General features: G+C 65.5%; 48 protein-coding genes, 2 tRNA genes and 1 pseudogene (2 of these 51 running past the window's edge). 28 read left to right on the top strand and 23 right to left on the bottom strand.

What is annotated here, in order from left to right:
* Positions 1–285: the 5' portion of a glycine cleavage system protein GcvH gene (gcvH, locus tag K8R92_10855; GenBank protein ID MCE9620386.1), read on the bottom strand. The gene continues 99 nt to the left of window position 1, outside the view; only the first 285 of its 384 coding nucleotides appear in the window; it begins with the start codon at positions 283–285; the stop codon falls past the left edge of the window.
* Between the two features lie 90 nt (positions 286–375).
* Between gcvH and K8R92_10850 the strand changes: the two genes are divergently transcribed.
* From K8R92_10850 to K8R92_10820, 7 genes are all read left to right on the top strand, one after another.
* Entirely contained in the window at positions 376–1164 is a 789-nt protein-coding gene (locus K8R92_10850; protein ID MCE9620385.1) for a sugar phosphate isomerase/epimerase, read from the top strand.
* A complete protein-coding gene (cmk, locus tag K8R92_10845; GenBank protein ID MCE9620384.1) occupies positions 1161–1886 on the top strand; it encodes a (d)CMP kinase in 726 nt (241 codons plus the stop codon). The genes K8R92_10850 and cmk overlap by 4 nt, the downstream gene beginning before the upstream one ends.
* A complete protein-coding gene (locus K8R92_10840; GenBank protein ID MCE9620383.1) occupies positions 1886–2620 on the top strand; it encodes a 1-acyl-sn-glycerol-3-phosphate acyltransferase in 735 nt (244 codons plus the stop codon). Before cmk ends, K8R92_10840 begins: the two co-directional genes overlap by 1 nt.
* A complete protein-coding gene (locus K8R92_10835; GenBank protein ID MCE9620382.1) occupies positions 2613–3839 on the top strand; it encodes a CCA tRNA nucleotidyltransferase in 1227 nt (408 codons plus the stop codon). The genes K8R92_10840 and K8R92_10835 overlap by 8 nt, the downstream gene beginning before the upstream one ends.
* 18 nt (positions 3840–3857) lie before the next feature.
* Positions 3858–4973: a hypothetical protein gene (locus K8R92_10830; protein MCE9620381.1), complete on the top strand. Its 1116-nt coding sequence runs from the start codon at positions 3858–3860 to the stop codon at positions 4971–4973.
* 32 nt (positions 4974–5005) lie between these two features.
* A complete protein-coding gene (locus tag K8R92_10825) occupies positions 5006–6202 on the top strand; it encodes a hypothetical protein (GenBank protein ID MCE9620380.1) in 1197 nt (398 codons plus the stop codon).
* 72 nt (positions 6203–6274) lie between these two features.
* Positions 6275–6844: a hypothetical protein gene (locus tag K8R92_10820; protein ID MCE9620379.1), complete on the top strand. Its 570-nt coding sequence runs from the start codon at positions 6275–6277 to the stop codon at positions 6842–6844.
* Positions 6845–6865: 21 nt separating this feature from the next.
* On the opposite strand, the gene K8R92_10815 is transcribed toward K8R92_10820, so the two are convergent.
* Entirely contained in the window at positions 6866–7903 is a 1038-nt protein-coding gene (locus tag K8R92_10815) for an ABC transporter permease (GenBank protein ID MCE9620378.1), read from the bottom strand.
* A gap of 137 nt (positions 7904–8040) precedes the next feature.
* Here K8R92_10815 and K8R92_10810 point away from each other — a divergent pair, with 137 nt between their 5' ends.
* Genes K8R92_10810 through yidD form a run of 8 tightly spaced genes read left to right on the top strand, consistent with a single transcriptional unit; the run spans position 8041 to position 18848 of the window.
* On the top strand, positions 8041–10203 hold the full coding sequence (locus K8R92_10810; GenBank protein MCE9620377.1) for a hypothetical protein: 2163 nt from the start codon (positions 8041–8043) through the stop codon (positions 10201–10203).
* 15 nt (positions 10204–10218) lie between these two features.
* Positions 10219–11166, top strand: coding sequence for a hypothetical protein (locus tag K8R92_10805; protein MCE9620376.1), 948 nt, complete (start codon positions 10219–10221; stop codon positions 11164–11166).
* Positions 11167–12600, top strand: a complete 1434-nt coding sequence (locus K8R92_10800; GenBank protein MCE9620375.1) for a hypothetical protein — start codon at positions 11167–11169, stop codon at positions 12598–12600. It abuts the gene before it with no gap.
* Positions 12600–13793, top strand: coding sequence for an ATP-binding cassette domain-containing protein (locus K8R92_10795; GenBank protein MCE9620374.1), 1194 nt, complete (start codon positions 12600–12602; stop codon positions 13791–13793). Before K8R92_10800 ends, K8R92_10795 begins: the two co-directional genes overlap by 1 nt.
* Entirely contained in the window at positions 13790–15829 is a 2040-nt protein-coding gene (locus K8R92_10790; protein ID MCE9620373.1) for a hypothetical protein, read from the top strand. Before K8R92_10795 ends, K8R92_10790 begins: the two co-directional genes overlap by 4 nt.
* Before the next feature lie 3 nt (positions 15830–15832).
* Positions 15833–17788 carry a hypothetical protein gene (locus K8R92_10785; GenBank protein ID MCE9620372.1) on the top strand — a complete coding sequence of 652 codons (1956 nt, stop codon included), beginning with the start codon at positions 15833–15835 and terminating at the stop codon, positions 17786–17788.
* On the top strand, positions 17785–18453 hold the full coding sequence (locus K8R92_10780; protein MCE9620371.1) for a fumarylacetoacetate hydrolase family protein: 669 nt from the start codon (positions 17785–17787) through the stop codon (positions 18451–18453). The genes K8R92_10785 and K8R92_10780 overlap by 4 nt, the downstream gene beginning before the upstream one ends.
* 41 nt (positions 18454–18494) lie before the next feature.
* Positions 18495–18848, top strand: a complete 354-nt coding sequence (gene yidD / locus K8R92_10775; GenBank protein MCE9620370.1) for a membrane protein insertion efficiency factor YidD — start codon at positions 18495–18497, stop codon at positions 18846–18848.
* A gap of 195 nt (positions 18849–19043) precedes the next feature.
* Here the strand turns inward: yidD and K8R92_10770 are convergent, their stop codons facing one another.
* Positions 19044–20864 carry a chloride channel protein gene (locus tag K8R92_10770; protein MCE9620369.1) on the bottom strand — a complete coding sequence of 607 codons (1821 nt, stop codon included), beginning with the start codon at positions 20862–20864 and terminating at the stop codon, positions 19044–19046.
* Between the two features lie 165 nt (positions 20865–21029).
* On the opposite strand from K8R92_10770, the gene K8R92_10765 reads away from it, so the two are divergent.
* On the top strand, positions 21030–21263 hold the full coding sequence (locus K8R92_10765; GenBank protein MCE9620368.1) for a DNA-directed RNA polymerase subunit omega: 234 nt from the start codon (positions 21030–21032) through the stop codon (positions 21261–21263).
* A 56-nt stretch (positions 21264–21319) separates the two neighbouring features.
* Here K8R92_10765 and K8R92_10760 read toward each other — a convergent pair.
* The 9 genes from K8R92_10760 to K8R92_10720 form a co-directional block, all read right to left on the bottom strand.
* Positions 21320–21406 (bottom strand) — tRNA-Ser (locus K8R92_10760).
* A gap of 99 nt (positions 21407–21505) precedes the next feature.
* A complete protein-coding gene (locus tag K8R92_10755; GenBank protein MCE9620367.1) occupies positions 21506–22339 on the bottom strand; it encodes an SH3 domain-containing protein in 834 nt (277 codons plus the stop codon).
* Positions 22336–24141: a BatD family protein gene (locus K8R92_10750; protein ID MCE9620366.1), complete on the bottom strand. Its 1806-nt coding sequence runs from the start codon at positions 24139–24141 to the stop codon at positions 22336–22338. Before K8R92_10750 ends, K8R92_10755 begins: the two co-directional genes overlap by 4 nt.
* A 33-nt stretch (positions 24142–24174) precedes the next feature.
* Positions 24175–25515, bottom strand: coding sequence for a tetratricopeptide repeat protein (locus tag K8R92_10745; GenBank protein MCE9620365.1), 1341 nt, complete (start codon positions 25513–25515; stop codon positions 24175–24177).
* A 32-nt stretch (positions 25516–25547) separates the two neighbouring features.
* A complete protein-coding gene (locus tag K8R92_10740; protein MCE9620364.1) occupies positions 25548–26591 on the bottom strand; it encodes a VWA domain-containing protein in 1044 nt (347 codons plus the stop codon).
* Positions 26592–26601: 10 nt separating this feature from the next.
* Positions 26602–27693 carry a VWA domain-containing protein gene (locus K8R92_10735; GenBank protein ID MCE9620363.1) on the bottom strand — a complete coding sequence of 364 codons (1092 nt, stop codon included), beginning with the start codon at positions 27691–27693 and terminating at the stop codon, positions 26602–26604.
* Positions 27690–28697 carry a hypothetical protein gene (locus K8R92_10730; GenBank protein ID MCE9620362.1) on the bottom strand — a complete coding sequence of 336 codons (1008 nt, stop codon included), beginning with the start codon at positions 28695–28697 and terminating at the stop codon, positions 27690–27692. Before K8R92_10730 ends, K8R92_10735 begins: the two co-directional genes overlap by 4 nt.
* The gene (locus K8R92_10725) at positions 28694–29575 is read right to left on the bottom strand and encodes a DUF58 domain-containing protein (GenBank protein ID MCE9620361.1); all 882 of its coding nucleotides are present in this window, start codon (positions 29573–29575) and stop codon (positions 28694–28696) included. The genes K8R92_10730 and K8R92_10725 overlap by 4 nt, the downstream gene beginning before the upstream one ends.
* 25 nt (positions 29576–29600) lie before the next feature.
* Positions 29601–30602 (bottom strand): AAA family ATPase, encoded by a 1002-nt coding sequence (locus K8R92_10720; protein ID MCE9620360.1) that lies wholly within the window; start codon positions 30600–30602, stop codon positions 29601–29603.
* Between the two features lie 164 nt (positions 30603–30766).
* Between K8R92_10720 and K8R92_10715 the strand changes: the two genes are divergently transcribed.
* Together K8R92_10715 and K8R92_10710 are read left to right on the top strand one after the other, a co-directional pair.
* Positions 30767–31663, top strand: a complete 897-nt coding sequence (locus K8R92_10715) for an NAD(P)-dependent oxidoreductase (GenBank protein ID MCE9620359.1) — start codon at positions 30767–30769, stop codon at positions 31661–31663.
* Between the two features lie 77 nt (positions 31664–31740).
* Positions 31741–32166, top strand: coding sequence for a hypothetical protein (locus K8R92_10710; GenBank protein MCE9620358.1), 426 nt, complete (start codon positions 31741–31743; stop codon positions 32164–32166).
* Between the two features lie 50 nt (positions 32167–32216).
* Here the strand turns inward: K8R92_10710 and K8R92_10705 are convergent, their stop codons facing one another.
* The 5 genes from K8R92_10705 to K8R92_10685 are packed head-to-tail and all read right to left on the bottom strand — an operon-like array spanning position 32217 to position 36661.
* Positions 32217–32963 carry a hypothetical protein gene (locus K8R92_10705; GenBank protein MCE9620357.1) on the bottom strand — a complete coding sequence of 249 codons (747 nt, stop codon included), beginning with the start codon at positions 32961–32963 and terminating at the stop codon, positions 32217–32219.
* 23 nt (positions 32964–32986) lie between these two features.
* Positions 32987–33679: an HAD hydrolase-like protein gene (locus tag K8R92_10700; GenBank protein MCE9620356.1), complete on the bottom strand. Its 693-nt coding sequence runs from the start codon at positions 33677–33679 to the stop codon at positions 32987–32989.
* 16 nt (positions 33680–33695) lie between these two features.
* Positions 33696–34892 carry an ADP-forming succinate--CoA ligase subunit beta gene (gene sucC, locus K8R92_10695; protein ID MCE9620355.1) on the bottom strand — a complete coding sequence of 399 codons (1197 nt, stop codon included), beginning with the start codon at positions 34890–34892 and terminating at the stop codon, positions 33696–33698.
* A 30-nt stretch (positions 34893–34922) separates the two neighbouring features.
* Positions 34923–35990, bottom strand: coding sequence for a TerC/Alx family metal homeostasis membrane protein (locus K8R92_10690; GenBank protein ID MCE9620354.1), 1068 nt, complete (start codon positions 35988–35990; stop codon positions 34923–34925).
* The gene (locus K8R92_10685; GenBank protein ID MCE9620353.1) at positions 35987–36661 is read right to left on the bottom strand and encodes a DedA family protein; all 675 of its coding nucleotides are present in this window, start codon (positions 36659–36661) and stop codon (positions 35987–35989) included. Before K8R92_10685 ends, K8R92_10690 begins: the two co-directional genes overlap by 4 nt.
* A gap of 160 nt (positions 36662–36821) precedes the next feature.
* Between K8R92_10685 and K8R92_10680 the strand changes: the two genes are divergently transcribed.
* Positions 36822–36912: transfer RNA gene (locus K8R92_10680), tRNA-Ser, on the top strand.
* Between the two features lie 16 nt (positions 36913–36928).
* Here the strand turns inward: K8R92_10680 and K8R92_10675 are convergent.
* From K8R92_10675 to ald, 3 genes are all read right to left on the bottom strand, one after another.
* Positions 36929–40816, bottom strand: coding sequence for a hypothetical protein (locus K8R92_10675; GenBank protein MCE9620352.1), 3888 nt, complete (start codon positions 40814–40816; stop codon positions 36929–36931).
* A 177-nt stretch (positions 40817–40993) separates the two neighbouring features.
* A complete protein-coding gene (purD, locus tag K8R92_10670) occupies positions 40994–42364 on the bottom strand; it encodes a phosphoribosylamine--glycine ligase (protein MCE9620351.1) in 1371 nt (456 codons plus the stop codon).
* Positions 42365–42413: 49 nt separating this feature from the next.
* On the bottom strand, positions 42414–43520 hold the full coding sequence (gene ald / locus K8R92_10665) for an alanine dehydrogenase (GenBank protein ID MCE9620350.1): 1107 nt from the start codon (positions 43518–43520) through the stop codon (positions 42414–42416).
* A 152-nt stretch (positions 43521–43672) separates the two neighbouring features.
* On the opposite strand from ald, the gene K8R92_10660 reads away from it, so the two are divergent.
* Together K8R92_10660 and trxB are read left to right on the top strand one after the other, a co-directional pair.
* Complete coding sequence (locus K8R92_10660) at positions 43673–45247, top strand: hypothetical protein (GenBank protein ID MCE9620349.1); 1575 nt, start codon at positions 43673–43675, stop codon at positions 45245–45247.
* A gap of 11 nt (positions 45248–45258) precedes the next feature.
* Positions 45259–46239, top strand: a complete 981-nt coding sequence (trxB, locus tag K8R92_10655) for a thioredoxin-disulfide reductase (GenBank protein MCE9620348.1) — start codon at positions 45259–45261, stop codon at positions 46237–46239.
* A 51-nt stretch (positions 46240–46290) separates the two neighbouring features.
* On the opposite strand, the gene aspS is transcribed toward trxB, so the two are convergent.
* Positions 46291–48093, bottom strand: a complete 1803-nt coding sequence (gene aspS, locus K8R92_10650) for an aspartate--tRNA ligase (GenBank protein ID MCE9620347.1) — start codon at positions 48091–48093, stop codon at positions 46291–46293.
* A 61-nt stretch (positions 48094–48154) separates the two neighbouring features.
* Here aspS and K8R92_10645 point away from each other — a divergent pair, with 61 nt between their 5' ends.
* From K8R92_10645 to K8R92_10615, 7 genes and pseudogenes are all read left to right on the top strand, one after another.
* Positions 48155–49369: a hypothetical protein gene (locus K8R92_10645; protein ID MCE9620346.1), complete on the top strand. Its 1215-nt coding sequence runs from the start codon at positions 48155–48157 to the stop codon at positions 49367–49369.
* A gap of 59 nt (positions 49370–49428) precedes the next feature.
* Positions 49429–50628: a branched-chain amino acid ABC transporter substrate-binding protein gene (locus tag K8R92_10640; GenBank protein ID MCE9620345.1), complete on the top strand. Its 1200-nt coding sequence runs from the start codon at positions 49429–49431 to the stop codon at positions 50626–50628.
* A gap of 99 nt (positions 50629–50727) precedes the next feature.
* Positions 50728–51687 carry a branched-chain amino acid ABC transporter permease gene (locus K8R92_10635; GenBank protein ID MCE9620344.1) on the top strand — a complete coding sequence of 320 codons (960 nt, stop codon included), beginning with the start codon at positions 50728–50730 and terminating at the stop codon, positions 51685–51687.
* Positions 51688–52609: 922 nt separating this feature from the next.
* A pseudogene (locus K8R92_10630) lies at positions 52610–52966 on the top strand (ATP-binding cassette domain-containing protein).
* A gap of 207 nt (positions 52967–53173) precedes the next feature.
* A complete protein-coding gene (locus tag K8R92_10625; GenBank protein MCE9620343.1) occupies positions 53174–53821 on the top strand; it encodes an ABC transporter ATP-binding protein in 648 nt (215 codons plus the stop codon).
* A gap of 23 nt (positions 53822–53844) precedes the next feature.
* Positions 53845–54546 (top strand): ABC transporter ATP-binding protein, encoded by a 702-nt coding sequence (locus K8R92_10620; GenBank protein MCE9620342.1) that lies wholly within the window; start codon positions 53845–53847, stop codon positions 54544–54546.
* Positions 54547–54621: 75 nt separating this feature from the next.
* Positions 54622–55599: a hypothetical protein gene (locus K8R92_10615; GenBank protein MCE9620341.1), complete on the top strand. Its 978-nt coding sequence runs from the start codon at positions 54622–54624 to the stop codon at positions 55597–55599.
* A gap of 75 nt (positions 55600–55674) precedes the next feature.
* On the opposite strand, the gene nadD is transcribed toward K8R92_10615, so the two are convergent.
* Entirely contained in the window at positions 55675–56295 is a 621-nt protein-coding gene (nadD, locus tag K8R92_10610; protein MCE9620340.1) for a nicotinate (nicotinamide) nucleotide adenylyltransferase, read from the bottom strand.
* A gap of 45 nt (positions 56296–56340) precedes the next feature.
* Positions 56341–56690, bottom strand: partial view of a hypothetical protein gene (locus K8R92_10605; GenBank protein MCE9620339.1) — the 3' portion only. The gene runs 304 nt beyond the window's last position; only the last 350 of its 654 coding nucleotides appear in the window; the start codon falls outside the window, past its right edge; it ends in the stop codon at positions 56341–56343.

The raw sequence follows: 56690 nt of genomic DNA, 5'->3' as shown, positions 1-56690 counted from the left end.
GTAGGGGTCGCTGTTGAGCAGCGAGGGATCCTTGACCGCGGCGTCGTTCACCGCGGAAATGGTTCCGGCCACCGCGGAGTAGACCTCGCTGGTGGTCTTGACGCTCTCGACCTCGCCGACCACATCGCCTACGGCGATCGCCGTGCCGACGGGCTTGGTCTGGACGTAGGTGACATCGGTGAGCTCGTTGGCGGCGAACTGGGTGATGCCCACCGTGACTTCGCCCTGCTGGGCAATGAACCATTCATGACTTTCGGAGACGCGGCACTGTTCGGGACTCTTCATGGTGATCTCCAGGGAGGTGGGGGATCATAGTGTCCCCGGGGCTTGCTATCCTGCACCCATCGAAAGAGAGACCCGCGGATGACAGCCCAAATGGTTTTGACGCTTTCGGTCGGCTCGCTCCGACCGCTGATGAAGCGGGCGAAAAAGCCACTTGACCTCTTTGAACTTCCAACATTCGTCAGCGAGGAAATGGGACTGCGCGGTCTCAACATCCCGTCGGACCTGCTCGCGGGCCGCACGCCCAGCGACATCGCCCGGCTCTGCGATCTCTCCGACAAGGCGCACTGCCCATTCCTGGTGCTGATCGAGTCGCCGCCGCTGGATCTGTGGAGCCCGGAGAACCAGGCCGTCGTGCTCGAGCGATTGCGCCGATTGGCCGCCGCCGCCACGCGGCTGGGCTGCTCGAGTCTGGCCGTCACTCCCCTGGAGGTCACGACTCCGGAGCGCGTGCAGGCGGTGGCCCGCACGCTCAAGCTGGCGATGGTCGAGATGGACCGCTTCGAGATCAACCTGCTGCTGCAGAGCGCGCCGGGGCTCTTGAGCGAGGGGAAGGCCTTGATCGACCTGGTGAAGAAGGTGGGAAGTTTCCGCATCGGCAGCATGCCCTCCTTCCAGCACGCCGCGGCCCACGGGGGCGTCAGCCAGGAACTGCGCAAGCTGGCGCCCTATGCCCAGTCGATCACCGCAAGCGTGAAGGGCTTCTCCGCCACGGGCGAGCACGCCGACTGGAGCCTGGACGAGTGCGTGGAGATTCTCCGCGCGGTCGGCTATGTCAATTCGCTTTCGCTGGAGTACATGGGCAAGGGGGATCCGATCAAGCCCCTGGGGATGGCCCGCGACATGCTCTCCGCGGCGATCGAGGCGGCGGAGCCCGCATGAGTTCCCCGGCGCAGCCCCTGATCATCACCATCGACGGCCCCGCGGGCACGGGGAAAAGTTCCGTCGCCCATCTGCTGGCGCTGCGCCTGGGCCTGGAGTTCCTGGACACCGGCGCCATGTACCGCGCCGCGGCGCTTCTGGCGATCGAGGAGTCGATCCCGATCGACGAAGGCGAGTCGATCGCCGCCGCGCTGGCGTCGACGACGCTGGCCTTCGACTGGAAGTCGAGCCCGCCGCGGCTGCTGCTGGGGCGGCGCGACGTCAGCGCCCTGATCCGCTCCTCCGAGGTCACCGAGGCGGTCTCGCCGGTCTCCGCCTGCGCCGAGGTGCGCCGCGAGATGGTGCGGCGCCAGCGCGAGATCGCCGCCGCCCACCCGCGGCTGGTCACCGAGGGGCGCGACCAGGGCTCGGAAGTTTTCCCCGACGCGCCGCTGCACATTTATCTGGAGGCCGACGCCCGCGTGCGGGCGCAGCGGCGGGCCGCGCAACTGAAGTCCTCGGGCCAGGCCGCCGACGAGGCGGGCATCCTTCGCGCGATCCAGCACCGCGACCACGTGGACTCGACCCGCGCGGTGGGGCCGCTGCGGATTCCAACCGGCGCCGTCCGCGTGGACACCAGCCATCTCGACCTGGAGGCGGTCGTGTCCAAGCTCGAGCAACTGGCGCGGGAGCGGCTCGGATCGCGCCTCGCCGCCGCGGCCTCCGCCCCGGCGCACCATTGATGTTCCACGACTTCGCACGCCGCGTTCCCGGTCGCTCGCTCCTGCAGGGGATCTGGTGGGATTTCATCGCCCTCTTCTGCGGAACGATCGCGCGGATTTTCTGGCGCATGAAGGTGGTGAACGCGCACCACATTCCGCGCCGGGGGGGCGTGCTGCTGGTGGGAAACCATCAGTCCTATCTGGATCCGGTGCCGCACGCCGCGATCGCCTTCGACCGGCAGACCGCCTACATCGCGCGCAGCGATCTCTTCAACAACCGCTTGTTCGGCGCCCTGATCCGCTCCTTCAATGCGATTCCGCTGAAGGAGCGCTCCGACTCCGCCGCGATCAAGGCGGCGCTGAAGGAGCTCGCCGCGGGGCGCTGCCTGCTGATCTATCCCGAGGGGGGCCGCTGCGACGATGGCGCGATCGCGCCTTTCCAGCGCGGCGTGGCGCTGCTCATCCGCAGGGCCAAGGTGCCGGTGGTGCCGGTCGGGGTCGAGGGCTGCTTCGATGTCTGGCCCAAGACGCGCAAGCTGCCGAGATGCTTCGGGCGCCTCGAAGTGGAGGCGGGGGAGGCCATCGATCCCGAGGAGCTGAGCCGCGAGCCCGACGGCGGCATCGAACGGTTGCGCCGCGAAGTGGACCGCCTGCGCCTGAACCGGCGCGAGTCGATCCGCCGCGCCACGGGCGGGCGCTTTCCCGCCCCGGGACCCGGCGACCGGCCGGTCTCTACGATGGACGCGCATGGCTGACGCGTCACACCGATCCGAATCCAGCGTCGGCGCCCGCCAGGCGGCCCAGGAGATCGCCAAAAAATTCCTGGACGCCGGACACATCGCCTACTTCGCGGGCGGCTGCGTTCGCGACGAGCTGCTGAAGCTCTCGCCCGCCGACTACGACATCGCCACAAGCGCCACCACCGAGGACATCCAGCGGATCTTCCCCAAGGCGCGAGGCGTGGGGGAGAGTTTCGGCGTGATCCTGGTCCACCACAAGGGCCGCGTCATCGAGGTCGCCAGCTTCCGCAGCGACGGCCGCTACCTCGACGGGCGCCGGCCCGAGGCGGTCGCCCTCGGCGACGAGCGCTCCGACGCGATGCGCCGCGACTTCACCATCAACGGGCTCTTCATGCATCCGCTGAGCGGCGAGGTGGTCGACCATGTGAAGGGCCGCGCCGACATCGACTCCCGGACCCTGCGGGCCATCAACGATCCGGACGCGCGACTCTCCGAGGACCGTCTCCGGCTGCTTCGCGCGGCGCGCTTCGCGGCTCGCTACCAGCTGACCATCGAGCCGGAGACCGAGGCCGCGATCCGGGCCCACGCCCGCGAGTTGCGCGGTGTGAGCCGCGAGCGCGTCGGCCAGGAACTGCGCCGCATGCTTTCGCATCCCAGCCGTGTGGCGGCGGTCGAACTGATCGAGTCGCTCGGGCTCGCTCCCTCGACGCTTCTGGAGGCGGCGCCGCAATCGCCGCTGCGGCGGGTCAGGGCGCTTTCCGCGGACGCAGGGCAGGCCGCGGTCCTGGCGGCATGGCTTCTGGACCGGGAGTCGGCGCTGCCCTGGCAGGAGCGCGTCGAGCAATGGACCAAGGCCCTGGTGCTCTCCAACAAGGAGCGCGACGCCCTGGCCGGCGCCCTCTCCATCCGCTCGTCCCTTTCCGGCTGGCCCGGGTTGACCAAGGCCCTGCAAAAAAGAACCGCCGCCAATCCCGCCTTTCCGGACGCGCTTGAGGTCTACGCCACCGAAGCCGCCGGGCCCGCCGCGGCAATTCGCCGCGACTTCCAAATGCTTGAAAAGGAAGGGATTTCGCCCATTCCACTGCTTTCCGGGGATGACCTGATCAAACTGGGGCTGCGCGCGGGTCCGGAATTCCGCCGCATCCTGGACGCGGTTTACGACGAGCAACTCGAGGGAAGGATCGATTCCGCCAGGGCCGCGATCGATCTGGCCAGGCAACTTTCCCGCCCTTGATCCGTATACTCGGGGATCATGAAGCACCAAGCGATTCTCATCGGAATGATTCTGGCGGCGGTCAGCGCCTTCGCGGCGGACGCCCCGTCCCCCCTCCAGATCAACCAGAAGGATCCCTCCAAGGCGCCGAAAATTTACGTGATCCCCATGGGCCTCAACGGCAATGGGCAGATCGGCACCGACATCCGCCTGAGCATCTATGAGAAGGTCGCCAAGGACGTGAAGGAGAAGAAGCCGGACCTGATCATCTTTCAACTGGAAAGCGCCGACGTCAACCGTCGCGACTACCTGCAGGATGACGACCGCGCCGAGCGCGGCCGCATGGATTTCGAAGACGCCCGCAAGATGGTCAGCCTGCTCAAGGACGACCTGGGCGGCATTCCGCAGGTGATGTGGGTGAAGGACTCCGTGGGCTTCAGCACGGCGCTGGCCCTGGCCTGGCCCGACCTCTATATGTCCAGCAACGCGCGGTTGTGGGGGATGGCCCGCGTGATGGAGTTCGTGCGGCATCCCGACCACGAGGTGGTGCGCAAGTTCCTGGCGGCCTGGACCGGCATCGCCAACGGATTCCTGCGCCGTGGCGGCTATCCCCCCGAACTCGGCCTGGCCATGATGCGCCCCGAGAAGACGCTAAGCGTCTCGTGGGACGGACGCAACCTTATCTGGCGCGACGACACCAAAGGCACCTTCTTGGTCGACGGCGACGAGAAGGCCGTTGCCAACTTCGATGCCAAAACCGCCGAAGACCTGGGGCTCTGCGACGGCATCGCCGACAGCGTTGAAGACCTCATGTTCCTGCTGGGCTACCGCGAATGGGATGATTCCCTTGGCAAGAGCAACCAGGACGGCGTGAAGATCGTCAGCGACTACATTGCCGAGTGGCGCAAGGCCTACACCAAATCCATCGAGTCCTTCGGCGAGTATGAAAAGAACCAGCAGGACCCCAAGAAGATCAACTCCGCGCGGCAGTCGCTGGAGAAGGTCCGCGACACGATGAAGAAGTATCCCGCGGTTGAGTTCCGCTGGAAGTTGGAGCGCGGTGTGGACATGAACAAGGTGGACACCTTGATCCTCGAGTTGAAGGAAAAGGGCAAGTCCAACACCAGCGGCGGCAGCGGCGGCCTGCGGCGATGACCCGAATGTTTCTTGAACAAGGAATTCGACCCATGAAATCGTTCTTCTCCCTCGTGGTGGCCTTCGCCGCACTCTCGACCTCCGCGGTCGCGCAGACCAAGCCCGCGGCCCCCGCGACTCCGGCCGGCGTCCAGCCCGGCAAGACTCCGGCGCCTCCCGCGCAGAAATCCTCGGACACGGCCGCGAAGAGCGCCAAGAACGACCCGGCCAAGCCCGGCGTCGGCGAGACCGACACGCGGCGCCAGGTCTTCATCCTTCCGCTGGGCGGCATGGTGGGCGTGGGCCTGCGCCACAATGAGATGGAGAAGATCGAGAAGGAGGCCGACAAGTACGGCCCCGGTCAGATCATCATCATCCGGATCAACTCCGGCGGCGGCCTGGTGACCGAGGGCGACGAGATCGCCGAGACACTGACCCGCATGCGCGACAAGCACCGCGTGGTGGCCTGGATCGAGGAAGCCATCTCCGGCGCGGCCTACACCGCGATGCACTGCCGCGAAATCTATTTCATGAAGACCGGATCGCTGGGATCGATCACCATGTTCTCCGGCGACAAGAGCGCCCAGGGCAAGGAGCTGGAGGCGTGGATCGAGCGCGTCGGCGAGGTTTCCGAGGGCGCGGGTCGCAACCGGCAGGTGGGACGCTGCATGGTCTATTCACCGCTGGTCGTGAGCTACACCAAGGATCCCAAGACCGGCAAGGTCACCTTCTTCGACAACGCCAGCGGTGAAGTCATGCTCAGCGATGACAAGGACAACCTCACCTTCACCGAGGACGTGGCCCTGGACTGCGGATTCTCGCAGGGCACCGCCGACACCGAGGAGGAGCTCTTCAAGATCATGCAGCTCAAGCCGAACTCCTACGTGATCAACACCGAGGGCAAGAAAGTCGGGGACTCGTGGGCGAAGACTGTGACCGACTCCAAGAAGGCCGCGTCCAAATTGCTGACCGAGTGGCAGATCAAGGGCGCCAGCCAGGGCGAGTCGGTGCAGATTGCCAACCGGATCAAGCTGCTCGACGAGATGCAGCGGATCTGGGAGAAGTGCGAGCCCGTGGCCATGGGCTACGAGGGCGGCGGCCCGCTGATTCCGGAAGAGGCCCAGAAATACGAGGATCTCTTCGCCGGCTTCCAGAAGGCCAAGGTCAAGGCGCCGATTGTGAAGGAGGCGTTCCAGCGCCTGAAGAAGGACTATCAGCAGAAGCTGACCGAGATGCGCAAAAAAAACTGAGACCCCTTCGGGCCTCAGCACTTTCCGCAGTTGTCGCCGTGGACGCGGATCCGAATTGATATGATCCCGCGCATGACGCAAAACTTCTCCGAAGTCGACGATCCCTATCTTCCTCCCGCCGCCTCCAAGTGGCCGGCCGTGATCGGCTGGATCCTTCTGGCCTGGTGCGGCCTGGGCGTGTGTTTCGAGATTTATGGTTTCACCGCCGGCAAGTCGCTCTCCACCGAAACGTACCTCGGTCTGCCCGACTGGATGATCGCGGCGATCCGGATGCTCACCATTCTGGGCGCCGTGGGAACGGCCCTGGGCCTGGCTGCCGGCTGGCTGCTCCGCAAGCGTCAGCGCCGCGGATTCATGCTGACCAAGCTCTGGGTGCTTTTCTCCCTGGTCCTGGGAGTGGCGTGGATGGCGGTTGAAATCGGCGGGCGCGAGGAGATGACGGAGTTGATCAAGCGGAACTACATGAAGGAAATGGAGAAGAGCCCCCAGCCCGCCCCGCAGATGACGCCCGAAATGTTCAAGGGGATCTTCATCGCCCAGCTCGGCTGCATCGGAATCTTTGCGTTCGTGCCGCCCATCGTCATCGGCGCCCTGTTGCTCTCCAAGCGCCGGCGCGAGGAAACTGCGACCTGGCCAGCCTGAATTCCGCAGATTGCAATTGACTCAGCCGACTTCGCGGCGTTGGAAGAGGAAGGTTCCCATGGCCAGCGCCATCGCGATCAGGATCACGCCGTAGGGCACGGCCGTCGCGATGTACTCCAGGCCGATCGGCTTCTTTTGAGTCAGCGCGTCGGTGAGCCAGAAGATCTGAAAATTCGGGATCACCGACTGCAGCGCCTTGTAGAGACCCCACTCCAGGTGCACCGCGTCATGCCAGGACTGGTCCGCCGGCGGCAGCTTCGACATCAGGTCGGAGAGCTGCTGCAGTTTGCGCGCGAAGAGCCAGTCGCTCAGGAGCCCGGTCAGGAAGGTCGCCAGCACCGTCGCGAGGGTCAGCACCTGCCCCAGCCGCGTGCTCACGGCGACGGCGACCGCGCCCAGCACCAGCTCCGCCATCATCAGCATGCCGATCGCCTTCCACAGGTTCGGCTTGAACGTGGCGGCGATGTCCGCGGTGGCCCAATTCGGCTTGAAGATCAGGCTGACCCCGTAGGCCAGCAGCAGCAGCGGCAGGCCCAGGGCGATGATCGTCGATCCAAAGTTCCAGTCGTAAAGGAAATTGCACCAGATTCCCGCGGCGAACATCAGCAGGACCGCGGCCACGCCGAAGGTGAGCACCGGCTGGTGGTAGGGGGTGGCGACCGTGGGCATGGTGCCGTGCAGTTCGGTCAGCATGAAGATCAGCCCCAGCCAGAGCGTGACCAGCATCAGGACCGCGGCCACGCCCAGGTATTTGCCGAGCACGAAAATGGGCCGCGGCACCGGCTTGCTCACCACCGTCAGCACCGTCTTGTTCTCGATCTCCCGGCTCACCACCCCGGTGGCCAGGAACGCGGAGAGCACGACGCCGCAGATGAAGATGGTGGAGAGGCCGATGTCGATGAACATCCGCTGGTCGTCCTCCATGGTGAAGGCGCTGAAGGGGATGGAGAGCAGGATCAGCAGAAACCCGATGATCGAGGCGACCAGCGTGACCGGCTGGCGGATGCATTCCAGCAGCGTGTTCCGGGCGAGCGCGAGGAGTTTCTCAATCCATGCCATGCGGGTTCCTTCGGGGGGGAGGGAAAATGGTTCGCCAAGAGTAACGCGGGCGAGAACCCGGATCACCTCGGTTCGTAACGCCGATTCGCCCGCTCCGCGTCCGTCTGCGATACTATTTGCAAACCCAAGTTGGCACCATGAGAATCGATCACTTTTCCTACCAGCAAGCCTGCCGCGTCTCGATCCTCGGGTTCGCGCTCCAGTTCGCGACCGGTGTTGCGCTGCTGATTTTCGGGCGTCTGGCCGGCGACACCACGCTGGTCGTCGCCTCGTCCATGGTGCTGTGCGGCCTGCCCGTCTGGGCGGCCCTGGCCGTCGTCTTCCACCAGCACAACCTGGAGCGCCTGGAGTCGCTGGAGCGCGAGGAACTGGCCCATTCGCGCGGCGAGACCATCTTCGAGCGCTCGGCACTCGACCAGGAGGCCGCGGCTCGGCGGCTCGGCCAGATGCACCGATGGCTGATGCCGATCGTGAGCCTGGCGGTCGCGCTGCTCCTGCTGGGGCTGGGCATGTGGAACTGGACCCGCCTGCGCGAGATGCAGGATCCGGGACCCGACGGCATCGCTTTCGCGGTCGGCGGCTCACTGGGCTGGCAACTGGCAGTCTGCATCGGATTGGCCCTGGTGGCCTTCATCTTCGCGCGCTTCGTGGCGGGCATGTCCAAGCAGCCCGCCTGGCAGAACCTGCGCGGCGGAGCCGGCTTCATGGTCAGCAGCGCGCTGGTCACGCTGGCCATCGCGGTTGGAATCGTCTTCCACGTCTTCCAGCGCCCCGCGGTCATCGAGTGGATGGCGCTGGGCATCGCGGGCTTCCAGGTGGCGCTGGCGGTCGAGATCTTCCTGAACTGGACGCTCAACCTCTACCGGCCGCGCCGCGCCAACGAGGTGCCGCGCCCCGCCTTCGACAGCCGCGTGCTCGGGCTGCTGGCGGCGCCGGACAATCTGGTCCGCGGCATCAACGAAGCGGTCAACTACCAGTTCGGCTTCGACATCACCTCGAGCTGGGGCTACAAGCTGCTGCTGCGCAGCAGCGGCGCGCTGGCGGCCATCGGGCTCGTGGCGCTCTTCGCCCTGAGCTGCATCGTGGTGGTGGGTCCGGGCGAGCAGGCGGTGCGGCTGCGCGGCGGATCGATCGCCGGACGGGTCCACCAGGGCGAGCTGATGTGGAAACTGCCCTGGCCCTTCGAGACCGCCGAGGTCGTCGACATCGCCCAGGTGCACGCGCTCCCGCTGCAGACCAGCAACATGAAGGTGGGCAAGGTGAATCTCTGGGGAGCCACCACCGAGGCCGATGCCGAGACGCACCGCGACGCCTACCTGGTCGCGGCACCGAAGCTGGCCGTCGAGGTGCAGCGCGATCTGGGCGCGGGCAGCGAGGCGGCGACGGTTTTGGAGCCGCTTCCCGCCGCGAACCCTGCCGAGCCCGGCGACTCCGCCACCCGCGGCATCAGCGACCGCTTCGCCCTGGTGGACGCGGACCTGGTCCTGATCTGGCGGATCAAGCCGGACGGTCTGCTGGCCTGGCTCAACTTCGCCAGCGACACCAAGGTGCGCCGCGCCGGCTTCGAGATGCGCGAGGTCATCCTGCGAGAGATGTCCCGCCGCGACGTCTGCCAATATCTTTCCACGCGCCCCTTGGACGAGGTGCTCAGCCCCAGCGGGGCGGCCCTGGCCACGGCGCTGCGCGAGCGCATCCAGCAGACCTTTGACCGCGAGGGCACCGGCGTCGAGGTCGTGAGCGTGCAGATCCCGGCCCTGCGCCCGCCGGGGGAGTCCGCCGCGATGTACGAGGAGCTCTCGATGGACACGCAGAACGCGCGCAAGGTGAAGGAGGAGGCGCAGCGCATCGTGAACACCACCATGGCCACGCTGCTGGGCGACGCGCGGCTGGCGTCGCAGGCGGTGGAGGCGATCGAGGCGTGGCGCGCGGTGCTGCGCGAGAAGGGGGAGGGCGCCGAGGAGACCAAGGCGGCTCGCCTGGTGGTGGAGAACATTCTGGTCTCGACGCGCGGGCAGATCGCCACCCAGATCAAGCGCTCGCGGGCGCGGCGCTGGGAGCTGCATCTGGACGCTCGCAAGACCGCGAGCCAGGTCCTGGGCCAGGCCGGCGCCTACCACATGGCCCCCGAGCTTTTCATGCAGCGCAAGCTGATGGAGACGCTCTCGCAGAGCCTCTCCAACGTCCGTCAGAAATACGTCCTGGGCATCGACCCCAACCGCATCCGCGTGGACATCCAGATGCAGCAGCCCGAAGTCGGGTTCAACCTGGCCGACTACGTCGAGAAGAAATCGGACAAGTAAGCAGGAACGATCATCATGTCAAAGACCCTCCCCATCGCCGCCGGCGCCTTCATCCTTCTGGTCCTGACCCTCTTCAACACCACCTACACGGTGAACTACCACGAGGTCGCGGTGGCGACGCGCTTCGGCAAGCCCGCAGGCATCGTGCGCGAGGCGGGGCTCCACTTCAAGGCGCCCTTCTTCATCGACCAGGTCGCCAAGCTGGACACGCGGCTGCAGCTTTCCGAAAGCAACATGGAGACGGTGCTGACCAAGGATGGGCAGCAGGTGGTGGTGAAGGCCTTCCTGCTCTGGCGCGTCGATCCCAAGGGGGAGGCGCCGCTGGCCTTCTACTCCGGCTACGGCAACCTGGACGCGGCGAGCAAGGAGCTGGAGACCCGGCTCAACGCCAGCATCCGCGGCTCGGTCGGCCAGTTCTCCTTCGCCGATCTGATCGGCTCCAACAGCCGGCTGCCGGACGCGGAGACTTCGCTGCTGGCGGACATCAAGCGCAATCCGATGGTCGGCGTCGAGCCGGTCACCGTGGGTCTGAGCCAGGTCGTGCTGCCGCCCAAGACCACCATCGCGGTGGTGAAGCGCATGAGCGCGGTGCAGGAAACGCTGGCAAATCTCGAGGAGAGCCGCGGGCAGGCCGAGGCCGACGCCATCAAGAGCATGGCCGCGAGCCAGGCCGACACCATTCGCAACTTCGCCGAGCAGTGGGCCGCCGAGATCGAGGCGGTCGGCAACACCGAGGCGACGCGCTACTACGAGCAGATGAAGAAGGAGGCGGACCTGGCCATCTTCCTCGCCTGGCTCGACACGCTTCGCGCCAGCCTCTCGGGCAGCACCACCTTCGTCACCGACATGAACAAGGCGCCCTTCCACATGATGGACCTCGACTCGCCCGTCGACGCCAAGGGCATTCCGCAACCCGCGCAGAAGTCCTCGTGGGGTCAGTCGAACCCGGCGGGAAACAAGTAAATGGCCGGACCCGACGACCAGCTTCCGCAGGATGGATCGGACGACGCCGAGGCGCCGCGCCGCGGCGCCAGCGCCAAGTTCGAGGTCGCGGCGCCGGTCGCCGCCGAAGTCGCCATGCGCCAGGCGATGGATCCGGCGAACCAGAGCCTTGGCGAGGCGCTGCGGCTCTCCTACCGGTTGCTGCAGGTGGCCATCGTCGGATTGATCATCACCTTCCTCTTCAGCGGATTCCAGACCGTGCAGGAGGGCATGAGCGGCGTGCGCACCATCTTCGGGCGCATCTCCGGCGAGCCCGGGCAGGAGGCCCTGAACCCGGGGCTGAATCCCTTCTGGCCCTATCCGGTCGGTGACATCACCGTCTTCGAGACCAAGCGCGTGGTGGAGCTCCGCAATGAGTTCTGGCCGCGCATGTCGGCGAAGAACCCCACCACTGAGCAGATGATCGACGGCGCCGATCCCAACGCGCCGCTGAAGCCGGGCTTTGACGGCACGGTGATCACCGGCGACGGCGACCTGGCCCACGTCCAGGTGGTTGCGGAATACGTCGTCGAGGATCCCGTCCGCTTCCTGCAGGCGGTCGACCTGGAGAAGGGCGACGCCATCGTCCGCGTGGCGCTCTCCTGCGGCGTGACCACCGCGATCGCGCGCATGCCGCTGAGCGAGCTGGTGGATCAGCGCGAGCAGCCCGCCGCGTTGGTGCAGGCCGAGGCGCAGCGCGTCCTCGACGGCATGTCCAGCGGCATCCGGCTGCAGAAGGTGACCCTGCCGGAGCGCAGCGCCCCGTTCGTGGTGCGCGGCGTGCTGCGCCGCGTGCAGACCGGCAAGGAGGACGCCAAGACCGTCGTCGACCGCGCCCGCCAGGACGCCACCGCCAGCCTGCTCTCGGCGGCGGGCCCCAACTATGAGCAGATCCTTGGTTTGATCGACGGCTACGAGGCGATGCTCTCCTCGGGCGAGCTGGCCAAGGCCGACCAGCTGCTGCGCGAGATCGGCGAGCGCCTGGAGAAGAAGGACATCGGCGGCGCCGCGAGCTCGATCGTGAACCGCGCCAAGAGCTACCAGAGCGCGATCACCTCCAGCTTGGGCAAGGAGGTTCGCCGCATCGAGGGCCTGCGCGACACGTGGGAGCAGAATCCGCGCCAACTCGCGCGGCAGCTCTGGCTCGACGGCCTGCGCAGCGTGCTGACCCAGAGCGAGGTCGAGGTCTTCTCCATGCCGCCGGGTGTGGGGCAGAGCCAGATCAGCATCGCCTCGAGCCCGGAGGTCATGCAGGTGCGGCGCAACGCCGACATGGCCCGGCGCAAGAGGGCCGCACAGGCGCTGGAAGCGCTGCGCCCAAGCTGGGAGCTGGGCGTCAAGCAGACCGTGCTCGACGCGGCGGGGCGGCGGCTCAACGACAAGGGCACGCAGGGATTCGGCCGGGAGAACAAGTGATGGCGCGCTCCTCGCAGTCGAGCCCGGATCTGGCTGTGCAGGCGGTGGGCCTGACCAAGGTCTTCTCCGACTTCTGGATGCGAGCCAAGGCCGTCGCGGTGGACGGCATCGACTTCGACATCCGCCAGCACGAGATCTTTGGATTGCTGGGCCCCAACGGCAGTGGCAAGAGCACCACCATCAAGATGATTCTGGGCCTGCTGCGCCCGACCCACGGCCGTCTCACCGTGCTCGGCCACGCCCCGGACGACGTCAAGGTGAAGTCGCGCATCGGCTACCTGCCCGAGGAGAGCTACCTCTACCGCTTCCTCAATCCGATGGAGACGCTGGACTACTACGGAAAATTGTTCGGCCTGGAGCGGCGGACGCGGCGGCGGCGCTGCGAGGAACTGCTGGAGATGGTCGGCCTGAACCAGGTGGGCCGGCGGCGGGTCGGCGAATTCTCCAAAGGCATGGCGCGGCGTCTGGGACTGGCGCAGGCCCTGGTGAACGATCCGGATTTCCTGATTCTGGACGAGCCCACCAGCGGCCTCGACCCGATCGGCACGCGGCAGGTGAAGGATCTGCTGCTTGAGCTGGGCCGGCGCGGCAAGACCATTCTGCTCTCCAGCCATCTGCTGGCGGATGTTGAGGATGTCTGCGATCGCATGGCCGTGCTCTACGGTGGAAAGATCCGCGCCAGCGGCAGCGGCGACGAGCTGCTGGAGGACACCGATCACACCGTCATTCAGACGCAGCGGCTCCGGCCGGAGACGCTCTCGAAGATCGAGCGGCTGCTGCAGGACGCCGAGGGGGCCGGCATCGAGAACACCCACGCTCCGCGGCAGAAGCTTGAGGACCTCTTCATGAAAATCGTGGCCCAGGCCAAGGCCGAGCAGGTCTCCAACAGCGGCGCCCTGCACGGCGGCAAGACCGCGGCATTCCTCTCCGCCGACGCGAGCGAGGGTGGCGAGCTGGTCGAGCAGCTGGCCAGCGAGCCGGCGCCCGCGCCCGCCCGCGTGGTGCCCGCGGCGAAGCCCAGGGAAACGGCGCCGGCATCGGAGCTGCTGGCGGAGCTCGCCAAGGAAGGCAGTGCGCCGGCGGACAAGCCGCGGATGCCGCCGCCGGCCAAGCCCGCCAAGGATGTTGATCGAAGCATGCTCGAAGGCCTCCTGGGCGACGATCCGAAGTCCGGCGGGAGCCCATCCCCTTGACGCAGCCCTTTCGGGAGCGATGGTGGCGATGGAACCACCGCTTCGAGAGCACGCGCGTCAAGGCCGTCGCCTCGGCGCTCGCGTTCCTCGCGGTGCTGGCGCTCATGTCGCCCTTCTTCGCGGCCAGCTTCCGATTGCAAACCCAGCGCGACGCCATCGAGTCGGTCGTGCGCGGCGCCAACCTGGCGGAGCGCGATCCCGTCAGCGTCGCCCTGGTCGAGCGCGGCGAAGTGGAGACCACCCAGGGCAAGTTCGAAAGCAGCCGCCTGCGCTCGATGGGCGGGGAATTGTTCGACCGGCAGGGGAAGATCCTTGATCCTTCACTGGTCTCGGACGTGCTGCTCGCCCCGCAGTTTCCCACCTGGTCGCCGGTCTTCCTGGTCGAGCGGCCGACCTCGCCGCTGGTGGTCGCCGGCCTGCTGCTGATCTCGGCGCTGCTGGCGCTCTGGCTGGAGCTCTTCCTTCCCTATCTCTGCGTCATGGGCCTGGCCGCCGCGATCGTGGTGCCGGCGGTCTCGCGCGGCGCCTTCGCGCTGGCCTTCGTTGCCGCGGGCATCGCCGCGCTGCTGCTCTCCTTCGCGCTGCTGACCCGCCTGCTCATCGCGCTGCTGGGGGGACGGACGGGCTGGTGCGCCGTGGCCCAGACCCTGGTCCGCGAGTCGATCCGCCTGCGCATCAGCGTCGCCTTCATCGCCATCGTGCTGGTGGCGCTGCCGCTGCTGCCGCTCTTCATCGATGGCACGAGCCCGCTGCGCTACCAGATCCAGACCTTCATGTCGCGGGCCCTGGACATCGCCTACGTCTGTGCGGCCTGCATGACGCTGACCCTTGGCTGCGCCACCGTCGCCTTCGAGATTCGCGACCGCCAGATCTGGCAGCTCATGACCAAGCCGCTGGACCGCTTCCAATACCTGGTCGGCAAGTGGGCGGGGCTGGTGGGACTCAACGCGGTGCTCTTCCTGGTCTGCGGCGTTGGCATTCTCATCTTCGTGCAGTGGATGCGGACGCGCCCCGCCATGGACGAGTACGACCGCGTCGCAGTGCGCGACGAGGTCCTGGTGGCCCGCGACACGGCCCGTCCGTTCTACGCACGGCTCGACCGCGAGAAGCTGGAGGCGGTGGTCAACTCGATGATCGACTCCGACCCCATCCTCAAGGCCGACCTGGACAGCGGCCGGCGCCGCATCGAGGATGTGCGCCGCGAGATCGCCACGCAGCGGCAGGCGGAGTTCCAGTCGGCGCAGCGCCGGGTCGATCCCGGCGAGAGCAAGACTTTCGTCTTCGAGGGGCTGGGGCCCGCCAAGAAACTCGGCGGCACGATCTCGCTGCGCTACTTCATGCACGCGGGCAGCAGCGATTCGCACTCCTCCTACCCGATTATTTTCGAGTTCGCCGACGGCTCCTGGGTCGACCGCATGTTCGTGCCGGCCCAGGGACACATCCTCTCGGTGCCCTCCAGCGTGATCGACGACGACGGCAACCTGAAGGTGCAGATCCGCAACCTGAAGTTCGACGCCAAGAACAACCGCTTCCTGCCCGGCGAGTACACCTTCAACTGGGACGAGGACAGCCTGGAGGCGCTCTACCGCGTGGGCGGCTTCGAGGCGAACTACCTGCGCGGCATGGTCGTGAACCTGGTGAAGCTCTCCTTCCTGGCCATGCTTGCGGTCTGCTCCGCGACCACGCTCAGCTTCTCGGTGGCGTGCCTGCTGTCCTTCTCGATTTTTCTGGGCGGCAGCCTGGCGCCCTTCCTGGCCCAGAGCCTAATGTTCTGGACTTCCGCTGCCGACCCGGGCTCGATCGAGAGCGGCGTGCAGTTGGTGGTGCGGGCCATCGCCGCGGTGGTGGAGTTTGTGCTGCGCCCCTTCGGGCAGACCAGCGCCAACGATCTGCTGGTGAAGGGGCGCAACGTCAGCCTGGAGCGGATGACCCAGGCGGTTGCCGTCGTCGGCCTGCTCTGGACGGGCGGCACGCTCGCCGTCGGTTGGCTGGCGTTCCGGCGGAAAGAACTGGCCATCTACAGCGGGCAGGGTTGATCCATGCGCGACCGACTCATCCAATGCATCTGCCTGTTGATCTTCGCCGCGGGGGCGGTGGTGAGCGGCAACGCCGTTCCGAGCCTGCTCGAGCAGGCCAACAAGGCGGGGCTGCGCTACACCGCCGATCCGGTGGAGGGGGCTCCGCCGATCATCGCCATCGGCACCGCCATCGGAGCGCTGCGCGGCGTGCTCGCCGACTATCTCTGGATCAAGCTGCAGGCGCAGAAGGAGCAGGGGCTCTTCTACGAGGCGATGGCGGACGCGGACCTGATCACCAAGCTGCAGCCGCGCTTCGCCGAGGTCTGGGGTTTCCACGGCCATAACATGGCCTACAACATCTCGGTCCTGACCAACACGCCCGAGGAGCGCTGGTCCTGGGTGAACGCCGGCATCGACCTGGTGCGCAACAAGGGGCTGCGCTACAACCCCAACGACCTCGGCCTGAACAAGGAGCTTTCCTTCTGGTTCGCCCACAAGATCGACGGCGTCTCCGATGACGCGCACCTCTACTACAAGCGCGAGTTCGCCAAGGAGTGGCAATATCTCCTGGGCGTGCCGCCCTATGCCCAGGAGGACCGCGAGAAGTGGATGCGCGCGGTCGCCACCGCGCCGGACACGGTCGAGGAGCTGGTGCAGAAGAATCCCGAGGTCGGCGCCCTCGTCGACCAGTTGACCGCGGAGTTCACCCCCTTCGACAAGCAATTCCGTTTCAAGCTGGACAAGGAGTTCCTGCTCAACCTGGGCAAGTGGATGGCGGTCAAGTCCTCGCCCTACGCCAAGATCCTGGGCCTGGAGAAGAAATTCAAGGCCAACGATCCCATCTTCGTCGCCTTCGACCGCGTGCTCTCCAAGCCCAACCAGCAGGCGGCGCTCAATGCGCTGCTGCTTTTTCTGCGCAAGCGCGTGCTGCTGGACGACTACAACATGGATCCCGCCAAGATGGCGGACTACACCCGCGACTTCGGCCCGCTGGACTGGCGGCACCCGCAGGCCCACGCCTTCTACTGGAGCCGCATCGGCGCCGAGCAGGGGGAGCTGCGCTACGGCGCGCCGGACGACGCCTACAAGGTCATGAACAACGACCGCATGACGATCCAGGCGATGCAGGCGATGAACCACTCCGGCCTGATGGCCATCGATCCCTTTTCCAACGACAATCCCACGCGGCTGCAGGACAACCGCTGGATCAAATCGATCGAGAAGTATTTTCTGGCGCTGTACGAGAAGCACTACAAGACCCGCGGCGCCGGCAGCGACACTTTCTGCGACTTCCACGAAAACTTCATGTCCCAGGCGATCCGCCAGCTCTTCCGCGTGGGCGACTACGCGGGGGCCCAGGAGATCCTCGACCACCTGGACAAGCTCTACGGGCGCGGCGGCCTGATTCCCAGCAACAAATATGAGAAGTCGCTGGAGGATTTTGTCCGCGACGCCACCTACGGGGAGTACGAAATGGTTCCCGACGTCGCCCGCACCGACGTCTACGCGGTGCTGCAGCGCGGCTTCCGCGAGGGGCTGCTGCTGGGGCGCAGGAAGGTTCTCGACGAAAGCCTGAAATTCGCCAAGGACCTGACCGATTATTTCCAGGGCAACCGCTACACCGACTTCGTCAACAAATTCGGCGAAAAGCGCATGGCGGATCTCGTCAGCGACATCCAGCGCAGCGTCGAGGACGTGTTGATCGCGCTGGTCCGCGACAACAACCAGCCGCTGCTGGATCGATTGACCATCTACAACAAGGCCAGCGAGGAGCAGCGGCGGATGATGTACGACGCGGTGAAGGACCAGATTGCCATGGAACTGAAGGAGAACCCGCTGAGCGAGGCGATGACGCTGGCCACGGCGCTGCCGGAGCCGCCGGAGATGGAGTCCTACCGCGCCCTCCAGGCGGAGGCCGCCCGCGTGCGCCAGGAAAGCATGGATCGGCAAAATCGATCGGAGAACGAGCGCAAATGACCGCACGAACCCTGCCCCCGGCGATCTTCGCCATCGGACGCAACTATGCCGAGCACGCCCAGGAGATGGGCGGCGCCGTGGATCCGAATCCGATCGTCTTCATGAAAAATCCCGCCTGCGTGATCGGCGACGGACAGGCGATCGTCATCCCCGCCATCTGCGAAAAGCCCGGACCCCAGGTCGACTGGGAGGGGGAGCTGGCGATCGAGATCGGCACCACCTGCCGCAACGTGAAGGAAGGCGACGCCCTGAGCATGGTCCGCGCCTACCGGGCGGCCAACGACGTCAGCGCCCGGTGGTGGCAGAAGCAGGGCTCGGGCGGCCAGTTTTGCCGGGGAAAAAGCTTCGACACCTTCTGCCCGCTCTCGGAGCCGACGCGGGCCGAGCGGATCGCCGATCCTCAGCAGCTGCGCATCATCACCCGGGTGAACGGCGAAGTGATGCAGGATGCCTCGACCGCGGGCATGTTCCACTCGGTCGCCCGGATCATCGCCACGCTCAGCGACGGCACGACCCTGCTCGCCGGCACCCTGATCCTCACGGGATCGCCCTCCGGCGTCGGCGCCGCGCGGAAGCCGCCCATCTTTCTGAAGGATGGCGACGTCGTCGAGGTCGAGATTCCCGGCGTGGGGCGCATCCGCAACCCGGTGCAGCGCGAGACATGAACGAACCGACGCCGCGACCTTCCTTCGCCGCGCGGTGCGGCATGGGCCTGGTCCGCGGATATCAAGTCGCCCTGTCGCCATGGCTGGGCGGCCGGTGCCGCTTTGAGCCCACCTGCTCGCACTATGCGATGGAGGCATTTCGAATCCACGGGGCGCGGCGCGGCTCCTGGCTGGCGCTGCGGCGGCTCGCCCGCTGCCATCCCTGGGGAGGTGCCGGGCCCGATCCCGTTCCGTCTACTCGCCGCGTTTGTCCAGCGTGTGCAAAGCCGAATGCAGGGCGTCCTTGTATTCCTTCAGCGTCTTCGGCTCGTGGGGACGGACCACGATCACCGCGTCGAGATGCTTCGGCAGGTCTGCCTGGGTCAGGCGGAACGCCTCGCGCAACAGGCGCTTGATGCGGTTGCGGCGCACCGCGGTGCCCACCTTGCGCGGCAGGCTTACGCCGATGCGCGCATGGGCGAGCTCGTTGCCCAGCGCGTAGATGCAGAGGAACCCCAGTTCGATCCGCTGCCGCGCCGCGTAGACGCGCCGGAAGTCCCGGTCAAGGCGCAGCCGCATGCGCGAGGGAAACCGCAGGGATCCCTCCGCCATCAGGAGGCCTCCAATTCGCGCTGGTAGCGGCTCATCAGCGAGGCGCGGGAGATCAGCCCGCGCACACGCTGCGGCTCGGCGCGGGAGAGCACGGCCAGCCGCTCCACGTCGTGGCGGCTGAAGCGGTCCAGCGCGACGTCCAGGGTGTCGTCCTCGTAGACCACCGGCAGGTCGTCGCGGGTGACTTCGTCCACGCTGAGCAGGGGGATCACCTGGCGGTTGACCAGCGCCTGGCGCAGGTCAATCGAGGTCACCATACCGCGGTAGGTTCCATCCTCGTGCAGGACCACGAAGTCGTCGACGCCCTGCTCGGCGCTGATCGCGAGCACCTTGGAGAGCATGTCCTGCGCGGCGACGGGCACCGCGGTGTCGTAGGGAAGATTGGAGACGTGCAGCCGGCGCAGCACGGTGAGGTCGCTCATGCTGCCCAGCCGGATGCCCAGCGCGGAAAGCTCGGCGGTGTAGATGCTGTCCGGAAAAAGCGCGCGGCTGGCCAGCGAGGCGATGACCGCGGTGAGCATCAGGGGCAGCATGATGCTGTAGCTGCGGGTGAGTTCGTAGACCAGCAGGACGCCGGTGAGCGGGGCGTGCGTGGTCGAGGCCAGCATCGCCGCCATGCCGACCAGGGCCAGGTGCGTCGGCGGAGGGGCGCTGGTGAAACCCGCCGCGTGCAGGAGCATGCCGGCGGCCCCGCCGGTCATCGCGCCCAGCAGCAGGCTCGGGGCAAAGAGGCCGCCGGCGCCGCCGGATCCGAGCGTCAGGCAGGTGGCGATCATCTTCAGGATCAGCGAGGCGGCGATGGCTCCGGCGATCAGCAGCATCTCGGCGCTGGTGGAGGCGAGCGCGCTTTCGTAGAAGGAGCGATCGAGCAGTTGCCGGGTGGGCGCGTACCCGGCCCCGAAAAAGGGCGGGTAGCCGGCCTCGCCCTTGAAGAGGCCGACCCAGGCGAAACCCAGCAGGCCCAGCAGCATCGCGCCGAGCAGCGGGCGCAGCGGCTGCGGCATGGGGATCCGCGAGAAAATTTTCTCGCTCATGGGAAAGAGCCGCACGAATCCCACGGCGATGAGCGCGGTCGCCAGTCCCAGCGCGACATAGAAGGGCGTCTGCCCGATGACGAATCCCTCCGCCTTCGACGCGAAGAAGTCAATGCCGACGCCGAAGAGCGGCTCCGAGCTGCCCAGCCACATCTGCGCGGTAGCGGCGCTGACCACGCTGGCGATCACGATCGGCGTGAAGGTGCGCAGCGAGAAGTCGCGCAGGATCACCTCCATGGTGAAGAAGATCGCCGCCAGCGGCGCGTTGAAGACGGCGGCGAGTCCCGCTGCCGAACCGCATCCCAGCAGTGTGGCGGCGTTGGCGCCGTCGCCGCGCAGCCAGCGCGAGATATTGCTGCCGACGGTGGCGCCGATGGTGACGATGGGGCCCTCGGGCCCGGCGCTGCCGCCGGAGCCGATGGTGCAGGTGCTCGCCAGCCAGTGTCGGATGCCCAGCCGCATGGGCAGGTTGGATTGCTCGCGATTCACCGCGAACATCACGCGGGTCACGCCGTGCCCGCGGAAATTGGTGGGAAAGAGCCAGAACACCAGCCCGGTCAGAAGGGCGCCGGCGCAGGGGGCGATCAGCAGCAGCGTCTGGCTCATCCCCGCGGATTCCTCCCCCAGATGTTCCGGCAGGCGCTCCAGCCAGCGGATGGGCAGGATGAATCCGATCGCCGCCGTTCCCATGGCCACGCCCAATCCGGCGGCGACCACCACCAGCCACCACTCCCGGTCCAGGCCCAGGCGGATTCGAAGTCGGTTGGCGAGCGAGGGACGCGTCATGAATCCGCGAAGGGTATCCGCGATGAAAGAAGCGGACTCAGCCGGACCCGCCCGCGGCGGACGATGTTCCGAGGACGCGAAGGCGTCGACCCGGAATCGAAACCTTGTTATACTGCCGGGCTCGCCCAAGCGGCGAATTCCGAGACCCATCCTGGAGATCTGAAAATGATTGAAGCCCTTTTGAGCGACGAGATTGTGGAGAAATTCGGCGGCCGCTTCAAGCTGACCGCCCTGATTCAGAAGCGACTCAAGGAGATCATCGAGGGCGCCCGGCCGCTGGTGGACCGCAACGGGCGCAGCGACCTGGAAGTGGTCGTGGCCGAGATCATGGAAGACAAAATCACCATTGACTGGGAATCGAGCAATCTTCCCAAGCCCGCGTCCGCCAAGCGGAAGTAAACCGCGGTCAGCGGCAGGCTCGACCTGCGGCAATCGCGCCCGGCGGCGCGGACAAACGGAGAGGGTGGGATTCGAACCCACGAGTAGGCAAGCCCACTACCCGTTTTCGAGACGGGCCCCTTCAACCGCTCAGGCACCTCTCCAGCATGAATGGGGGGCGTGAGTATGACGCTCGAAACGGATCCGGTCAACGATCAATTCTTTGCTGAAGCCGAGGCCGCGGAAAGGGCCTGGTTCAAGGCTCAGGCTGTCGTGGATTGGGCCGCCGGGATCCAGCCGGTCTTGCCGTCGCCCAGGCGGATCAGCAGCCAGCCCGGCCGCTGCTCGAGCACGCGGAACTCGACCCCTTGCGAGAGGGGCTCGGCGAACTGCGGCTCGAAACCCTCGCCATTTCCCTTGCGGACCATGACCCCGTCGGTGATCGTGACCCCCTGGGGCCAGAGCCTCGCCGCGGCCACGTCCGCCACCACCGTCGCTCCGAGCACGGCGCCGACAATGCCGCAGCTCCAGCAGACGCGCCGCAGGACCGCCCGCGCCGATTCGTGATGAAGTGATGTCGGGCGGAGGAACAGCAGCGCCGCGCCGATCCACGCGCCGGTCCAGAGCAGGCCCGCCAGTGCCAGGCGTCCGTTGAAGGAGAGCAGGTGCCACCAGGCCGAGACATCCTCCATCAGGATGCCGCCGCCCGAGTCGAAGCGATCCTTCACCAGGCTGCGCGCGTGGGCCAGGTTGGATTGCAGCTGCGTGTCGCCGGGCATGATGCGCTGCGCCCGCAGATAGGAACCGATGCCGCGCCCGACCTGCTTCGCCTGCACTTGGGCGTTGCCCAAGTTGTAGAGCAGCGGCCCGTTGGCGATGCCGCTCTGCGCGATCTTTTCGAAGCCGTCCGCGGACTGAAGGAAAAGTTTCTGCGCCGCCTCGGGGTCGCTCTTGGATTTCTCGACGCCCTGGTCGTAGGCGGACTGCGCGGCCAGCAGATCGGCGCTCAGCGGCGCATCAGCGCCACGGGCGGTCGTGGCGAGAAGTGCAAGCGCACACATTGCGGCGAACGGGACCATGCGACGAAGCGGCCTCATAGCGGGATCTCCTCGAGGAAGGAGGCGGTCCGGCGCCGCCAGGAGAGCGCGTCCAGTTCGGCGATGAGCTTGGCAGCCTGCTCGCGCAGGGCCTGCGGGCTTTCGCCGCGATGCGCCGCGAAGGAGGCCCGCTCGCCCAGAGCGAGAATGGATTCCAGCGTCTGCAGGCAGGCTTCGGTGGCGCCGGCTTCACGGGCAAGCGCCTTGGCGTCGCTTCGGGTCACCGTTCCTTCCGGCCGTCCGGTCCGCGCCTCGATGTAGGCCTGGATCGATCGCGCGATGGATGCGGCGTCGCCGGCGGACTCCAGTTGGCGGCGCGCGTTCTTCGCCGCGCCGCGCGAGCGGGCAAGACCTGCGTTGTTCCTCGAAGCATGCATGCGCTTGCGGACCAGCAGCAGGGCGAAGGCCAGGATGGGCGGGGCCGCGAAGATCACTCCAGCGCCCCAGCCGACCTCGAGCCGCTGGTCCATCAGGAGCGCCGCCGTCGGTGCGGCGTTGGCGAAGAGTCCGCCATCCACCTCGGTCAAGCTGCTCTTTGCGGCGTCCCGCTTGGCGGCGCCCACGCCTTCCAGGGCCGCGGCGGAGAGGCGCTCCGAGGGGCTGACCTGGATCGGAATCGGCCGGGTCGAGGCCGTGCGGTACTTCGACGTGGCGGGATCGAAATAGGAAAACTCGATCGCCGGGATTTCCTTGACGTCGGCCGAGAGCGGGCGGAGCGTCTGCGTGAAGATCTTGGTCGATCCGCGGATCGTCCCCGCCAGCGGATCGGTCGGCATACGGAAGCCCTTCGTCAGCGCCGGGCTGTCCAGTGGCGGGGGCTGGAGCGAGCGCAGTTCCTCGCTGTTGTCGGAAAGGCTCTGGATCGAAAGCGTGAGCGTCATGGGATCGCCTACGGCCGCCTTCTCCGGCTTGACCGAGGCCTGCAGGTCGAAGGAGCCAACGGCGCCGCGGAAGGAGGCCGGACGCCCCGCCTCGGGCAGCGCCTTGACGATCACATTCGAGGCGGCGGGGGTTGCCGAGACTTTCCGGATGCCGGTGAGCGACGGCTGCGGGGTTCCGAAGAAGTCGCGGTCGACCGTCATGCCCGTCGGATATTTCCACTCAACGCGCACATCGCCGATGTCGAGCGGTCCGCTTTTCACGGCATTGGTGTTGCTCACGATCTCGTAGATGCACCATTTCGCGCCGTCGCGGATCACCTCGCTCCCGGATGGCCTCTGATTGTTCTGGGCAAGTTCGCGCAACCGCGGCTCGAACACCCCCCACGAGCAATTTTGAATGTCAATCAGCCTCCACATATTGCCCTCACCGAAGACGGTGTCGTACTCACGGTTGGCGTAGGAGCGGACGGCGATCTCCAGGACCAGGTTCGCGGCTTGGCCGACGTAGGGGGACGCCGGATTGCTGCGCACCTTGACGCGGAGCACTTCGTCGCTGTTCGAAGCGGACACGGAGACGCTCTGCGGCGGGCTGAGGTAGGGCCGGCCGCCCGAGACCACCTTGACCTGAGGCAGCGTCAGCACGCCGGCTCGCCTGGGGGTCATCTCCACGCTCCATGTGGTGGAGGTGCGGCGCACCCCGTTGATGCTCTGCCACATCCGCTGCGGAGCCCCGACGACTGCGCTGGTGAAATCCGGGCTCGGGGCGATCTCCGGTGGAGCGGCGTCATCGGCCGCGTTGGCGACCACAACCTGCATGGTGATGGGCGTGTCCACCCAGCGCTCGCCCTGCTGGAGCTGAAACTCAACCGCCTGCGCCAGGGCGTTGGCGCAGAGGAAGATCGCCAGGAGAAGCGCGGGCATGCAATGACGGGCCATGGGACGCATGTCGATCGACTACCAATCCTTTCCGGCGGGGGGCGTTTTCGTGCGGGTCACTTTAGCCTTTTTGTCGGCGTTGCGCTGCTTTTCCTTGTCCCGGACCAATTGCAGAAGCTGGGCGGTCTGCTGCGGAGCCATCTTGGAATCGGCGCCGGCCTGGGCTTCCTGTCCCGCCGGGGTTTGATCCTGCTTTTGCTCATCCGGCTTCTTTGGGTCGGGTTGCTGATCCTGCTTCTGCTGATCTTGCTTCTGTTGGTCCTGCGGTTGATTCTTCTGCTGGTCCTTTTGCTCTTGTTCCTTCTTCTGCTGCTCTTCTTCTTTCTTCTGATCGTCTTGCGGAGAGCTCTGATCCTTCTGATCCTGCTTCTGCTGGTCAGACTTTTGCGGGTCGGGCTTCTGTTGATTCTGCTGCTGTTGTTGATCCTTTGATTCGTCGGGCTGCGACTGTTGCTGCTGCGGCTTCTGCTGCTGATCTTTCTGCGGATCCTGCTTTTGATCCTGCTTCTGCTGGTCCTCCTTGGAATCGGAATTCTGCTGATCCTGCTGCTGCTCCTGATCCTTGTCCTGCTTCTGATCCTTCTTCTGGTCCTGCTTCTGCTGCTGTTGCTGCTTCTTCTGCTCCTCCTTGAGCTGCTTGAGCAGCTTCAGCGACGTCTCCGCGTTGACGGCACTGTCGTCATCCTGGGGATTCGCGGCGGAGGCGTCCTTGAAATGGGTGAAGGCCTTCTGGACGCTTTCGATTCCCTTTTGCAGGTCGGGCGGAGAAGCCGCATCTTTTCCGGCGGGCGCCGCAGGAGAAGTGGCCTTGGGCTGGGCGAGATTCTTCACCGCGTTGGCGTAGATGGAATTGCCCTCGTTGAACATTGACTTCGCGGCGAGATCGGCCGAGTGCGTCTGCGCCGCGTTCTTGAAGAGCTCTTCGGCTCCGGCATAGTCGCCCTGACGGAACTTGGCGATGCCGAGGTTGTAGGCGGCTTCCTTGGAATCCGGATTCAGCTTGAGCGATTCCTGGAATTGACTCGCGGCCTCCGCCCAATCCTGGTTGCGAAGCGCCGCCATGCCGCCTTTCACCGCGCGGCGATAGGCAGCGGCGTCAAACGTCCGGCCCGCAGCGTTCCACTCCCGCTCGGGAACTTCGGCGGGCTCGAGTGTGTTGGAGTTGGCGGGCATCGCGAGCTCCTTGGGCATGCGAACCTGTGGCTCAGTGCCTGGCGCCGATCCGACCGGAGCCGTTGGAGTCGGAGCAACTTTTGAAGGCGCACCCTGCGTGGAAGTTCCGGGCGCCGGCTTGGCGTTGGATTGGGGCGCCGCCGGGCCGGCCGCCGCGAGCGTGAGGCAGGCCGTTGTCAGCGCCATGATCGAAGCGTGCAATTGTTTGCCGCGGAGCATCATGATGGCGTCCCCCTTGATTGACCCTTGCCGCGCGTGTCGGTGACCAGACTCTCCACCAACAAGATCAGCAGCGCGGCGCCGGCGAACCATTGGAAGCGCGGCGTCTGGCGGCGGATCACCGTCTCCTCCTGCTCCACGCGCTCCAGATTGCCGATGCTGTCCTGGTAGACCTTCGCCATGTCCAACTGGGCGGTGCCCGCGGGAATGAAGGCGCCGCCGCCGGCCGCGGCGATCTCGCGCATCGTGGTCTCATCCATTTTCGTCCAGACTTCCTGACCATCGTGCATCTGCCAGCGGGTCGCCTTGCCGCTCTCCGCCACGGGGATGCGGGCGCCGTCGCGCGAATCGCCGATGCCCACGGTGAAGATGCGGATGCCGCTCTCCGTGAAGGCCTGCCGCGCCGCATCGACGGGCATGCTCTCCATGTCCTCGCCGTCACTGAGGATGATGATCGCCCTGGCCCCCTTGGACTCGGCCGGGAAACTGCGTGCCGCCAAACGGATCGCGTCGCCCAGCAGCGATCCTCCGCGAGTGACGCCCTTGGGCTCGAGCTCCGTCACCGCCTGACGGAAGGCCGCGTAATTGAGCGTGAGCGGAACCCGCAGCGAGGGGACGCCGGCGCAATCAATCAGAGCGACGCGGTCGCCGCCCAGCACCTCGCTCGCGTCGATGGCGAACTGCTTGGCCCGCTCGAGTCGGTTCGGCGTTGCGTCCGCCGCCAGCATGGAGCGGCTGACGTCGATGATGAATGCGACGTCGAGCCCGCGCTGCTGAATCTGCTCGACCTGCATGCCCCAGCGCGGATCCATCAGGGCCAGCGTGACCGCGACCATGCCCAGCACGCCCAGAGCCGCGCGGAACCAGCCGCGGGCCAGGTTCAGGTTCGGAATGAGCTGCTGCACCAGCGGCCACGACGCGATGCGCAGCAGCAGCGCGCGGCGCTTGCGCAGGCCGAGGAACGCCACGAGCACGACCACAGCGACCAGCCAGAGCCAGGCCAGCGCCCAGGGCTGTGCGAAGATGAAAGATCCGCTGTTCATGATGCGCTCCTCATGGCAGGGTCCTCAGCCGGGTGTGCGAGAGGAAGAGCTCGACGGCCAGCAGGAGCATGGCCAGCGTCAGCAGCGAGGGCCACGAAATGCCGCCCAGCCGGAAGCCCTCGACCGCGAGATCCTTGGCGAGGATGGTCCGCTTCTGCTCGGTGACGGTTTTTTCCAGCTCGTCGATGCGCTGGTAGATCTGTTCCAGGCTCTTGGTGTCGGTGGCGCGGAAATACTGTCCGCCCGTCGCGGTGGCCATCTTGGTGAGCAGCCCCTCGTCGATGCTCACCGGCTGCCTTGCCATCTGCGTTCCGAAGGGCGTCTGGACGGGCATCATCGCGATGCCGCGCGTGCCCATGCCGATGGTGTAGAGGCGGATGCCCAGCGACTTGCAGAGTTCGGCCGCGGTCATGGGTTCGATGTCGCCGGCGTTGTTCTCGCCGTCGGTCAGCAGCACCAGCACCTTGCTCTTGATGCGGGCGGCGCCATTGCGATTCTTGCCTTCGGTGGCGTCGCGCAGTTTTTCCGCGCCCAGCGCCACCGCGTCGCCGATCGCCGTGCCGTCGTCGCCGATCGCGGGATCCGCCGGCTTGATGTCCTTGAGTCCGGCGAGCAGCCACTCGTGGTCCATGGTGAGCGGGCTGATGCTGTCGGCGAATCGCGCGAAGGTGACCAGGCCCACCAGGTCGTCCTTGCGGCCGGGCAGGTTGGCGCCGCCGTCGACGAAGCGCTCGACGACATCCTTCAGCGCGTTGAGGCGGTCAATGGGCTTGCCATTGCGCGTGAAGTCCAGGGCCAGCATCGAGCTGGAGCGGTCGACCACCAGCTCGATGGCCACGCCGTCGGTCAGCGTGGAGGTCTGCTCGTTGATGCGCACCGGACGCGCGATGCAGAGCACCAGCAGCCCGAGCACCAGCGCCCGCAAGGCGCTGGGCAGCCAGCGCAACCGGGCCGCGTAACCCGCTCCCGCAGCCTTCGCCCGGGCGACGACACTGAAGGTCATCGCAGGCTGGCTGCGGCGCCGCCAGAGGCGCCAGAAGGCCGCCAGCGCCAGCGGCAGGAGCAGCAGCATCCACGCCTCGTTCAACTGGAAGTGGCTCATGTGCGGACCCCCTGCGCTGCGCTGCCGGAGATCGAGTCCGGGCTCGCTGTGCTCACCGGGGCGGGTGCGGATTCCTTGACGAATCCCCGCGCCGCGTCGAGGCCGCGATCGCATTCGCCGGGACCGGGCCGCTGCGCCGCGTACTTCACCAGATCGGCGGCGCGCAGGAACGAGGCGAGCAGGCGCTGATGATCTTCGCCGATATGCGGATGATGCCGGGCGACGGCGAGGAATTCCTTGGTGGTCTGCTCCGGCGCGCGGATGCCGAAGCGGCCCTCCACGTAGTGGCGCACCGCGTCCGAGAGCAGCACATAGAAGTCCAGCACCATGCCGCGCTGCGGCAGCTGCCGCGCGGCGAGCTCGTCCAATTCGCGCAGGGCTCGCTCATGCGGGGACTCGACCACGACCGGCGCGGCGGGCCTGTGGAACCACCATCGCCAGAACCCGATCGCGAAGATCGCCGCCAGCGCGAACGCGCCGGCGATCCAGGGCCACTGCGCCTCCAATGGAACATCGACCGCACCCTTGATGTCGCGGAAGGTGGTGGGATTGAACTCGCCGACCAGCCGCGACTGCACGGCGATGGGAAGCGCCGGACTCTTGAGAGGAGTCTCCTTGCCCTGGGCGTCGCGGATCGAAACTTCCAGGGGCGGCACTTCGAGCTCGCCGCTTTCGAAGGTGACCAGCGTCAGCTGCTCCGCGACCCGGTCGGGAAAGGCGGGATCCCGGGGCAGGGGATCGCTGGCGCGAACCTCGAATTCGCCGAGTTTCTTGGCATAGTTGGGCAGCGTCACGCTCTGGTCCGCGCCGCGATCCACCGCAATCACAACCTTCACCGGTTCGCCGGCGCGGATCTCGCTGTCCGGAGTGGAGACATGGATGGTCGCGCCCGCCGCGGTCGCCTCCACGCTTCGGGGCTTGGCCGCGGTCGACTCATCGCTTCCTCGGCATGCCGCCAGGGCGAGCGAAAGTGCCGTCAGGATCGCGGCGCCGCGAAGTCTCATCGGGACCTCCGCGATTCGCGCCGACGGAAAACTTCGGTGAGCGGCCGCACGAAGTCGCCGCCGGTCTCGACCTCGACCGGGTCCATCTTCAGACGGCGGAAGGTCTGCTGCAACTTGAGGCGCTCCTCCGCGGCCAGACTGGCGAAGCGCGCCCGCACGCCGCGGTCGGAGGTATCGATCAGGAAGCGCTCGCCGCTCTCGGGATCCTCCAACTCGATCAATCCCGCCTTGGGCAGGGTCTGCTCGCTGCGGTCGGAGACCACCACCGGGATGCAGTCGTGGCGCTGCCGCGCAATGGCCATCGAGCGCTCCCAGCCCGAATCCTGGAAGTCGCTGATGACGAAAAGCACGCTGCGCTTGCGCACGATTCCCAGCACCTCGTCCATGGCGCCGGCGATCCGCGTCCCCTTGCCCTTGGCCTCCAGGGCGAGCAGTTCACGCACGATCCGCAGCACGTGGCGCGTTCCCTTGCGCGGCGGGACGAAACGCTCGATGCGGTCGGTGAAGGCCATCAGGCCGACGGTGTCTCCATTGCGGATGGCGCTGAAGGCGATGGTGGCGGCGATCTCGGCGACCAGCTCGCGCTTGAGCGAACCCCGCGTGCCGAAGTCCTGGCTGGCGGAGAGGTCGACCGCCAGCATCACCAGCAGCTCGCGCTCCTCGCGGAAGATCTTGACGTGCGGGCTGCCCACCCGCGCGCTGACGTTCCAGTCGATCGAGCGGATGTCGTCGCCGACGATGTAGGGGCGCACCTTCTCGAACTCGATGCCGCGGCCGCGGAAGGCGGAGTGGTAGTTGCCCGAGAGGGCCTCGCTGGTGATGCGGCTGGTCCGAATCTGGATGCGGCGCACCTTGCGGATGAGTTCGGATGCGTTCATGGTTCGCCCCTCGCGGCCCGACGCCTCATGGAACCGGAACATGCTCAAGGAGCATCTTCACGATGTCGTCGCTGCTTTTCTCAAGCGCCTCGGCCTCGTAGCTCAGCCCGATGCGGTGGCGCAGCACGATCAGTGCCACATCCTTGACGTCCTGCGGCGTGACGTAGCCGCGGCCGTCCAGGAAAGCCTTGGCCCGGCTGGCGATGGTCAGCGCGATCGTGGCGCGGGGGCTGGCCCCATATTGAATGAGGTCCTTCACCGGAATCTTGAACTCCCCGGGGTCGCGCGTCGCCACCACCAGATTGACGATGTAGTCCTTGATCCGCTCGTCGATGAAAATGTTGTCCACGATCGAGCGCGCGTTGGCGATGTCCTCGGGGCGCAGCACGGGGCGGATCGCCAGCGCAACCGAAGTCTGGGCCATGCGATCCAGGATCTGCCGCTCCTCCTTGGGGCTGGGGTACTTCACCACCAGCTTCAGCATGAAGCGGTCGACCTGCGCCTCGGGCAGGCTGTAGGTGCCTTCCTGCTCGATGGGATTCTGCGTGGCCAGCACCAGGAAGGGATCGGCCATCGGGAAAGTCTCGCTGCCGATGGTGACCTGCCGCTCCTGCATCGCCTCGAGCAGCGCGCTCTGCACCTTGGCCGGCGCGCGGTTGATCTCGTCGGCCAGAATGATGTTGGAGAAGATCGGCCCCTTCTTCACCACGAAGTCGCCGGTGTTGGCCCTGTAGATCAACGTTCCGATCAAGTCGGCGGGCAAAAGGTCGGGCGTGAACTGGATGCGCTGGAAATCGGTCTGGATCGCCTTGGCCAGCGTGCTCACCGCGGTGGTCTTGGCCAGTCCCGGCACGCCCTCGATCAGAATGTGTCCGTTGCCCAGGAGGCCAAGCACCAGCCCCTCGAGCAGGTCGTGCTGTCCCACCACCACGCGCTGCATCTCGGCGACCAGCGCCTGAAAGGGTTTGGCGGCGATGGCGACCTGTCGTTCAAGTTCCTGAATGTCGGCATTGTTGGTTTGCGTCATGTGGGGTTCCTCGTTGTGATGTCCGCGGCCTACGGCGGGTCGTTTGATGGGGTTCGTCCCGTTCATTGTGACATTTCCTCCGCTTCCCGCGTCCTCCATGAGGACGACTACGGAAGAATTTTTCAGTCGTGTGACGGGCGCAATCGACGCTACATTTCGGGCTTATGACTGCATCAGCCGCGCCGATTGCCTGGATTGGAATGGGAATTATGGGGGCTTCGATGGCGGGGCACCTGCTGGAAGCGGGACATCCCGTGACAGTCCACACCCGCACGAAATCCCGCGCCGAGGGGCTGCTGGCCCGTGGGGCGAAGTGGGCGGACTCGAGCCGGGAGGCCGCGGAGCACGGCGAATTCGTCTTTGCCATGGTCGGCATGCCCTCCGAAGTGGAGGAAGTTTTCCTGGGTGACCAAGGGGTGCTCGGCGCGAAGTCGCCTCCGCGGATCGCGGTCAACATGGCCACCAGTTCGCCGATGCTCGACAAGAAAATCGCCGCGGTCGCCAAGAGCAGGGGCGTCAGCTACCTCGATGCGCCGGTCTCGGGCGGAGACCTTGGCGCCCGCAACGGCACCCTGTCGATCATGGTCGGCGGCGAGGCATGGGCGCTCTCCGAGGTGATGGCCTGCTTCGAGCGCATGGGCAAGACCATCGTGCATCATGGCGAGGTGGGCAGCGGCCAACTCTGCAAGGTGGTCAACCAGCTGCTGGTCGGCGCCAACATGGTCGCTGCCGCCGAGGCATTGACCCTGAGCCGGGAGACCGGGCTGGATTCCTGGAAAATGCTCGAGAGCGTCGGTGGGGGAGCCGCGAGCTCCTGGACCCTCACGAATCTGGTGCCGCGCATGCTCCGGGACGACTGGGACTCCGGATTTTCCCTGGCCTATCTGGCCAAGGACCTGAAAATTGCCGTGGAAACCTGCAAGGAACTGGGGCTGACGTTGCCGGGACTGGTGCTCTCGGAGCGGCTTTACAGCCGGCTGAACGAGCTTGGCCATGGCGCCCACGGCACCCAGGCCCTTCTGAAGCTGTGGAAGGAGGCCGAGGCCTCGATTCCCCAATGATTCGGAGCACTTGGCGAAACCGGTGATTTTGGCTACATTTTGCGGCTCGCCGCATTCCGCGGCATTCAGGAGACACCATGGCCGCCCCTCACGCATCAACCAAAACCGGAACCACCGCAGCGAAGAAAACCGCAACCACCGCAGCGAAGAAAACCGGATCCGCCGCCTCGACCAAGACTGCAGCGCCGCTTTCCATCAAGCCAGGTGCCAAGGTGACTTTCAAGGTGATCAAGATCCCCGCCTCCGAGAGCTCGCGCAAGACCATCTTCCGCCTCATGCGGATGGAGGATCGGGTGCAGAAGGCCCTGACCAAGCTCGCCAAGAAGCGCGCCAAGACCGACAACCGACATCAGCAGCGCGGCGGCCGCACCTGGATCGCCCGCAAGACGGCGAGCCGCGTGGTGGTGGTCAAGAAGGGCGCCTCCTTCACGATTTCGTACAGCAATCAACTGGCTCCGGACATCCGCAGCGTGCAGAAGTACCTCGAGCAGACCTCGAAGTAATTCTCAAAATTCAGATATGCATCAGGCGCGCCGCAGGGCGCGCTTGTTTTTTACCGGCTCAGGATGGCATTGCGGATCGGCACCAGCACGCTTGGAATCACGCGCTCCTCGGCCAGGCGCTCGGCGTGGCCGGCAAGCGCCGCCATGGCTGCGGGCAGGTCCTCCAGCCGGGCGATCGGCGCGGTGCGGCGCACCGTCAGAAAAACGCTGATCGGCTCGCTGGGAAAACGCAGCGGCGTCACGTCGAGTCCCTTGGTGCGGCTCTTGATCTCCACGAAGGCCTGCACGCCCTCCTCCTGGTCCAGCGACAGGCCGATGAAGGGCTGGATGTCCGTCGGCTCGTCGCGTCCCTTCTCGATGAGTCCGCCCAGCGGGCTCTCCGTCAGCAGGGCGTCGAAGATGATCGCGTCGCGGTTGCCCTCGGCCTCGAAGTCGAAGCCGAAGACCAGCTCCAGGTGGTCGATGTCCAGCGGCCGGATCGAGAGGAACCAGGGGGCCGTCTCCAGCACCAGTCGATGCAGCCGATAGGCCTCGCCCAGGTCCGCGGGATTCACCGAGCCGCTGCGCAGGCTGGTCTGGCGCAGGGCCACCCAGGAATAGTTGCGCTGCTCGTCCTCGGCGCTCTCCAGGGAAATCTCGTGCTCGTAGCGGCGCAGATCCTGCAGCGCGGGCATGCTGGCCTTGAGCCGGTCGAAGAGTTCGAGCACGGACTCGCGACCCCAGGGCAGGTCCATCTTCAGGGTCAATTTCTGATTGACGTAAAAGTCGCGGCAGACGTTGTGGAACGAATCCGTCATGGGCACGGCAGTGTATGAAAGCCCTAACGCCGGTGCTTCAGCAGCCACTGCACCACCGGCTCGACGGGGCTGAGCGAGGCGACGACGTGATCGGCCTTGCAGGCCTGCAGCTCGGCCACCGAAAACTGTCCGGTGGCGACCGCCAGGCAGAGGCAGCCGTTGTGATGGGCGCAGTCGACATCGTGCGGCGTGTCGCCGATGATGATGACGCGCTCGCGTTCGATGTCGCGGCCGTGCTTCTCGCGGTAGCGCCGCAGCGCGACCGGCGGCAGTTCGCGGCGCGTCTCGCCCTCGCCGGCGAAGGCGTTCACGGTGAAGAGGTCGGGGCTCAGTCCGGCGTACTCCACCTTGAGCCGGCCGGTCGCGGGATAGTTGCCCGTGAGCAGACCCAGCTCCACATTGGGCTCGCGCGAAAGGCGCTCGACGATCTCGGCCACGCCTTCCAGGGCCAGCACCGTGTTGTTCTCCTTCAGGCGGCCGGCCAGCTTGCGGCGGTAGGTCTCGCGGAAGAGATCGTGCGAGGCGGCGTCGCCGGCGATCTCGTGGCGGCCCACCATGTCGCGCCAGATCAGCGTGTCCAGGCGGCCGGCGATCTCAACCCCCTCGAAGGAGAAGGTCTTCTCGCGGTGCAGCTCGTTGAAGGCATCGAGCATGGCGTGGATGCCGACATGCTCGCTCTTGAGCAATGTGCCGTCGATGTCGAAGAGAACAAGCACGGGCGGCTCCTGCGGCTTACTTGGTCGCCGCCACGATCTTGCGGGCGGCGTCGGTCAGGTCGGTGGCGGCCTGCATGGTCGGGATCTCCGACTTCGCCGCCACGAGCAGCTTCCGCGCCTCGACCACGTTGGTGCCTTCCAGTCGCACCACCAGCGGCACCTTGAAGCCCACGGTCTTGGCCGCCGCGATGATCGCCCGGGCGATGCGGTCGCACTGCATGATGCCGCCGAAAATGTTCACCAGGATGCCCTTGACCCGCGGATCGGAGACGATGATGCGGAAGGCCTCGGTGACGGCCTCCTCGCTGGCGCTGCCGCCGACGTCGAGGAAGTTGGCGGGCTCGCCGCCGTGCAGCTTGATCAGGTCCATCGTGCTCATCGCCAGGCCGGCGCCGTTGACCAGGCAGCCGATGGAGCCTTCGAGAGCGACATAGCTGAGGCCGATTTCGTTGGCCTTGATCTCGGCGGGATTCTCCTCCTGCGCGTCGAAGAGCGCCGCGATGGCGTCGTGGCGGAAGAGCGCGTTGTCGTCGAAGGTGAACTTGGCGTCGATGGCCATCACGCGGCCGTCGGGATTTTTCGCGTCGGGCAGTGTGAGCACCAGCGGATTGATCTCCGCCATCGTGGCGTCCTTCTGCAGGAAGACTGCGGCCAGTCGCAGCAGGGCGTCGGCGGCCTGGTTCACCGCCTTGCCGGTGAAGCCCAGACGGAAGGCCATCTTTCGCGCCATGTAGGGATGCAGCCCTGCGTGGGGATCAAGCGGCTGCTTCAGGATCGCCTCGGGCCGCGTTGCGGCGACGTGCTCGATCTCCACGCCACCCTCGGCGCTGGCGATGAGCATGTTGCGGCGGCTGGCCCGGTCGGTCAGCACCGCCACATAGAACTCCTTCTTGATGTCCACGCCGGCGGCCACCAGCAGGCGGCGCACTTCCAGGCCCTCGGGCGGAGTCTGCGGGCTCTTCATCCGGTGGCTCAGCATGAACGACGCGGCGGTCTTGACCTCCTCGGCGCTCTTGCAGACCTTGACGAAACCCGCCTTGCCGCGGCCGCCCGCGTGCACCTGCGCCTTCACCACGGCGATGGAGTTGCCCGCGGAAAAAATCTTCTTTCCCGCCTCGACGGCCTCCTCCACGCTGGTCGCGACGCCACCGCCGGGAACCTGCACGCCCGCATGAGCCAGCAACTCCCGGGCTTGAAATTCATGGACGCGCATGGATCCGAGTGTAACGAGGCAAAGCGCGGGCTAGAGCGGCGGCGCGGCGTCCTTGATTTTCGGCGGAAAGGCGAGGCTGCCGACCGCGCCAAGGACAATGATTCCAAGCACGATCGCCAGGCTCCAGTGGATGGCCAGGAGCGAGGTGGCGAACCACCACGACCAGACCATCTTCAGGCCGACGAACGCAAGCACCAATCCCAAGGCGGGTTTCAAGAGATGGAAGCGATCGACCGCGTTGGCCAGCAGGAAATACATGGCCCGGAGCCCGAGGATGGCCGCGATGTTCGAAGTAATGGCGATGATCGGCTCCTTGGTGATGGCCAGCACCGCCGGCACGCTGTCCACCGCAAAGATGATGTCGGTGATGTCGATGACCACCAGCGCCGCGAAGAGCGGCGTGGCGACCCAGCGGCGGTTTCTTCGGATGAAAAACAAGGATCCATGAAACTCGTTGGTCAGCGGCATCATCCGGCGCAGCAATTTGTACCCGACGCTTTTCGATGGATCGGTGTGGTCTTCCTGTGAAGACTTCACGATCAACTTCACGCCGGTGAGCATCAGGAAGGCACCCAAGATGGATGCCAGCCATTCGAAGCGATGGATCAGTTCGATGCCGGCGGTGATGAACAAAATGCGCAGGGCGACCGCCCCGAGAATGCCCCAGAAAAGGACGCGGTATTGCAGCCCGGCCGGGACGGTGAAGTGGCGGAAGATGATGACGAAGACGAAAAGATTGTCGACGCTCAGCGAGAGTTCGATGATGTAGCTGGCCAGCCACTGCAGTCCGATTTGATTGGCTGCGCCGGCGGCGGAATAGGATCCGTCTTTGGCGGCGTACTCGCTGCCGGCCAGCACCGAGGGGTCGGCTGCGAGCCATCCCTTGCAGAGCCACCAGAAAAACACATTGAACAGCAGCGCGAGGACGGTCCAGCCAATCACGCTTTTGAGCGCGGACTTCCAGTGGATCACCTTGGTCGAGCGGTGAAGAATTCCCAAGTCGAGCGTCAGCAGCGCGGCGATGCCCAGGAAAAACAAGGACATGAAACCCGAATAGTTCGCGATCGGAAAGACATGTTCGTGGTTCGCCAGAATCATGTTTTGCGCACCGCCTTCGTGCGCCGGATCTTCCACCACTCCAGCGCGATCGGCAGCAGGCTGATCAGGATGATCGTCAGCACCACTTTGCTGAAGTTGGCCTTGATGAAAGGGAGATTGCCGAAGCCCCACCCGGCGAAGACGAAGAGCCCGATCCAAAGCACGCTGCCCAGCACGCTCATGGCCAGGAAGCGCCGGTAGTTCATGCTGCCCACGCCGGCGACGAAGGGAGTGCAGGTGCGGATGATCGGCGCGAAGCGGGCCAGAATGATGGCCTTGCCGCCGTGACGGCGGAAAAATTCCCGGGTCCGCTCCAGGTTCTTCGGATTGAGGAAGCGGATCTTCCGATCGAAGGCCGCGGGACCGACGAGGCGGCCAACCCCGTAGTTGACCGAGTCGCCCAGAACGGCCGCGCAAAACAGGACCAGCGCCATCCAGCCCGCCTGCACGGGGGAGTGCTCAACGGCGCAGACGGCTCCGGCGGCAAAGAGCAGCGAGTCGCCGGGAAGGAATGGCATCACCACCAGCCCGGTCTCGCAGAAGATGATGAGGAAGAGGATCAGGTAGGTCCAGACGCCGAAATCCCGGACCAGATCGGTCAGGAAAACATCGAGTTGTGTGAAGAGCCGCGGAAACTCCCTCAGGATCCAGTCCCAGGTACTTTCATGCATCGCCGCGTCCGCCAGGCAGAGAACCAGTTGGGAGGTCATTGGCGTGGAAGCCTATCGCATTTGCCCGCGGGCCAAGCGGAGCGAGCCACTTGGGCCCATTGGAAACTCGGTCCGCAGGTGTGGAACCTCGCTACACTGCTGCCTCACGATTGAGTGCCTTGGACAGATGGCCGAGTGGCTGAAGGCGCTGGTTTGCTAAACCGGTGTACAGGGTAATTCTTGTACCGCGGGTTCGAATCCCGCTCTGTCCTTTCGAGTTCGCGCCGGTCAGGGGAAGATGATCGGTGGATTCATCTGAATGAACAGCTGATCCCAGAAGGCCTTGTAGGGGCCGACCACGCCGAAGCCGAAGGTGAGGAAGCGGGCGTAGACGACGCGCTCCGCGCCCTGGGTCACAATGAAATCCTGCGCGTTGTAGCCGGTGGCCGAAAGAGCTCCGGAGACGTTGGGCGCTCCCTGCGCCGGCACGGCTCCGTTGAGGAATCCGAAGTTGAGATAGACCCAGCGATTCGCCTGGCGGTTGTAGGCGTAGACAATGCCGAGCGCCTGGCTCGCACCGCCGCCGGTCACCATGCCGTAGCCCTGGAAGAGGACATCGTTGACCAGGTCGTTCGAGGCGACCTGCAGCACGGAGCGCACCTGGACGTCGGTGGCCAGTCCCATGGAGACATACTGGACCGGCGGTCCGTAGCCCGACCCGCGCGAGCCGCGGCCCTTTTGCTGGGCCTGGATCTGCAGGAATTTGTTGTTGAGCGTTCCCACCGAGAACTTGTTGCCGATGACGTTGGTTCCGGTGATCACCTCGATGGCGTAGGGCGTTCCGCCCGGATAGGACTCGTTGGCGAGCACCAGGGAGAGGCAGGTCTGCGCCTTGGGGAAGCCGCCCACATTGTGGTTGGTGCCCTGTCCGGCCGGCAGGATGTCGCCATTGGCGACAACTGCAGGGATGTCGACGATTGTCGAAGGCAGGTCTTGTCCCTGCGGGTAAAGGCACTGCGTGTTCACGCTTCCAAGGAATCCGCCGGTGGGATTGCCCTGGCTGTCGGTGGCGACGTTGTTGAGGATGTTACGGATGCGCGGCGTGCCGATGCTGCCGCCGAAGGCCTCTTCGGAGAATCCGTTCAACGCGCCGATCAGGCCCGCGATCATGGCGCAGGCGCCGCTGGTCGCGCCAAAGTTCGCCTGATAGGTCTGCAGGCGGGTGCCGTCGTTGAAAAGTGTGCCCGCACCCAGGGTGCAGATGCCCACGCCCCATCCGGCGCAGTCGACGCCGCCGTTGCCGATGTTCTCCGACCAATTGCTCGAGCGGTATCGGCAGTAGCCATTGCCGGGATAGGGGACGGAGTTGGGGGTGAGAAGGTTGTTGTTGGCGCCGTAGGGAACCGGTGTCTGCAGACCCGGCCAGCAGGAACCGACCGTGATCGCGATCGGTGGGGTGGTGGGGGTCTGCACGGAGAAGCCGCCATTGCCGGCCGGAATCACGATGGTGGTGCCAAGCCCGTCGACGACGCCGAAGAGCTGGCTGATGAAGGTATCGCTGGCGAGAGTGAAACCCGCGCCGTACTCAAGCGGAATGCAGAGCACATCGCCGTCCACCAGGGTCTCGCCTGCAGAGACCATCGCGGTCGCCACGCGGCCGCCCTGGGCCAGGGTGACGGCAGGGAAGAAGATCGCCTGCGAGAGCGGCAGCAGTCCGGTGATGCCAAAGCCGTTGTCGGCCGCGACCAGAATTCCAAGAATGGCGGTGCCGTGGTCGGGATCGATGAGCGAGGAGGTTCCCGCTGCGGGCACAACGATGGTCTGGCCGGGTTCAACGGTGACCTGGCCAAGCAGATCCACATGGTCGACGATCGCCGAGTAGTCGATCACTCCGACTTGAGTCAGGTTGCCCAGCACGCTGGTGCCGCCGAAGCCAATGCCGGTGGAGAAGTCCACCATGCCCTGGACATCGATGCCGCCGCCGGAGAATCCGCTGTTGATGAAGGCGTAGGTCTCGTCCAGTCCCAGCGGAATCGACGCGGCGTTGGATTGCGCGGTGATCGCCGAAAGCGGCACGATGCCCGGAGTGGCGGTGGTTAGCGAGGCGGTCGCGATCGCTTGGATCTGTCCGACATATTCCGACGTGGTGACCACGTTGGGAAGCCTGGTGCGGAAGAGTCCTAGGTTGCGGGCCCGGAAGAAGACCGGACCGGCACCGACGGGGACCGCATCGAAGCTCGGAACGCCCGGAGCCGGTGGCGGAGGTGCCCAGGCCAGGGTGTTGATCGCTCCTGATTGGCACAGCGCTGGATTGGTGTTTGCCGTCGCCACGCAGGAGGCATCCCAGCCAAAGGCGCAGCAGGAGGGATCGTTCACGCAGACGAAGACGCAGCATGGAGTGGTGTAGCAGCCGGGAATCGAGTCGGCGACCGTGAAGCAGTCGTGCGAGAAGGTGAAGGGCGCCGATTTGAAGGCATTGTCGTATTCGGCAAGTGCAGCGTTGGCTGAGTCACCAGGATTCAGCGGATTGATGACGCCGCCTTCCATGAACTGGGTGGCGGTTGCAGCCGAGATCGCGTCGCAGGATGGCGTGGGATAGGCCACGGCCGGCGCGCCCACCGTCAGGAAGGGGTAGGGGAAGAGCGACGCCGCACCGGAAAAGCCCCAGGGTCGGATGCCGTCGCCCGTGCCGATGTCGGTGTACTTCAGGATGCCGGCGGTGCCGACGAATCCCGGGGCCGCAGGGCCGCGGAGCGTGAAGCAAGCGTCGTAGCTCACGGAGTCGTCGAAGGCATAGGTGGAACTTGAGGGCGGCAGGGCGGGATTGGTGACAAAGCAGAACATGCTCGCCAGATCGGTCTGCTGCATGCCGGGGCCCACGGTGATGCCGTTGTACGGGGTGGAGGCATTGAGCTGCGGGCAGTAGATGTTGGCCAGCGTTGCGCAAGTGGCGTCCCAGCCGTTGGCCTGGGTCTGATCGGCGCAGAGCGTGAATCCAAGCGTGGTCGTGAGATAGGTCGCGCAGGCGTTGTCACGGCAGCCGTACTGACAGTCCGAGGTCGAGGTGAATCCGGTGGGCGGATTCACGCAGCGACCCGCGGTGCCGCTGCCCAGGTTGCAGTTGGGCGTGCAGTCCCAGGTGAGCGGAGTGGAAGCCGCAGGCGTGTACGAGGTGCAAGCCGGATCGGAAAGGATCACCGGGTTGTAGCCTGCCCATCGCGAAGGACGGTTGCAGGAGATGGCGCCAGCACCGCCGGAGGCGCTGAAGGCGATGAAACTCAAAGCGACGGGTGGGAAAACGGTGGCGTCGCCGAAGACGAAGATCGGTCCGGGAGGAGTGCAGGCGATGGTGGCGCCTCCGGAATCGGTGATGGTCTGGCAATTGATGCCGATGTCCGCGCCTTCGCTGGAGATTCCCTTTTGCAGGCTCAGATCCTTGTCGGGGCAGCCGCTCTGCGCGGGAATGGGCAGGTAATCGACCTGGGCGAATTCAACGCAGTCGAGGTCATTGAAGGCTTCGGCGGCCGCAGTCAGCGCCGAGGGATCGACGGTAAGGAAGATGTATCCCGCCAGATCAGGCTGCTTGGTGCCGGTGCGTGCGGCGGCGCGCTGCTCCAGCGCGCTGAGCTGCGCGGTGGTCTTGTGGATGGCCTGCTCGACTTTTCCACCGAATCGATCGACGAGCGCGAGAGCCTCGGAGATCTGAGTTTCCTGGCCGATGACACCATTTGGTTTCTTTGGCGCGCGCATCGAAGCTGTGGTGAGCTTGCCGCCGGCGGAATTGGGATTGCATCGGACCTTGAGCTCATCGAGGAACTTGACCACGATGCGGCCGGAGCGGATGCCGCGGTTGGGTCCGCCCTGTGAAAGAACCGCATCCATGGAATTCGGCCCGGTGGTCCGGCTCTTGTCGGCCAGCACGCGCGGCTTCAGGTCGGAGTCGGTTTCCGTCGAGGATTGATCTGAGGTCGTTCCGATCGAAGGACGCTTCGAAGCCTGGTCGGCGGGGCTCACCAGGTCGATGCCCTTGCTGGAACTCGTTGTTGAACTTGTAGTCGGGCTCTTCGACACGGTCGTCGTCGAGGCCGACGCGCCGATGCCCGAGGCTTGCTGCGATGAGACTGCGAAGAGAACGACCAGCACGAAGACGGCGAATGAACTTGACAGACGGAACATTTTAAGAGGGTCTCCGAGAGGGTCTACAACATCTTGCGGTCAAAACAACGCGGGCACACCGATCAACGGTCAATGATCCGTCCGAGATTAGCCGGGAGTTCCGGATTCCTCAAGGAATTTCAACATCCGGCGGGCCATATTGAGATTTGGGAGGCGATTCGCAGGCCGAAGCGCGGCTCACGGAACGGGCTTGCCGACGGGCCTGGAGGAGGGCTCGAGGACCCGGCCGCCGATGTCGCGGCGGAAAAAGGCTCCCTCAAAGCGAATGCGGGCCGCGGCTTGCGTGGCCAGCCGGCTTGCCTGGACCAGATCGGCGGCCACCGCGGTCACGCCGATCACGCGGCCGCCCGAGGTCATCGGCATGCCTGAGTTTCCCGGCGCCGTCGAGGCATGGAAGCAGACGACTTTCTGATCGGCGGAACCCATCTGCTCGGCCTCGTCGATGCCGGCAATCGGGTCGCCGGTGCGCGGCTTGCCCGGATAGCCCTCGGCGCAGACCACCACGCAGCAGCTTGATCCGCGCTCGAAGGAGATGTCCGCCTGGTCCAGCTGACCCGACGACGTGAGCCAGAGCGCCTCGAGCAGGTCGCCGCGCCATCGCGCCATCAGGGATTGCGTTTCGGGATCGCCGAAGCGGCAATTGAACTCAAGCACCTTTGGTCCGGCGTGGGTCAGGATGATGCCCGCGAAGAGCACTCCGCGGAACTCGATCTCCTCGCGGCGCAGCGCGTCGAGCGTGGGCACGAAGACGTCGCGCTCCAGCGTGCGCAGCACGGCGTCGGTGGCCAGTGGAGTGGGCGAGTAGGCGCCCATGCCGCCGGTGTTGGGGCCGAGGTCGCCCTCGCCGACTTGCTTGTGGTCCTGGCAGGCGTCGAGCATCCAGATGGTTTTTCCATCCACCAGCGCCAGCACACTGATCTCCTGTCCGTGCAGGCGCTCTTCAATGACGATGGTGGCGCCGGCCTCTCCGTGGACCTTTGACTCGAGCGCCGCGGTCGCCGCGGCGATGGCCTCATCCTTGTTGTTGCAGACGGTGACTCCCTTGCCGGCGCAGAGGCCCGTCGCCTTCACCACCACGGGATCCTCGCGGCTGCGGATGTAGTTCAGCGCTGCATCGAGCTGCGTGAATGATTTGCCCTCCGCCATCACCACGCCGGCGGAGCGCAGCACCTGCTTGCACCACGCCTTGTCCCACTCCAACTTGGAGGCGGCCTTGGTGGGGCCGAAGACCAGGCGGTTGGGCGGATCGTGGTATTCGTCGGCGAAGCCTGCAGCGAGCAGAGCCTCGGGGCCGACCACCACAAGGTGGATGGATTCCTTCTCAAGGAAGCGGCGGAAGTGAAACTTGTTCTTCGGATCCAGGCTCTGCGGACAGACCTCGCCGAGCTGGCGCAATCCGGCGTTGGCCTTGGGGTCCACCCATAATTTCCCCAAGCGCGGACTCTGCTTCAGCTTCCACGCCAGGGCGTGCTCGCGTCCGCCCGATCCGGCGATGAAGACGTTGCACTTGGCGGGACAGGGCAGCGGATGGGCGCTCGTTTTTTTCATCGGCGCGCTTCGGGTGAAGTGGCTCCGCGCCGATCAGCGGCGTCCGGGCTCACGCTGCGGCACCGGCGAAATCAAGTTGGTGGGCCTCGGCGACCGGACGGTTGGTCAGCTTGCCATTGTCCATGTTGATGCAGTTGGAGAAGTGGTGGTCCATCTTCGCCAACTGATGCGCGCCATGCTTGGCCAGCTTCTGAACCCAGGGCAGCGTGACATTGGTCAGAGCGATGGTGCTGGTGCGGGCGACCGCGCCGGGCATGTTGCCGACGCAGTAATGCACGACGCCGTCGATCTCATAGGTGGGATTGCGGTGGGTGGTCACGCGGGCGGTCTCCACGCAGCCGCCCTGGTCGATGGCGACATCCACGATCACCGAGCCCGGCCGGATGTGCTTGAGATCTTCGCGGCGGATCAGGTGCGGCGCCTTGGCTCCCGGCACCAGGACGGCGCCGATGATCAGATCTGCCCACGCGATGCGCTCGCGGATCGCCTGCGGATCGCTGTAGATGGTCTGCACATTTTCCGGCAGCACCTCGTCCAGATAGCGCAGGCGGTCGATGTTGATGTCCAGCAGCGCGACGTTGGCGCCCAGTCCTGCGGCCATTCGCGCTGCGCAAGTGCCGACGTCACCGGCGCCGATGATGAGCACGCGTCCGGGCTCCACGCCGGGGACGCCGCCCAGCAGCACGCCGCGCCCGCCGAAGGGGCGCTCCAGATACTTGGCGCCTTCCTGAATCGAGAGCTTGCCGGCGATCTCGCTCATCGGAGTCAGCAGCGGAAGCTTGTCCTGGTCGTTGGTCAACGTCTCGTAGGCGCAGGCGACGCATTTGCGCTCGAGGCAGCCGATGGTGAGGTTGCGGTCAGCGGCGAAGTGGAAATAGGTGAAGAGCGTCTGTCCCGGCTTGATCCTGGCGATCTCCGCGGGCTGCGGCTCCTTCACCTTGACGATCAGATCGGACTTGGCCCAGACATCCTCGGCGGTCTTGCAGATGGTGGCCCCGGCGCTGACATAGAGGTCGTCGGAGAAGCCGCTGCCCAGGCCCGCCCCCGCCTGCACGAACACGGTGTGTCCCTCGCGGACCAGAACCTCGGCGCCCACCGGGCGCATGCCGACTCGATACTCATCAGGCTTCACTTCAGATGGGACTCCGACGATCATGACGCGCTCCTCGTTCCCGGCCGCCGCACGACGGGGCACCCACATGAATGCCGCCCATCCGCAACAAAGCCAAGGGCGGCAAGTTTAGCGACCAGCGGCCTGACCGCCAGCAGTTGGCTATGATTTCCGCTCTTCCCATTCGAGACCACCCCATGCACATTCGAATCGCACTTCTTCTGGCACTTTCGTTGAATGCACCGGTCCTGGCCCAAAGTACGCCGGCCAATCCGGCCAAGAGTCCGCCCGACGCGCCCGCCGAGAAGCCGGCACCGCCCGACGCCAAGACTCCCCCTGAAGCTCCCGTTGAGGAGAAGTCCGCACCGGCTCCCAAGGCCAAGAGCGCGCTCGAGGCCAGCAAGGGCGTCGTCGCACTGAACGAACTCAACGTGTTCTGGAAAGGTGTGAGCGAGAAGAATCGCAGCGCCAATGTTCTCTTCCCTGCGTGGATCGCCGCCACGCCCATGCCCTCCGCCACTGCACCGTCACCGGAGGACATCTGGCCCGGCATGGAAGGTTTCGCGGAGTGGAAGAAATGGGTCGCGGCCAATCCCGCCCTGCGCGACGCGATCATGAAGGCGCAGAATTGCTTCGTGCTGGGCATTCCCTATGGCGAAGAGGGCCTGGATCCGAAATGGAAGGCGAAAGGCATCGCGGCGCTGCCCGGCTCCGCGCCCGGCGAGGCGGCGCTGCCCTATCTCAACGCGATGCGCGGCTTGACGGCCTACACCGCGGTCTCCATGTATGTGGACGCGGAGGCCAAGAAGTTTGACCCGGCCTTCGACCTTTCGCTGGCGATGCTGCGCGTGCTGCGGCAGGTGAGCGAGCAGCGGATGGAAGCGGAGAAAATGGCCGGCATGAACCTCATGTCGCGGCTCCTTGAGGCGAATCGCGTCTACATGGCGGCGAATCTGGAGCAGCTGCCGGTGGCCACGCTTCAGCGCATGGCGATCAAGGGCTATCCCTACATCAAGCCGGGGGACAACGAGCGGTTGAAGCGTCTGGAGCTGCCCGAGGGCGACCGGATCATTCTCACCGAGTCGATGCCCAAGGCCTTCAACGCGTCGGGGCAACCGGATGACCAGTACTTTGCGGACAAGTTCGGCGCCGTGCAGTCGATCAATTCGCCGCTGACGCGCTTCGGGGCCTCGGCGAGATGGCGCGAGCTGGGCAAGGTGCATGGCAGCCTCGAGGCGAGCATGGAAAAACTGGCGGGGATCTACGACGATTGGTGGCGGCGCTGGAGGATGCGCTTCTACGACCCGATCCTGGACGTGCCGACGCAGTTCTCCAAGCTCAACCAAAGCAAGTACGCCCTGGTCACGCTCTTCGTGGAGAATCTGCAGCAGGTCTTCGACGCGCGCTTGCGCCTGATTGCGGAGATCGACGGCACCGCCATGAGCGCGGCGCTCTGCGGCTTCTACCTGGACAGCTCCAAGCAGTATCCGTCGATCCTCGCCAACGCGTTTCCCATTTACGGAATGCGGCGCATGAACTTCGACCCCTATTCGAAGGATTATGAAAGGTTGAACTATCGCGTGCTGGAGAAGGATCAGCCGCTGGGCACGCCTTGGGGCCAGGTCCAGGTCAGCGGCGCGGTGCTCTGGTCGGTTGGTCCTGATCACGAAGACGACGGCTTCGAACAGCACGATCCCGCCGACGGCACCGGCGATGTGGTGCTCTGGCCGCCGCCACGTTTCCTGGCCCGCAGCGCCGGCGTGCTGAAGTAAAGATCAATTCGATGAGCGAGTCCAACGTCGACAATGTGGCGATCATCGGCAGCGGCCCCGCCGGCTGGACCGCCGCGATCTACGCCGCCCGCGCCAACCTGGCGCCGCGCTGCATCATCGGGGTGCCGCGCAGCGATCCGGCGCCCGTGCTTCCGGGCGGCCAGCTCATGCTGACCACCGAGGTGGAGAACTACCCCGGCTTCCCCGAGGGAATCCAGGGACCCGAGATGATGGAGAAGTTCCGCAAGCAGGCGGAGCGCTTCGGCGCCAAGGTGACCGAGGCCGACGTGGTCAAGTGCGATTTTTCCAAGCGGCCCTTCACGCTGGAGTTGAGCGAAGGAGCGCCGATCAAGGCCAGCAGCGTGATCCTTTCCACCGGCGCCACGGCCAACTGGATCGGACTCAAGAACGAGCTGCGCCTGGCCACCAGCGGCGGCGGCGTGAGCGCCTGCGCGGTGTGCGACGGCGCGCTGCCGGCCTACCGCAACCAGGAGCTGGCGGTCGTGGGCGGCGGGGACAGCGCCATGGAGGAGGCGAGCTATCTGCTGAAGTTCGCCAAACACGTGCACATGATCGTGCGCCGCGACTCGCTGCGGGCGAGCAAGGCGATGCAGGCGCGGCTGCTGGGCAGTCCCAAGGTCACCATGCACTGGTTCACCGTGGTCGCCGATGTGCTGGGCGATGAGAAGATCGAGGCCGTGCTGCTGGAAGATGTGCGGACCAAGAAGCAGCGGACCTTGCCGGTGAAGGGATTGTTCCTGGCCATCGGCCACTCGCCGGCCACCAAGTTCCTGCAGGGGAGCCCGGTCGAGCTCGACGAATTGGGCTACGTGAAGCTGCGCAATCGCGACAGCCGCACCAATGTGGAGGGGGTCTTCGCCGCGGGCGACGTCGCCGATCCGCACTACCGCCAGGCGATCACCGCCGCGGGCATGGGCTGCGCCGCGGCGCTGGACTGCGAGCGATGGCTCGCCTCCCAGGGCGTGCACTGAATTCTGCGCATGGAGCCGGATCGCGGCATCCAGGGCACGAATCGAACTTGATCAACTGACCGGCTTGAGATTCGCGGCGCGGCGCACGTGCAGCTCCTTGAGCTGCTCGTCGTCGACGGGACCGGGCGCGTCGATCATCAGGTCGGCGCCGGACTGCGTCTTGGGGAAGGCAATCACATCGCGGATGTTGTCGGTGCCGCACATATGCATGACCAGACGATCGAGGCCGTACGCCATGCCGCCATGGGGCGGCGCTCCATGGCGCAGCGCGCTGAGCAGGAAGCCGAACTTGCGATCAGCGTCCTCCGGCGTCAGGCCGATGAGCTTGAAGACCTTCTCCTGCACATCGGTGCGGTGGATGCGGATCGAGCCGCCGGCGATTTCGCTGCCGTTGAGCACCAGGTCGTAGCCGGCGCTGACGCAGGCTCCGGGATCGCTCTCGAGCATCTCGAATTGATCGGGATTCGGGCTGGTGAAGGGGTGATGCATGGCGACCCAGCGCTGGCCTTCCTCGTCCCAGTCAAACATGGGGAAGTCGACCACCCACAGGAAATTCCACTTGCCCTCAGGCACCGCCTTGAGATCGGCGGCGACCTTCAGGCGCAGCTCGCCCGCGGCCTTGGTGGCGATGTCCCAGTGGTCGGCGACCATCAAAATGGTGTCGCCCGGCTGCGCGTTGATCGCCGCCTTGAACTCGGCGGCGACGGGCTCGACGAACTTGGAGATGCCGGTCTCGAAGGATCCGTTGGCGGCGACCTTGGTCACGGCCACGCCGCCGGCCTTGTAGCCCTTGACGAACTCCGCGTAGCCGTCGGTCAACTTGCGCGTGAGCTGGCCCATCGAAGCGGGCACCACGATCGCCTTGACGCACCCCTGTCGGCCCAGGCGCATCTTGGCCAGCGCCTCGTCGAAGACCTTGAAGCCGCACTTGGCGGCCACGGCCCCGATGTCGATTAGCTCCAGGCCGAAGCGCGTGTCGGGTTTGTCGCTGCCGTAGCGGTTCATCGCCTCCAGGTAGGTCATGCTGGTGATCGGCGGAACATCCACGCCCATCATCTCCTTCCAGAGACCCTGGGTGAAGCGGCCCATCACTTCCATGACATCGGTGCGGTCGACGAAGCTCATCTCAAGATCGATCTGGCTGAACTCCGCCTGGCGGTCGGCGCGCGGATCCTCGTCGCGCAGGCAGCGGCAGATCTGCATGTACTTGTCGCATCCGGCGACCATCAGGATCTGCTTGAAAAGCTGAGGGCTCTGCGGCAGCGCGTACCAGGCTCCCTCGTGCATGCGCGAGGGCACCAGAAAGTCGCGGGCGCCTTCCGGCGTGCTCTTGATCAGCAGCGGCGTGTCGATTTCGGTGAAGCCCTGGCCGGCGAAGAACTGCCGCGTGTACTGCAGCACGCGGTGGCGCTGGCGGATGATCTTCTGCATCGAGGGGCGGCGCAGATCGAGATAGCGGTACTTGAGGCGGATCTCCTCGTTGATCTTGGGCGCGTCGTGGTCGTCGGGCAGGATCGGCAGATCCTGCGCCTTGTTGAAGACCTCGATCTCGGCGGCCAGGAGCTCGACCTCGCCGGTGGCGAGCTTGCGGTTGGGCTCGCCCCCGCGCAGGCGCAGCAGCCCGCGCACGCCGATGCAATCCTCGCGGCGCAAGTTGCGGGCGGCGGCGACGACATGGGGCGGCGCGTCCTCGAGGTCGCAGACGACCTGGCAGAGTCCATCGCGGTCGCGCAGATCCAGAAACACCAGGCCCTTGCCCTGGTCGCGGTAGGTGTTCACCCAGCCGCAAAGCGTGATGGTGCTGCCGGCGAGCGTGGCGCGAGGTTCTCCGCAAGTGTGGGTTCTTTTGAGCATGGGTGGTTCCGCGAGGGGTGGCGAAGGATACCCGAGATGGTGAATCGGGTATGGTTTTGGCGTGGGCGCATCGAAATCCAACCCGGCGCAACCCATTCCGCAGGCCACCGTGCTCTTCACGGCGTTCGAGCCCTCCGGCGACGCGCACGCCGCTCCGGTGATCGCCGCCTTGAAGAAGATGGCGCCGCAGATCGAGATCGTCGCCTGCGGCGGCCCCAAGATGGAAATGGCGGGGGCCACGATGATCGAGCGCACCGCCGACGATGGAGCCATGGGGCTTTCAGCCCTCTCAAAAATATCTGCGGTCAAGAAAACCCAGGCCGCGGTCCGCCTCTGGGCGATTGCCCGCAAGGTCAATGTGCATGTGCCGGTGGATTCCCCGGCGGCCAACTTCGCCATCGCCAAGTTCATGAAATCCCGCGGCGTGCGCGTCTGCCACCTGGTGGCGCCGCAGCTTTGGGCGTGGGGGCCGTGGCGCCTGAAGAAATTGCGCCGTTGCACGGACCTAGTCCTCTGTCTGCTGCCTTTCGAGGAGGAGTGGTTCCGCAAGCGGCAGATCCCGGCGAAGTTCATCGGTCATCCGGTGATCAACCGCGTGCTGGACCAGACCGAGATCGAGCAGCAGTTCAAGGAACTGCCCGCCGGATCGCCCAAGATTCTGCTGCTGCCTGGCAGCCGCAGCAGCGAAGTGAAGCGCAACCTGCCACTGCTGCTGAAAGTTTTTTCCGACATCCAGCACAACCACCGCCGCGCGATCGCGCTGATCGTCACTGCCAACGACGCACTGGCCCGACTGGTGCGCGAGCGCGTGCCGACCTTGCCCTCGAGCGTGCTGCTGATCTCCGGCAAGCTCGACGCTGCGATCGTCTGGAGCGACATTGCGCTGTGCGTCAGCGGCACCGTGAGCATGGACCTGCTGCGGCAGGCCAAGCCGATGGTCGGCATCTATCGCACGGGACTCTTGTCTGTGATCGGCGGCACCGTGATGCTCTCGATGCCCAACCGCCTGCTGCCCAACATCCTCGCGGGCAAGCGCGTGGTTCCCGAGTTCGTGCCCTGCATCGGCCGATCGGGTCCCATCACCGCCGCCATGGAAGAGCTGCTGGCCGACCAGTCCCGGATGCGCGAAACCGCCAACGATCTGCGCGCCTTGCTGCCGGCATTCCAGGGCAAAAGGCCGGATGTCGAGGCCGCGGAGGCGATCCTTGCCTTGGCGACGGGGCGGAGTCCGCTGGTTGACGGGTCCGTTCGAACGAGGCAAGCCGCCCTGCGTTGAGGTGGTTCAACTTTGACTATTATGAAACTTCGCCACTGAATCGCGAACAGGAGACCTCCATGCTCAAGACCACCGTCGCCGTCCTTCTTCTCGCCCTTTCCGCCACCACTGCCTCGGCGCAGGAGAAGACCCTCAAGATCATCTCCAGCTTGCCCCGCACCGGCAGCGCCAACGCGCAGACTTCGACCATGGTCAACGGCATCCGCATGGCCATCGAAGAGGCGAATGGGAAAATCGGCGACTACACGATCGTCTACGAGGACATGGACGACGCCAGCCCGCAGCGCGGCAATTGGGATCCCGCGGTCGAGGCCCAGAACGCCAACAAGGCGGCCCGCGATGAGAGCGTGGTCGGCTACATCGGCACCTTCAACTCCGGCGCCAGCAAGATCAGCATGCCCGTTCTGAACAAGGCGGGCCTGGTGATGATCAGCCCCGCCAACACCTATCCCGGTCTGACCAAGCCCGGCACCGGCGAGGCCAATGAGCCCAAGATCTACCGGCCCACGGGCAAGCTGAATTATTTTCGCGTGGTGCCCACGGATGATCTGCAGGGCGTGGTCGCCGCCGACTGGGCCAAGGACATGGGCGTGAAGAAGGTCTACATCCTCGACGATCGCGAGCTCTATGGAAAGGGCATCGCCGATGTCTTCGAGAAGCGCGCCAAGGAGATCGGCATCGAAGTTTTGGGCCGCGAGGGAATCGATCCCAAGGCCGCCAACTACAAGGCCCTGGTCACCAAGATCAAGGCCGCCGCGCCCGACCTGGTGTATTTCGGCGGCACCACTCAGAACAACGCGGGCCAGATTGCCAAGGATCTGCACACCGCCAACGCCACCAAGAAGTTCATGGTGCCCGACGGTTGCTACGAGAAGGCCTTCATCGAGGCCGCCGGCGCCGACAATGTCAACGGCAGCGCCTACATCACTTTCGGCGGACTGCCCGCGGACAAGCTCACCGGCCGTGGCGCCGAGTTCCGCGCCAACTACAAGAAGAAGTTCAACTTGAAGCCGGAGGAGGAGCCCGAGGGCTACGCCGTCTATGGCTACGAGGCGTGCAAGGTGCTGCTGGACGCGATGCAGCGGGCCAAGACCAAGGACCGCGCCGGCATCCTGCAGGCGGTCTCGGAGACCAGGGATTTCAATGGGGCGCTGGGCATCTGGAGCTTCGACGCCAACGGCGACACCACCAACAAGACCATGAGCGGCAACACCGTGGAGAACGGCGAGTTCAAATTCGTGAAGGTGCTGGGCCAATAGGCCCTCAAGGCTTTCCCAACGTTGATTCCGGCCATGCATGATTCTCTGGGCGGCGCTTTTCTTTCCGTCACGCTCGCCGCGAGCGGGGACAACGTGGCGATGGGATGGATCGACGTCCTTTCGCAGCAGCTCATCACCGGTGTCTCCAACGGCATGATCATCGCGCTGATCGCCATCGGCTACACGATGGTCTACGGCATCATCGAGCTGATCAATTTCGCCCACGGCGATTTGTGCACGCTTGGATCTTTTCTGGCGCTGACCCTGGTGGGGGCGCTGGGCATGGAGGCCTGGAGCGGATTCGGCCCGACGGGTGGCGTGATTGCCATTTTGCTCGCTTCGGCGATTTTCTGCGGGGCTCTCAACTGGTCGATCGACCGGATCGCCTACCGGCCGCTGCGCGGCGCGCCCAAGCTGGCTTTGTTGGTGAGCGCGATTGGCTGTTCGTTCATCCTGGTGAACGTGGCGCTCTTTTGGGGCGGCCTGCCAATGCAGGTCTTCGGTGGCGGCAACCAAGCAGCGGCGCCCAAGGATTTTCCTTCGCTCATCTCCAATGAAAACCTGCTCGGCGCGACTGCGGCGATCACCGTCACCTGGCGCGACCTCTTCGTGGTCATCGTCACGCTGCCGCTGATGATCGGCCTGACTTGGCTGGTGCGGTCCACGCGGCTGGGCAAGGCCATGCGCGCGGTGGCGCAGAATCCCACGGCCGCGGCCTTAATGGGAATCGACGTCAATCGCGTCATCGGCTCGACTTTCATGATCGGTGGGGCTCTGGGCGGTTTCGCCAGCGTGATCTACGCCCTCTACAACAACACGATCTCCTTTCAGATGGGCTACCGCACCGGCATGGATGCCTTCACCGCCGCAGTGCTCGGCGGCATCGGCAGCCTGCCCGGAGCCGTGGTCGGCGGCATCGTCATCGGCCTGGTGCGTGCCCTGAGCGACGGCTACATCGAGGCGCGCTGGACCAACTCGGTGGTCTTCGGCATTCTGATTCTCACCCTGGTGTTTCGCCCGAGCGGAATTCTGGGCGCCAAGCTGCGGGAGAAAGTCTGATGAGCGCCGCGACCGCGACCGGTTGGAGGCGACTGCTTCGCGTCGATCTCATGCTGCTGCTTGTCGCGTGTGTTTTGCCTTTGGTCGATCGCCGCTTCCAGCTGGACATGGTCGACCCGATGCGCGGCGTGATGGTCTTTGCCATCCTGGCCTTGGGCTTGAACATCGTGACCGGCTTCACCGGCCTGCTGCATCTGGGCATGGCGGCCTTCATGGCGATCGGCGCCTACGCCTTCGCCATCAGCAGTTGCGACATCTATCCCTTCCAGCTGGGCTTCTGGTCGGCGATCATTTTTACCGCGGTCGTGGGCGCGCTCGCGGGAGTGCTGCTGGGCGCACCGACGCTGGGCCTGCGCGGCGACTATCTCGCCATCGTCACGCTGGGCTTCGGCGAGATCACCCAGGATGTGCTGAAGAACCTCGATGTCATCACCAAGGGAACGCAAGGCATCAATCCGCTGCCGGCGCCGCATGTGCCATGGTGGACGGAATCCGGCTTCGGCATCCTTGAATTCTCCAGCGAGAAGGAGCTGCCCTGGTACTGGCTCTTCCTGGGGTTCCTGGTGGTCGCCGTCATCGTCTGCCGCAATCTGGAGCGCAGCCGCACCGGCCGCTCCTGGCTGGCGGTGCGCGAGGACGAACTTGCGGCGCAGTGCATGGGCATCGCACTCGTGCCGGTCAAGATGATCGCATTCGCCACTGGCGCCGCGCTGGCCGCAGTCGCGGGCGGCCTCTGGGTGAGCATGTACTCCAGCACCGGCGAGCCGGGCAACTACGACTTCCAGGTCAGCATCCTGACGCTGTGCATTGTCATCGTGGGCGGCATGGGCTCGATCAACGGCGTGCTGGTGGGGGCGATCGCCATGCTGGGCGTGGCCAACATCGCGCTTCCGAAGCTGGCCGGCGCCATGCAGAGCGCGGGATGGGTTTCCGCCGGCAGCGTCTTTGGCAGCCCGAACAACTGGAAATACCTCGTCTTCGGCCTGGTCTTGGTGGTGATGATGCGCTTCCGCCCCGAGGGCCTGTTGCCGGCGAAGCTCTCGATCCAGAACGCGAAAAAGAAGAAGCGCCTCGCGGGGGCTCCGCGGTGAGCGCGGCGGCTCCCATCCTGGAAGTGGACGCGGTCACCATGCGCTTCGGCGGACTGGTCGCCAACGACAAGGTCTCCTTCAAGGTGACAAAGGGCGAGGTCTTCGCGCTGATCGGACCCAACGGAGCCGGCAAGTCCACACTCTTCAACGCGATCACCGGCGTGCATCACCCCACCGAGGGCCGCGTGCGTTTCGAAGGCCACGAGCTGCGCCGCCCATGGAACGCTATCATCCTCTCGCGGTGCGTGATCAACGGCCTGTTGCTGGCCATCAGCGTCACCATCGCCCTGCGGGCCACCACTCTCTGGAAGGACGTGATCGTGGCCAATTACACCTACGGGGAGCATTTTCCGCTGGCGAAGGCAGTGAAGTCGGTGGGTACCAGCCTCTGGAACATGGGCTTCCTGGGTCTGGCGATTCCGGCGCTGATCGGTTTCGCCCTTGGGGCCAGCGGCTATTTCGTTCTCTGGTCGCGGGCCCGGCGCACGCCCGATCTGATCGCCCGCGCGGGCATGGGGCGCACCTTCCAGAACATCCGGCTCTTCGGCGAATTGAGCGTGCTGGAAAATGTGCTGGTGGGCATGCACGCCAAGTTGCACTGCGGATTCGTTGCCAACATGCTGCGCCTGCCGCGCTACTTCCGCGAGAATGTGATGGCCCAGAAGAAGGCCGCCGAGCTGCTGCGCTTCGTCGGCCTGCAGGATCGGGCCAACGACGCGGCCCGCAACCTGCCCTATGGATTGCAACGGCGCCTTGAAATTGCCCGCGCCCTGGCGGGGGAGCCGCGGATCCTGCTGCTGGACGAGCCGGCCGCGGGCATGAATCCCACCGAGACCAGCACGCTGATGGACTTGATCCGCCGCATCCGCGACTCCGGCGTGACCGTGCTGCTGATCGAGCATCACATGCGGGTGGTGATGGGGGTGAGCGACCGGATCTGCGTGCTGAACTTCGGCAAGCAGATCGCTCAAGGCACGCCCGAGCAGATCCGCAGCGATCCCGCCTGCATCGAGGCCTATCTGGGCAAGGAGGAACTGGGTTGAGCGCGCACGCTTCGCAGGTTCTTCTGAGCGTGCGCGGCCTGCGCACCGGCTATGGTCCGGCGGATGTCCTGCATGAAGTCTCGCTGGAGGTGCGCGAGCGCGAGATCGTGACCCTGATCGGCGCCAACGGAGCCGGCAAGAGCACCACGCTGATGACGATCTCGCGGATTCAGAAGCTGCGCGGAGGCTCCATCGAGTTCGCCGGCCACGATCTGGCCGACATGCCTCCCGACAAGGTGGTCGGCATGGGCCTGGCACAGGTGCCGGAGGGGCGGCGGATCTTTCCGAGACTCACCGTGCGCGAAAATCTGGAGATGGGCGGCTTCCTGCGCCGCGATCCGGACGCCATGCAGAAGGATCTCGAGCATGTCTATTCGCTCTTTCCCATCCTGAAGGAGCGCGATCGCCAACTGGGCGGCACGCTCTCCGGCGGCGAGCAGCAGATGCTGGCCATCGGCCGCGCGCTGATGAGCGAGCCCCGGCTGCTGATGATGGACGAGCCCAGCATGGGCATCGCGCCAATCCTGGTGGTGCGCATTTTCGAGGCGATCAAGAGGCTGCGCGACGAAGGCATGACCATCCTGCTGGTGGAGCAGAATGCGCGGGCCGCGCTGCGGCTGGCCGACCGCGGCTATGTGATGGAGACGGGCCGCATCACGCTTTCCGGACTGGGGCAGGAATTGCTCAGCGACAAACGCGTGCAAGAGGCCTATTTGGGGGAGTGAAAACCCCGCGGCAAAGGCCTGCTTTGATCGAGGGGACAAGGGAGCTACCATCCCCCATGGAGAAAAATTCAGTCCATGCGTGAGTACAAACTTCGAAGCGATCTCGAGCGGGCCGTCATTGACGGCTTCGCGCTGCCGCTTGGAATCCAGCCAATTGATCTGCCCAGTCCCACGCAGGGCTACACGCTTGAGTTCCACGAGGGCGAGGATGGCGACCCGGATACCTGGTCCTTCCATGTCGTGACCAGCCACGACCGCATGGTGGGTCTGGTCCGCGAGGCCATCGGCCTGCTGCCGGATCAGGTGACGCCGATCATCGAGGTAGGCAGCCGCGACGCCTACCGCAGCGTGGATGTCTTCCTGGGGCGCGAGCCGATTTCCTTCGAGGCCTTCCTGGAGATCTGGGAGAGCTTCGAGCCGGTCATCATGGAGGACGCCAGCATTGGCGTCGGGGCCAACGCCGAGGAGCCCTTTGTGGAGGTCTTCCTGGATTCCTGGAAGGGCCTGCTGATCCATGTCCCCGAGGACAACAAGGAAGCGGTCGAGCGCATGCTGCGCCGCCATTCGCTGCGCGAAGTGGAGGAGACCTGGCCCGATTCGCTCGACGAGGTGCTCTCGCCGCCTTCGCAGGTGCGCGACGTGCTGGCAATCGAAGACGACCAAAGCCCGGATTTGGACGAGGTTCTGCTGCAAGTGCGCGAGTGCTGGGGGCTCGAGCTCGATGTGGATCCCGACACCAATCTCGACGAGGCCGGCCGCGAGCTGGGGAGCACGCTCTGGCACACCATCGCGGTCTGCCTGGACTTGAACAGCGACGACTCCACCGACCATCCGTCGGGCGGCTACATCACCTTTTGGCTCACGGCGAAGAACACCGCGGAGGTCGAGGAGCTGGTGCGGGCGCGGCTGGCCAAGGATAATCGATGGCTCGTGCAGAGCTTCTACACGCTCGACCGCGTCGCCTTCGATGAGCGACCCGAGGCGCTGGATCACCTGCCGATGCAGGGCAGGAAGTCCGAAGTGCATCTGGTCGAGGAAGATCCCTGGACGTGATGCGGCCGCAGTTACTCAGCCGAATCGAATTTTGAATTTGAATTTCGTGCGACTTGGTCGCCGAGTGCTCTCGACTCAACGATAAAGCTTGTGTTTCTGGATGTAGTTCAAAACTTCTGGGTCAATGTCCAATTCGGAGGCTGACTTTCCTGCGGCAATTCCCTGCCGCAACTCCGTGCTTGAATCGGGTTCCGCCTCAAGCGGAAGAATCCAGGGCTTCCAGCGGTTCGCGACCGCTTCGCCGTGCTGCGTGGACAGTTGCCGCACCAGTGAAGCCGCGTCATGCGGCGCCCGCGGCACGATGACCGGCATGGCCAGGGAAAGAATCGTCTCGGGCTCGCGCCAGGTGTAGAAGTTGAGCACCTGATCGCCGCCCAGCAGCAGGAACAACTGGGCATCGGGAAATTGCCGGCGAAATTGATTCAGCGTGTCCACCATGAAACTCGGGCCGCCACGGTCGATCTCGGCGGTGTCGATGGACGCAAGCGGCTCGTTCCGGAAGGCGATGGCCAGCATGGCCACGCGGTGCGGAGCGGAAGCGGGGGGCTCGTTCTGCCGCTGCGGATTGATGTTGGTGGGGATCACGCGGATCTCGCTCGCGCCGATCGCCTTTGCGGCTTGCTGTGCCAGTGAGACATGCCGCAGATGGGGCGGATTGAAGGAGCCGCCGTAGAGAAGGATCTTTCGCGGGGTCATGGCGACGTTGCTTTCATGTCACTGATTTTCAAGGTTCTGATTCCCTCACGGCATCTGCTCGCGCAAGGCTTTTTCAATGACGGCGCTCGCCGCGCCCATGGCGGCGGTCGAAGCGCGACCCAATCGCATCATCAATGGAATGTGCCATGGACGGGTCGCCAAATGAAACGCGACGGCGTGCGAACGCGTGTGCCCGGAAGGCTCCATGAAATTCATCACGGCTTCGGGCAGTTGCGATTCATGGTCGTCGCTCACGCCGCGAACGATAAGCCAGCGCCAGCCGGCCTGCTGCGCGGTGTCCACGAAATGGTGCGACTCCATGTCGACCAGGTCGCTGTGAAATTTCCGCGCCGCAACAAGCTTGACCTGCGCGTCGGACAGGACCACCGGGCTGG

It is taken from the genome of Planctomycetota bacterium (assembly GCA_021414025.1).
Lineage (GTDB): Bacteria > Planctomycetota > Phycisphaerae > Phycisphaerales > SM1A02 > SYAC01.
This window is presented reverse-complemented; position numbering and strand designations above follow the sequence as displayed.

Excerpts from the sequence above, each read along its gene's own strand:
- K8R92_10660 (MCE9620349.1), top strand. The coding sequence starts at position 43,673 with ATGCACATTCGAATCGCACTTCTTCTGGCACTTTCGTTGAATGCACCG.
- K8R92_10745 (MCE9620365.1), bottom strand. The coding sequence starts at position 25,515 with ATGGCGCTGACAACGGCCTGCCTCACGCTCGCGGCGGCCGGCCCGGCG.
- K8R92_10675 (MCE9620352.1), bottom strand. The coding sequence starts at position 40,816 with ATGTTCCGTCTGTCAAGTTCATTCGCCGTCTTCGTGCTGGTCGTTCTC.
- K8R92_10850 (MCE9620385.1), top strand. The coding sequence starts at position 376 with ATGGTTTTGACGCTTTCGGTCGGCTCGCTCCGACCGCTGATGAAGCGG.
- K8R92_10705 (MCE9620357.1), bottom strand. The coding sequence starts at position 32,963 with ATGACGGATTCGTTCCACAACGTCTGCCGCGACTTTTACGTCAATCAG.
- K8R92_10625 (MCE9620343.1), top strand. The coding sequence starts at position 53,174 with ATGGGCTTCCTGGGTCTGGCGATTCCGGCGCTGATCGGTTTCGCCCTT.
- K8R92_10765 (MCE9620368.1), top strand. The coding sequence starts at position 21,030 with ATGATTGAAGCCCTTTTGAGCGACGAGATTGTGGAGAAATTCGGCGGC.
- purD (MCE9620351.1), bottom strand. The coding sequence starts at position 42,364 with ATGAAAAAAACGAGCGCCCATCCGCTGCCCTGTCCCGCCAAGTGCAAC.
- K8R92_10770 (MCE9620369.1), bottom strand. The coding sequence starts at position 20,864 with ATGACGCGTCCCTCGCTCGCCAACCGACTTCGAATCCGCCTGGGCCTG.
- yidD (MCE9620370.1), top strand. The coding sequence starts at position 18,495 with ATGGGCCTGGTCCGCGGATATCAAGTCGCCCTGTCGCCATGGCTGGGC.
- K8R92_10750 (MCE9620366.1), bottom strand. The coding sequence starts at position 24,141 with ATGCCCGCGCTTCTCCTGGCGATCTTCCTCTGCGCCAACGCCCTGGCG.
- K8R92_10795 (MCE9620374.1), top strand. The coding sequence starts at position 12,600 with ATGGCGCGCTCCTCGCAGTCGAGCCCGGATCTGGCTGTGCAGGCGGTG.
- K8R92_10825 (MCE9620380.1), top strand. The coding sequence starts at position 5,006 with ATGAAATCGTTCTTCTCCCTCGTGGTGGCCTTCGCCGCACTCTCGACC.
- K8R92_10710 (MCE9620358.1), top strand. The coding sequence starts at position 31,741 with ATGGCCGCCCCTCACGCATCAACCAAAACCGGAACCACCGCAGCGAAG.
- K8R92_10815 (MCE9620378.1), bottom strand. The coding sequence starts at position 7,903 with ATGGCATGGATTGAGAAACTCCTCGCGCTCGCCCGGAACACGCTGCTG.
- K8R92_10615 (MCE9620341.1), top strand. The coding sequence starts at position 54,622 with ATGCGTGAGTACAAACTTCGAAGCGATCTCGAGCGGGCCGTCATTGAC.
- nadD (MCE9620340.1), bottom strand. The coding sequence starts at position 56,295 with ATGACCCCGCGAAAGATCCTTCTCTACGGCGGCTCCTTCAATCCGCCC.
- K8R92_10785 (MCE9620372.1), top strand. The coding sequence starts at position 15,833 with ATGCGCGACCGACTCATCCAATGCATCTGCCTGTTGATCTTCGCCGCG.
- K8R92_10820 (MCE9620379.1), top strand. The coding sequence starts at position 6,275 with ATGACGCAAAACTTCTCCGAAGTCGACGATCCCTATCTTCCTCCCGCC.
- K8R92_10725 (MCE9620361.1), bottom strand. The coding sequence starts at position 29,575 with ATGAACGCATCCGAACTCATCCGCAAGGTGCGCCGCATCCAGATTCGG.
- aspS (MCE9620347.1), bottom strand. The coding sequence starts at position 48,093 with ATGCTCAAAAGAACCCACACTTGCGGAGAACCTCGCGCCACGCTCGCC.
- K8R92_10800 (MCE9620375.1), top strand. The coding sequence starts at position 11,167 with ATGGCCGGACCCGACGACCAGCTTCCGCAGGATGGATCGGACGACGCC.
- ald (MCE9620350.1), bottom strand. The coding sequence starts at position 43,520 with ATGATCGTCGGAGTCCCATCTGAAGTGAAGCCTGATGAGTATCGAGTC.
- K8R92_10640 (MCE9620345.1), top strand. The coding sequence starts at position 49,429 with ATGCTCAAGACCACCGTCGCCGTCCTTCTTCTCGCCCTTTCCGCCACC.
- K8R92_10740 (MCE9620364.1), bottom strand. The coding sequence starts at position 26,591 with ATGAACAGCGGATCTTTCATCTTCGCACAGCCCTGGGCGCTGGCCTGG.
- K8R92_10720 (MCE9620360.1), bottom strand. The coding sequence starts at position 30,602 with ATGACGCAAACCAACAATGCCGACATTCAGGAACTTGAACGACAGGTC.
- K8R92_10735 (MCE9620363.1), bottom strand. The coding sequence starts at position 27,693 with ATGAGCCACTTCCAGTTGAACGAGGCGTGGATGCTGCTGCTCCTGCCG.
- K8R92_10805 (MCE9620376.1), top strand. The coding sequence starts at position 10,219 with ATGTCAAAGACCCTCCCCATCGCCGCCGGCGCCTTCATCCTTCTGGTC.
- K8R92_10755 (MCE9620367.1), bottom strand. The coding sequence starts at position 22,339 with ATGAGGCCGCTTCGTCGCATGGTCCCGTTCGCCGCAATGTGTGCGCTT.
- K8R92_10635 (MCE9620344.1), top strand. The coding sequence starts at position 50,728 with ATGGGATGGATCGACGTCCTTTCGCAGCAGCTCATCACCGGTGTCTCC.
- K8R92_10835 (MCE9620382.1), top strand. The coding sequence starts at position 2,613 with ATGGCTGACGCGTCACACCGATCCGAATCCAGCGTCGGCGCCCGCCAG.
- K8R92_10730 (MCE9620362.1), bottom strand. The coding sequence starts at position 28,697 with ATGAGACTTCGCGGCGCCGCGATCCTGACGGCACTTTCGCTCGCCCTG.
- K8R92_10780 (MCE9620371.1), top strand. The coding sequence starts at position 17,785 with ATGACCGCACGAACCCTGCCCCCGGCGATCTTCGCCATCGGACGCAAC.
- K8R92_10690 (MCE9620354.1), bottom strand. The coding sequence starts at position 35,990 with ATGATTCTGGCGAACCACGAACATGTCTTTCCGATCGCGAACTATTCG.
- K8R92_10830 (MCE9620381.1), top strand. The coding sequence starts at position 3,858 with ATGAAGCACCAAGCGATTCTCATCGGAATGATTCTGGCGGCGGTCAGC.
- K8R92_10715 (MCE9620359.1), top strand. The coding sequence starts at position 30,767 with ATGACTGCATCAGCCGCGCCGATTGCCTGGATTGGAATGGGAATTATG.
- K8R92_10810 (MCE9620377.1), top strand. The coding sequence starts at position 8,041 with ATGAGAATCGATCACTTTTCCTACCAGCAAGCCTGCCGCGTCTCGATC.
- sucC (MCE9620355.1), bottom strand. The coding sequence starts at position 34,892 with ATGCGCGTCCATGAATTTCAAGCCCGGGAGTTGCTGGCTCATGCGGGC.
- cmk (MCE9620384.1), top strand. The coding sequence starts at position 1,161 with ATGAGTTCCCCGGCGCAGCCCCTGATCATCACCATCGACGGCCCCGCG.
- trxB (MCE9620348.1), top strand. The coding sequence starts at position 45,259 with ATGAGCGAGTCCAACGTCGACAATGTGGCGATCATCGGCAGCGGCCCC.
- K8R92_10840 (MCE9620383.1), top strand. The coding sequence starts at position 1,886 with ATGTTCCACGACTTCGCACGCCGCGTTCCCGGTCGCTCGCTCCTGCAG.
- K8R92_10685 (MCE9620353.1), bottom strand. The coding sequence starts at position 36,661 with ATGCATGAAAGTACCTGGGACTGGATCCTGAGGGAGTTTCCGCGGCTC.